Source organism: Clostridium fungisolvens, assembly GCF_014193895.1.
In the GTDB taxonomy this organism is placed as follows: domain Bacteria; phylum Bacillota; class Clostridia; order Clostridiales; family Clostridiaceae; genus Clostridium_AR; species Clostridium_AR fungisolvens.
Genome location: NZ_BLZR01000001.1, coordinates 1 through 57,671 on the forward strand (window position 1 = coordinate 1; position 57,671 = coordinate 57,671).

The 57,671-nt window shown below is 29.6% G+C and carries 49 protein-coding genes and 2 tRNA genes (1 of these 51 running past the window's edge); 40 read left to right on the plus strand and 11 right to left on the minus strand.

What is annotated here, in order from left to right; translation table 11 throughout:
* Positions 1–6 precede the first annotated feature (6 nt).
* Positions 7–82 (plus strand) — tRNA-Phe (locus tag bsdtw1_RS00005).
* A 200-nt stretch (positions 83–282) separates the two neighbouring features.
* On the opposite strand, the gene bsdtw1_RS00010 is transcribed toward bsdtw1_RS00005, so the two are convergent.
* Positions 283–741 carry a peroxiredoxin gene (locus bsdtw1_RS00010; RefSeq protein ID WP_183275560.1) on the minus strand — a complete coding sequence of 153 codons (459 nt, stop codon included), beginning with the start codon at positions 739–741 and terminating at the stop codon, positions 283–285.
* 351 nt (positions 742–1,092) lie between these two features.
* Between bsdtw1_RS00010 and bsdtw1_RS00015 the strand changes: the two genes are divergently transcribed.
* The 7 genes from bsdtw1_RS00015 to bsdtw1_RS00045 all read left to right on the plus strand — a co-directional run bounded on the left by bsdtw1_RS00015 (position 1,093) and on the right by bsdtw1_RS00045 (position 8,760).
* Positions 1,093–1,839 carry a peptidylprolyl isomerase gene (locus bsdtw1_RS00015; protein ID WP_183275561.1) on the plus strand — a complete coding sequence of 249 codons (747 nt, stop codon included), beginning with the start codon at positions 1,093–1,095 and terminating at the stop codon, positions 1,837–1,839.
* A gap of 572 nt (positions 1,840–2,411) precedes the next feature.
* On the plus strand, positions 2,412–3,758 hold the full coding sequence (locus tag bsdtw1_RS00020) for an O-antigen ligase family protein (protein ID WP_183275562.1): 1,347 nt from the start codon (positions 2,412–2,414) through the stop codon (positions 3,756–3,758).
* A 39-nt stretch (positions 3,759–3,797) separates the two neighbouring features.
* Positions 3,798–4,865, plus strand: coding sequence for a glycosyltransferase (locus bsdtw1_RS00025; protein WP_183275563.1), 1,068 nt, complete (start codon positions 3,798–3,800; stop codon positions 4,863–4,865).
* 18 nt (positions 4,866–4,883) lie between these two features.
* Positions 4,884–5,963, plus strand: a complete 1,080-nt coding sequence (locus tag bsdtw1_RS00030) for a glycosyltransferase (RefSeq protein ID WP_183275564.1) — start codon at positions 4,884–4,886, stop codon at positions 5,961–5,963.
* A gap of 24 nt (positions 5,964–5,987) precedes the next feature.
* On the plus strand, positions 5,988–6,881 hold the full coding sequence (locus bsdtw1_RS00035; RefSeq protein ID WP_183275565.1) for a glycosyltransferase family 2 protein: 894 nt from the start codon (positions 5,988–5,990) through the stop codon (positions 6,879–6,881).
* A gap of 29 nt (positions 6,882–6,910) precedes the next feature.
* Positions 6,911–7,843, plus strand: coding sequence for a glycosyltransferase (locus bsdtw1_RS00040; protein WP_183275566.1), 933 nt, complete (start codon positions 6,911–6,913; stop codon positions 7,841–7,843).
* Positions 7,844–7,869: 26 nt separating this feature from the next.
* A complete protein-coding gene (locus bsdtw1_RS00045; RefSeq protein WP_183275567.1) occupies positions 7,870–8,760 on the plus strand; it encodes a glycosyltransferase family 2 protein in 891 nt (296 codons plus the stop codon).
* 110 nt (positions 8,761–8,870) lie between these two features.
* On the opposite strand, the gene bsdtw1_RS00050 is transcribed toward bsdtw1_RS00045, so the two are convergent.
* From bsdtw1_RS00050 to bsdtw1_RS00065, 4 genes are all read right to left on the minus strand, one after another.
* Complete coding sequence (locus bsdtw1_RS00050; protein ID WP_183275568.1) at positions 8,871–10,334, minus strand: oligosaccharide flippase family protein; 1,464 nt, start codon at positions 10,332–10,334, stop codon at positions 8,871–8,873.
* Between the two features lie 329 nt (positions 10,335–10,663).
* Positions 10,664–11,311, minus strand: coding sequence for an HAD family hydrolase (locus tag bsdtw1_RS00055; RefSeq protein ID WP_183275569.1), 648 nt, complete (start codon positions 11,309–11,311; stop codon positions 10,664–10,666).
* A 214-nt stretch (positions 11,312–11,525) separates the two neighbouring features.
* The gene (locus bsdtw1_RS00060) at positions 11,526–12,026 is read right to left on the minus strand and encodes a phosphatase PAP2 family protein (RefSeq protein ID WP_183275570.1); all 501 of its coding nucleotides are present in this window, start codon (positions 12,024–12,026) and stop codon (positions 11,526–11,528) included.
* A 197-nt stretch (positions 12,027–12,223) separates the two neighbouring features.
* Positions 12,224–13,573, minus strand: coding sequence for a [Fe-Fe] hydrogenase large subunit C-terminal domain-containing protein (locus tag bsdtw1_RS00065; protein WP_183275571.1), 1,350 nt, complete (start codon positions 13,571–13,573; stop codon positions 12,224–12,226).
* A 414-nt stretch (positions 13,574–13,987) separates the two neighbouring features.
* Here bsdtw1_RS00065 and bsdtw1_RS00070 point away from each other — a divergent pair, with 414 nt between their 5' ends.
* Positions 13,988–15,367, plus strand: a complete 1,380-nt coding sequence (locus bsdtw1_RS00070; RefSeq protein ID WP_183275572.1) for an N-acetylmuramoyl-L-alanine amidase — start codon at positions 13,988–13,990, stop codon at positions 15,365–15,367.
* 29 nt (positions 15,368–15,396) lie between these two features.
* On the opposite strand, the gene bsdtw1_RS00075 is transcribed toward bsdtw1_RS00070, so the two are convergent.
* Positions 15,397–15,472, minus strand: a tRNA-Pro gene (locus bsdtw1_RS00075).
* Positions 15,473–15,605: 133 nt separating this feature from the next.
* Between bsdtw1_RS00075 and bsdtw1_RS00080 the strand changes: the two genes are divergently transcribed.
* Both bsdtw1_RS00080 and bsdtw1_RS00085 read left to right on the plus strand, forming a co-directional pair.
* Positions 15,606–15,905, plus strand: a complete 300-nt coding sequence (locus bsdtw1_RS00080) for a hypothetical protein (RefSeq protein ID WP_183275573.1) — start codon at positions 15,606–15,608, stop codon at positions 15,903–15,905.
* Between the two features lie 133 nt (positions 15,906–16,038).
* Positions 16,039–17,193 carry a metallophosphoesterase gene (locus bsdtw1_RS00085; RefSeq protein ID WP_183275574.1) on the plus strand — a complete coding sequence of 385 codons (1,155 nt, stop codon included), beginning with the start codon at positions 16,039–16,041 and terminating at the stop codon, positions 17,191–17,193.
* A 51-nt stretch (positions 17,194–17,244) separates the two neighbouring features.
* Here bsdtw1_RS00085 and bsdtw1_RS00090 read toward each other — a convergent pair whose 3' ends face one another.
* Positions 17,245–18,582 carry a lipid II:glycine glycyltransferase FemX gene (locus bsdtw1_RS00090; RefSeq protein ID WP_183275575.1) on the minus strand — a complete coding sequence of 446 codons (1,338 nt, stop codon included), beginning with the start codon at positions 18,580–18,582 and terminating at the stop codon, positions 17,245–17,247.
* A gap of 541 nt (positions 18,583–19,123) precedes the next feature.
* Between bsdtw1_RS00090 and bsdtw1_RS00095 the strand changes: the two genes are divergently transcribed.
* From bsdtw1_RS00095 to rsmI, 3 genes are all read left to right on the plus strand, one after another.
* On the plus strand, positions 19,124–20,350 hold the full coding sequence (locus bsdtw1_RS00095) for a C40 family peptidase (RefSeq protein ID WP_183275576.1): 1,227 nt from the start codon (positions 19,124–19,126) through the stop codon (positions 20,348–20,350).
* A 563-nt stretch (positions 20,351–20,913) separates the two neighbouring features.
* Positions 20,914–21,684 (plus strand): tRNA1(Val) (adenine(37)-N6)-methyltransferase, encoded by a 771-nt coding sequence (locus bsdtw1_RS00100; protein WP_183275577.1) that lies wholly within the window; start codon positions 20,914–20,916, stop codon positions 21,682–21,684.
* Positions 21,684–22,529, plus strand: coding sequence for a 16S rRNA (cytidine(1402)-2'-O)-methyltransferase (rsmI, locus tag bsdtw1_RS00105; RefSeq protein ID WP_183279685.1), 846 nt, complete (start codon positions 21,684–21,686; stop codon positions 22,527–22,529). Before bsdtw1_RS00100 ends, rsmI begins: the two co-directional genes overlap by 1 nt.
* Positions 22,530–22,693: 164 nt before the next feature.
* Here the strand turns inward: rsmI and bsdtw1_RS00110 are convergent, their stop codons facing one another.
* Entirely contained in the window at positions 22,694–22,942 is a 249-nt protein-coding gene (locus bsdtw1_RS00110) for an AbrB/MazE/SpoVT family DNA-binding domain-containing protein (protein ID WP_183275578.1), read from the minus strand.
* Positions 22,943–24,115: 1,173 nt separating this feature from the next.
* Here bsdtw1_RS00110 and bsdtw1_RS00115 point away from each other — a divergent pair.
* On the plus strand, positions 24,116–24,709 hold the full coding sequence (locus bsdtw1_RS00115) for a DUF1836 domain-containing protein (protein ID WP_183275579.1): 594 nt from the start codon (positions 24,116–24,118) through the stop codon (positions 24,707–24,709).
* 499 nt (positions 24,710–25,208) lie between these two features.
* Here bsdtw1_RS00115 and bsdtw1_RS00120 read toward each other — a convergent pair whose 3' ends face one another.
* A complete protein-coding gene (locus bsdtw1_RS00120) occupies positions 25,209–25,934 on the minus strand; it encodes a M15 family metallopeptidase (protein ID WP_183275580.1) in 726 nt (241 codons plus the stop codon).
* Between the two features lie 104 nt (positions 25,935–26,038).
* Between bsdtw1_RS00120 and bsdtw1_RS00125 the strand changes: the two genes are divergently transcribed.
* Positions 26,039–28,402, plus strand: coding sequence for an ATP-dependent DNA helicase (locus bsdtw1_RS00125; protein WP_183275581.1), 2,364 nt, complete (start codon positions 26,039–26,041; stop codon positions 28,400–28,402).
* Positions 28,403–28,454: 52 nt separating this feature from the next.
* Here the strand turns inward: bsdtw1_RS00125 and bsdtw1_RS00130 are convergent, their stop codons facing one another.
* On the minus strand, positions 28,455–29,333 hold the full coding sequence (locus bsdtw1_RS00130) for an aldose 1-epimerase family protein (protein WP_183275582.1): 879 nt from the start codon (positions 29,331–29,333) through the stop codon (positions 28,455–28,457).
* A gap of 574 nt (positions 29,334–29,907) precedes the next feature.
* Between bsdtw1_RS00130 and bsdtw1_RS00135 the strand changes: the two genes are divergently transcribed.
* From bsdtw1_RS00135 to bsdtw1_RS00145, 3 genes are all read left to right on the plus strand, one after another.
* Complete coding sequence (locus bsdtw1_RS00135) at positions 29,908–31,368, plus strand: oligosaccharide flippase family protein (protein ID WP_183275583.1); 1,461 nt, start codon at positions 29,908–29,910, stop codon at positions 31,366–31,368.
* A 179-nt stretch (positions 31,369–31,547) separates the two neighbouring features.
* Entirely contained in the window at positions 31,548–32,381 is an 834-nt protein-coding gene (locus bsdtw1_RS00140; RefSeq protein WP_183275584.1) for a YihY/virulence factor BrkB family protein, read from the plus strand.
* A gap of 96 nt (positions 32,382–32,477) precedes the next feature.
* A complete protein-coding gene (locus bsdtw1_RS00145) occupies positions 32,478–32,843 on the plus strand; it encodes a single-stranded DNA-binding protein (RefSeq protein WP_183275585.1) in 366 nt (121 codons plus the stop codon).
* 128 nt (positions 32,844–32,971) lie between these two features.
* Here the strand turns inward: bsdtw1_RS00145 and bsdtw1_RS00150 are convergent, their stop codons facing one another.
* Positions 32,972–35,623, minus strand: a complete 2,652-nt coding sequence (locus bsdtw1_RS00150) for an FAD-dependent oxidoreductase (RefSeq protein ID WP_183275586.1) — start codon at positions 35,621–35,623, stop codon at positions 32,972–32,974.
* Positions 35,624–36,475: 852 nt separating this feature from the next.
* On the opposite strand from bsdtw1_RS00150, the gene bsdtw1_RS00155 reads away from it, so the two are divergent.
* The 21 genes from bsdtw1_RS00155 to bsdtw1_RS00255 all read left to right on the plus strand — a co-directional run.
* Positions 36,476–37,429, plus strand: coding sequence for an AAA family ATPase (locus bsdtw1_RS00155; RefSeq protein ID WP_183275587.1), 954 nt, complete (start codon positions 36,476–36,478; stop codon positions 37,427–37,429).
* 17 nt (positions 37,430–37,446) lie between these two features.
* Complete coding sequence (locus tag bsdtw1_RS00160; RefSeq protein WP_183275588.1) at positions 37,447–38,565, plus strand: DUF58 domain-containing protein; 1,119 nt, start codon at positions 37,447–37,449, stop codon at positions 38,563–38,565.
* Between the two features lie 2 nt (positions 38,566–38,567).
* A complete protein-coding gene (locus tag bsdtw1_RS00165) occupies positions 38,568–39,797 on the plus strand; it encodes a hypothetical protein (protein WP_183275589.1) in 1,230 nt (409 codons plus the stop codon).
* Between the two features lie 64 nt (positions 39,798–39,861).
* Positions 39,862–40,428, plus strand: a complete 567-nt coding sequence (locus bsdtw1_RS00170) for a hypothetical protein (protein ID WP_183275590.1) — start codon at positions 39,862–39,864, stop codon at positions 40,426–40,428.
* Positions 40,429–40,679: 251 nt separating this feature from the next.
* On the plus strand, positions 40,680–41,009 hold the full coding sequence (locus bsdtw1_RS00175) for a DUF6514 family protein (protein ID WP_244638081.1): 330 nt from the start codon (positions 40,680–40,682) through the stop codon (positions 41,007–41,009).
* 216 nt (positions 41,010–41,225) lie between these two features.
* The gene (locus bsdtw1_RS00180) at positions 41,226–41,597 is read left to right on the plus strand and encodes a holo-ACP synthase (protein ID WP_183275591.1); all 372 of its coding nucleotides are present in this window, start codon (positions 41,226–41,228) and stop codon (positions 41,595–41,597) included.
* 4 nt (positions 41,598–41,601) lie between these two features.
* Positions 41,602–43,104, plus strand: a complete 1,503-nt coding sequence (locus bsdtw1_RS00185) for an NAD(P)H-hydrate dehydratase (protein ID WP_183275592.1) — start codon at positions 41,602–41,604, stop codon at positions 43,102–43,104.
* 58 nt (positions 43,105–43,162) lie between these two features.
* Positions 43,163–43,777 (plus strand): germination lipoprotein GerS-related protein, encoded by a 615-nt coding sequence (locus bsdtw1_RS00190; RefSeq protein WP_183275593.1) that lies wholly within the window; start codon positions 43,163–43,165, stop codon positions 43,775–43,777.
* Between the two features lie 397 nt (positions 43,778–44,174).
* A complete protein-coding gene (locus bsdtw1_RS00195) occupies positions 44,175–44,414 on the plus strand; it encodes a hypothetical protein (protein WP_183275594.1) in 240 nt (79 codons plus the stop codon).
* A gap of 8 nt (positions 44,415–44,422) precedes the next feature.
* The gene (locus tag bsdtw1_RS00200; RefSeq protein WP_207752977.1) at positions 44,423–44,776 is read left to right on the plus strand and encodes a type II toxin-antitoxin system PemK/MazF family toxin; all 354 of its coding nucleotides are present in this window, start codon (positions 44,423–44,425) and stop codon (positions 44,774–44,776) included.
* Positions 44,777–45,409: 633 nt separating this feature from the next.
* Positions 45,410–46,234 (plus strand): transketolase, encoded by an 825-nt coding sequence (locus tag bsdtw1_RS00205; RefSeq protein WP_183275595.1) that lies wholly within the window; start codon positions 45,410–45,412, stop codon positions 46,232–46,234.
* On the plus strand, positions 46,234–47,178 hold the full coding sequence (locus tag bsdtw1_RS00210; RefSeq protein WP_183275596.1) for a transketolase family protein: 945 nt from the start codon (positions 46,234–46,236) through the stop codon (positions 47,176–47,178). The genes bsdtw1_RS00205 and bsdtw1_RS00210 overlap by 1 nt, the downstream gene beginning before the upstream one ends.
* A gap of 188 nt (positions 47,179–47,366) precedes the next feature.
* Positions 47,367–48,218 (plus strand): YitT family protein, encoded by an 852-nt coding sequence (locus tag bsdtw1_RS00215; RefSeq protein WP_183275597.1) that lies wholly within the window; start codon positions 47,367–47,369, stop codon positions 48,216–48,218.
* 189 nt (positions 48,219–48,407) lie between these two features.
* A complete protein-coding gene (locus bsdtw1_RS00220; protein WP_183275598.1) occupies positions 48,408–49,262 on the plus strand; it encodes a YitT family protein in 855 nt (284 codons plus the stop codon).
* A 30-nt stretch (positions 49,263–49,292) separates the two neighbouring features.
* Positions 49,293–50,138, plus strand: a complete 846-nt coding sequence (locus tag bsdtw1_RS00225) for a YitT family protein (RefSeq protein ID WP_183275599.1) — start codon at positions 49,293–49,295, stop codon at positions 50,136–50,138.
* 455 nt (positions 50,139–50,593) lie between these two features.
* Positions 50,594–51,280, plus strand: a complete 687-nt coding sequence (gene ftsE / locus bsdtw1_RS00230; RefSeq protein ID WP_183275600.1) for a cell division ATP-binding protein FtsE — start codon at positions 50,594–50,596, stop codon at positions 51,278–51,280.
* A complete protein-coding gene (ftsX, locus tag bsdtw1_RS00235; RefSeq protein WP_183275601.1) occupies positions 51,270–52,163 on the plus strand; it encodes a permease-like cell division protein FtsX in 894 nt (297 codons plus the stop codon). The genes ftsE and ftsX overlap by 11 nt, the downstream gene beginning before the upstream one ends.
* Before the next feature lie 80 nt (positions 52,164–52,243).
* Positions 52,244–53,533: a S41 family peptidase gene (locus bsdtw1_RS00240; protein WP_183275602.1), complete on the plus strand. Its 1,290-nt coding sequence runs from the start codon at positions 52,244–52,246 to the stop codon at positions 53,531–53,533.
* 12 nt (positions 53,534–53,545) lie between these two features.
* Positions 53,546–54,817 (plus strand): PDZ domain-containing protein, encoded by a 1,272-nt coding sequence (locus tag bsdtw1_RS00245; protein ID WP_183275603.1) that lies wholly within the window; start codon positions 53,546–53,548, stop codon positions 54,815–54,817.
* Between the two features lie 217 nt (positions 54,818–55,034).
* Positions 55,035–57,005, plus strand: coding sequence for an excinuclease ABC subunit UvrB (gene uvrB, locus bsdtw1_RS00250; RefSeq protein WP_183275604.1), 1,971 nt, complete (start codon positions 55,035–55,037; stop codon positions 57,003–57,005).
* A 17-nt stretch (positions 57,006–57,022) separates the two neighbouring features.
* Positions 57,023–57,671 carry the 5' portion of a MurR/RpiR family transcriptional regulator gene (locus bsdtw1_RS00255; RefSeq protein WP_183275605.1) on the plus strand. The gene runs 194 nt beyond the window's last position, so only the first 649 of its 843 coding nucleotides appear in the window; the start codon lies at positions 57,023–57,025; the stop codon falls past the right edge of the window.

Consider the following 57,671-nt stretch of genomic DNA (forward strand, 5'->3'; position numbering starts at 1 on the left):
AGATACGGCTAGATAGCTCAGTCGGTAGAGCAGAGGACTGAAAATCCTCGTGTCCCTGGTTCGATTCCTGGTCTGGCCACCAAAAGCATAGTACTTAGTACTATGCTTTATTTATTTGTTGTAGCTAAGAAGGTCACTTCAGCGAATTTTTTTATTCTTTAGGAATTTTTAACCAAATTATATACTAAAATATATAGACAATTTTATTATGAAAAGTTAAAGGCTAAGAATTAAATCAATTCTTAGCCTTCGATTATATATATAAGTATATAGATATATATTTTACATATCTTTTAAGATTTCTAATACTTCGCTTATATGATCTTTAACCTTAACTTTTCTTAGTTCTTTTATAAGAATCCCATTTTCGTCTATTATAAAAGTGCTTCTTTCAATTCCAAGTGACTTCTTACCATACATGTTTTTTTCTTTTATAACATCATACAATTTACATACTTCTTCATTCTCATCACTTAATAATATAAAGGGCAACCCTAATTTAGTTATGAATTTATCATGAGAAGTTAAGGAATCTCTAGAAACTCCTAAAACTATAGCATTATAGTCTGAAATTTGCTGGTAATTATCTCTAAAATCACAAGCCTGATTTGTACAGCCAGGTGTATTATCCTTAGGATAGAAATATAATATTACTTTCTTTCCCCTATAATCACTTAATTTATGAATATTTCCATCGGAACCTACGATAGAAAAGTCTTGAGCTAATGTATTTAATTCCATTGGTAGCTAGCACCTCCAAATAGTGTTTTTAACTATTATATAATAATAGTTATTATATATCAATAAGGTAATTATATAATATAGATGTTCTATATTATATAATTAGTTATTAGTAGGCTCATAAATTTATTAAGCACTTTTTACTGTATAAGAAAATACAAAATTTTTATGTTGCCTAAGCCTATAAATTTTAATGGTTTTACAATCTTTTTATAGAATTTAAGTTAATATATAAATTTCCTGTATGTAGATTTATATATTAAAGATACCTAATAATAAAAAATATGAATATTAATCTATTTGTGATATGATTATAAAGATTAAACTTTTACTCAGAAAAGGAGATTATTTATGGATAAAAATATACTAGCTATTGTTGGTGGAAATGAAATAACTGAAAGAGATCTAATGGATGTTATAGAAAGATACCCTGAAAATAGAAGAGGTGTTTTTGCAAGTGAAATGGGCAAAAAACAGTTGTTAGAGCAAGTTATAAGCTTTGAATTATTATATAAATTTGGCGTAGATAATGAATTCGATAAATCACAAGAGTTTTTAAGCCAAATGGAAAAAGTTAAGAAGGATATATTGACTCAGATAATAATTAATAAAGTACTTTCAGAAATAACAGTGACTGACGAAGAAGCGCTTAAATATTATGAAGAAAATAAGGAAGCTTATATGGAACCAGAAACTGTTTCAGCTAAGCATATACTTTTAGATTCTGAAGATAAATTAAAGGAAATAAGAGAAGATATAATTTCTGGAAAGAAATCTTTTGAACAATCAGCATCAGAATATTCAACTTGTCCTTCAAGCGAACAAGGTGGGGATTTAGGAGCATTCTCAAAGGGAATGATGGTTCCAGAGTTTGAAGAAGCAGCGTTTAATTTACCTGTAGGAGAAGTAAGTGAACCAGTAAAAACTCAATTTGGATTCCATTTAATAAAGGTAGCTTCAAAGAACCCAGCTTTAGTTAAAAGCTTTGATGAAGTAAAAAAGGATGTAGTAAATGAATTAATTCAACAAAGACAAGAGAGAAAGTATCTTGATTTTGTTCAAGAATTAGCTTCTAAATATGGCGTTGAAAGAAAATAAAATACATTTTGATTAAATAACAAAGGAAGTGATAATTTATTATCACTTCCTTTGTTATTTAGGAAATTATAATAAATGAGGAAATACTTAGTCTAATTAAGTCTAAATTTATAAAAATAGGAGAAAATTATAAATAGTTGATTTATATAAACTGATAGATTATATGAATATTAGTATTCAGTAACCAAAAAAGCCTTTTTTAAATATATCTCTCTATGGTATTATTAGATAGTATGAAGAAAATTCAAGTAATTTGTATAAATAAATTAATAATTTAATTTAATCTAATCATTATATGGACTTGAAAGGATTTGAATCTATCAAGATAAAGATTCGTGGATTCATCAAGATATTTATTTTGAGTCTAGATATTGAAGTGTTTCGTCTTTTGTAGATAAGAAATAGTAAAGAATTTAAAGTTTGTAATAAAAGTAGTATGTTTTACTTAAGAAACTAAGTGATTTTAAATGCTATAATAGATATTTAATTTTCTATATCTATAATGTTATTTATAAAAGCACTAATTAATTAGTTTATCTAAAAAGTAAGGCGATAAGATTAGGAGTGATTTCATGAATTACACAATAAATAATAAAAAATTAATTGATATCTTAATAGCAATTAGTTTAATAGTTTCGTGTATACCAGGATGGTACGTAATTGAGAGTTTTGGAATGAATAGATTTTGGGCAGTATTTGCTATATTGAGCTGTGTAGCAGCTGTTCTTATAATAAAGAGCTGTCTAGTAGATAAAAAGTTAAATAAAAGATATATAAAAAATGGTTTTAACTTGTTGGTTATTTGCTATATGGTTTGGATATTTATATCATATTTTATGAATGGCAGGGACTTGTCTACTATTCTTTATATAGGTAAGTTAGACTTCCTGATAATTATATATTTCTTTATTTTAGGCATGTATTTATATACTCAAACTAAAAAAGAAAATTTAGATACTATACTAATGGTTTCATCCTATATTTTTAAATTTGGAGGAATTCTTTGTTTAGTTGCTTTGTATCAGTATATATTTAACACTAATTATATATTGGGATATGAGTTAACCTTTTGGCCACCATTTAATCCAGCAGCTTTTTATCAAAATGTTAATGGATTTGGTATGTACTTATATCTATCAATAATTTCGGGTCTTATTTATATGTATAATAAAAGAAGACATAGTGGATTAAATTCAGCTCTATTGGTGGTACAATACTATGTACTTTACTTAACTGTGGCAAGAACAAGTATTATAGTTGCCATTCTATTTACTGTGATGAGTATACTAATAACTCTGATCATGAAAAAGTCAGAGTTGTTTAGAGTTATAAATAAAGGTGTCATTATAGGTTTTGTTATAGCAAATATAATAATGGCAGTAGTTGTTTTTGATATTGGTCCAAATATTGATGCGAATATTAATGATACTAATCAAAATCCAAAGACTTCTCTAGAAATGCTAGAGGAAAAGAATAGCAAAGGATTGAATTATAGGGGAGAGATATGGTCAAGTGTTATAAGAAATTATAAAGACTATATGCTTCTTGGTGATGGATTAAATTATAATGTAGTTAAAAAAACAAATATAAATGAGATTATAAATAAAAGTAGTGATAAGAATACAAGAATAAGTTACCATAACACATTAATTAGATATTATGCATCCAACGGGTTATTGGGCTTAATACTATTTCTAATGCTTATGTTATATGGTCCTTTTATGTTACTGTTTAAGATGATAAAAGATAAGAAACTAAAATATAGTTATTTGATAGTAATGGTTTTTCAATTATCAATTTTATTGTATATGCAGATGGAAGAAGTATATATTGGTGAAATTGGATTAATACAAGTAATTAATATTATTTCACTTGTATACGCTAATAGTTTAATTTTAAAGGATGAAGTTTCTGAATAAATAATTGGGTTCATGTGTAAAGATTGAGGAGAATTTAATATGAAGGTATTACAAGTTATTAATAATATGGATATAGGTGGAGCAGAAACCTTATTAAAAAATTATGTTTTAAATAACAAAGATATATCCATACAAAATTCAATCTGTTTGTTACAAGGAAATGATAGTTTTATACTAGAAGAAATAAAAAAGAATAATGTCAAAGTATATAATTTAAACTTAAAAAATAAGTATATGTTTGTAAGTGCATTACTAAAGCTAAATAAAATAATAAGAAAAAATAAATTTGATGTTGTTCATATGCATCTTTTCCCTGGACAATATTATGGTGCAATACTTAAAATAATTAATAATAATGTAAAGTTTGTTTTCAGTGAGCATAGCGATAGTAACACGAGGCGAGATAAAAAAGTATTCTACCCTTTAGAAAAGTTTTCTTACAGCAAATATGATAATATTTTATGTATAAGTGAAATGACAAAAAGGTCTTTAGTTAAATTTATTCCTAAATTAGAAAGTAGTTCGGAAGTCTTATATGGAGGAATAAAGCAATATCCTATACGGAGTAATGAGAAAATTTATGATGTTATACTAGTTGGATCTTTGAGAAGTAATGTAAAAGGAATTGATTTATTGTTAAGAGCCATAGAGCTCATACGAAATAAAGTTAAAAAGGTTTGTATTGTCGGTGATGGTATTTTAATGAATGAAATGGTTTCTTTAAGGGATAGATTAGGTTTGACTGAAATTGTTGAGTTTGCAGGAAACCAAAAAGATGTTAATAGCTATCTAAGTAAATCTAAAATATTTGCACTGCCTTCAAGATGGGAAGGATTTGGATTGGCTATAATTGAGGCAATGGCACAGCAAGTACCTATTGTTGCAACTGAAGTTGGAGGCATTCCAGAGATAATAACTGATATGGAAAGTGGAATTTTAGTTAAAGCTGAAGATTATATACAACTGTCTAAAGCAATTGAGAATTTATTACGAGATGAAAACTTGAGGAATTATCTAAGCACTAATGCATACAGCAAGATGCAACACTGCTTTTCTATAGATGTTTATACAGATAAGCTGAACCATATATATAAAACATTAGTTTAATCTTAAAGAGGTGATTTTTTGAAGACAAAGGTTTATTTGATGTCTGCATGCTTAACTGGATTAGGCGGAATGGAGATGGCAATCTTAAATATGTATAAATATTTATCGGAAAAAGTAGATCTTGATGTAGAAATTATAATTTTCAGTGGAAATGAAGATAATATAAGAAAACTATTTGAAGATAAGTTTCTTCTTCTTGATATATATAGGCTAGGTGGATATAAGAAATTTATAAGTCAAATCAGTGCTTACAATCAGTTAAAAAAAATAATTAAAAATGATATAAATTACGAAAAAACAATTTTGATTGCTACAGATCCTTGGACTTTAGGTGTTGGAAATATGATAAAGAAAAAGCATGTTAATGTTAGAAGTATTTTGTGGAGTCATTTTAATGTTGATATTTATTTGAACAGTAAGACATGGTTATATAATAGATTTACATTTAGAAATGCAGATTTAATATATGTACTTAATTCATGGTCGAGAGATAAGTTATCTGAAGAGTTAGGTACTAATAACATTAAGATATTACCTAATGGCATTAAAATTAATAATAATAGCTTTATAAGATATAAAAAAAGTGAATTTATATATATTGGAAGAGTTGATAATTATACTAAGAATCTTGATATACTATTCAATTCTCTAATCGGATTAGATGGCCAATGGAATCTTACAGTTATAGGTACTGGAATTGATTTAAATAGATATATGGATTTTGTTAAAGTAAACAACTTAGGTGAAAGAGTAAGCTTTAAAGGATGGGTGGATAATCCATGGAATGAGATTAGTGACGGGGCATTTTTAGTACTACCAACTATAAATGAAGGATTTGGCTTAGTTTTAATTGAAGCAATGAGCAGAGGACTACCAGTTATAGTAAATAGTAAGGCTGAGGGGCCTAAAGATATCGTTAAAGAAGATATTAATGGATTCTTTTTTGATAGTATAGATACCTTGAAGAAGATTATTCAAGATGAAATTGATAATTCTATTGGTGCAGTTTTTGATAAAGATGAAATAAAAAACAGTGTAAAAAAGTTTGACATAGATATAGTAGGAGCTAATTTTTACAAGGAAATTAGAAATATATAAATTTAATAAACTAGGAGAATTACTATGTACAATGATGTTTGTTGTGTAATTGTCACATATAATATAGGAAATGATTTTCTAAAATGCTTTAACTCAATAGTGGATCAGGTTAAAAATGTAGTAATTGTAGACAATGGATCTGATAGTGAAACTATTTCAATGTTAAAAGCTTTAGAAGGAAAAGAAAGAGTAAAGATTATATATAATGATGAGAATCTTGGTATTGCTACTGCTTTAAATATAGGAGTTAAGTATGCAGAAGAGTGTGGAACTGAATGGGTTCTTACGATGGATAATGATAGTATATCAACATTAAATATGGTTGATTCTATGATCAATGTATATAATCATTTGAATGAGGACAAAAAGAAAAAGGTTGTAAGCATAACTCCGAGACATATAGAAACTGGATATACAGAGATATCTGAAGGTGATAAGATATCAGAACTACAAAATAATGAGTTTGTAGAAATAGATGTTTGTATTACTTCTGGGAATTTAGTTAAAACATCAGTTTTTAGAGAGGTAAATTATTTTGAAGACAAGCTGTTTATTGATAGTGTGGATTTTGATTTTTGCTTTAAGTTAAAGCAAAAAGGATATGAGCTAATTCAAACAAAAGGTGCTAAGCTACTACATAAATGTGGTGATGCAACTGAAAAAGAGATATTGTTTTTTAAAACAGGATATACAAATCATAGTTATTTAAGACGATATTATATGACTAGAAATAGATTTTATCTATGGAATAAGTATAAAGACATTGATAGTAGATTTATTAAAAATGATAAGAGAGCATTTTGTACTGAGATTGTAAAAGTAATACTTTTAGAAAAAGATAAAAAAATAAAACTTAAAATGATTATAAAGGGTATTAAAGACTATAGAAATAATATCTATGGCAAGATATCTATTTAGTCTAAGGTTTTAGTAAAAGGAGTACATTGATGGATGATAGGATTCTTCAAGAACTTGCTATAATTGTATTGAATTATAAAGATTATAATATGACTATTGATTGTGTAAATAATTTAAAAAATTTAGATATTGATTCTAAGATTATTGTGGTTGATAATAATTCCCCTAATGATTCTTTTTCAATATTGTCTAATAAATTAGCAGGATTAGATAATGTGTATATAATGAGAACTGAAAAAAATGGTGGATACTCTTACGGAAATAATGAAGGTATAAAATTTGCTATAAAAAACTTTAGTAATATAAAGTATATCGGTATAATGAATCCAGATGTTTTTTTAAATACTAAAGGGATGTTATTAAAAATATGCTCTAAATTAGAGCAGTATGATGAGATAGCTGGGATAACAGGTGTAACCCTATTGAATGGTAGATTAAGCTTTGGTAATTTAGGATGGAGAGTTAATAATGTAAAAAGCTTAGTTTTATCAAATTTTAGTTTATTGTCTAAAGTATTAAAAACATCTAGATCATATAAATCCTTAGAAATGAAGAGTGATGATTACGAGTTGGGATACACAGATGTCATGCCGGGATCATTTTTCATTATGAAAGAAAATATTTTTAGAGAGTTTAATTATTTAGATGAAGCGGTATTTTTGTACTTTGAAGAAGAAATATTAGCTAGAAAGATTAAAAGTAGAGGGCTAAAGTCTGCGATATTAATCACTGAATCTTATGTACATAAACATGGAAGTAAGGATACTGAGTTAGCTAATATATCAAAAAAGAAACTTGATTATAAGATATATATGAAGTCGCAAACATATTATGTGGAGAATTTCGTTAGTGATAATGCTTTATCAAAACTTACTTTAAAGTTATCTCAATATATACACTATTATTTAGAGATACCACTAATTTGTTTGATGTACAAATTTAAAGGAATGGTAAAAAGATAGCAATTAGTAGATTGGTGGTGATTGATTTGAAAAAAGATATAACTGTTTTTACCCCAACTTTCAATAGAGCAGAATTATTACCAAGTTTATATGATTCTTTAATTAGACAAAATCATAAAAATTTTCAATGGATAATATATGATGATGGATCAACTGATAATACAGAGGAAATTATAAATGAATTTAAGAAGCAAAGCTTAATAGATATTGATTATATAAAATCAGAAAATAGAGGTAAGCATGTAGCTATCAATAATGGAATAGAAGCTGCTAAAGGTGAGCTGTTTTTTGTTGTAGATTCAGATGATATATTAACAGAGGATGCAATAGAAATTGTTGTAGACACATGGAGAAGTATACCTACAAATGAAAAAAGTAAATTTGCAGGGGTAGGGGCGCTTAAGGCTGGACTAAATAATGAGACAATAACTAAGGGGTTTAACGACCGTTGGATTGATGCTACACATATAGATTTTGCCTTCAATATGGGACACAATCAAGATAAAGCTGAGATATATGTAACTGAACTGTTTAAGAAATATAAATATCCAGTATTTGATGGTGAGAAGTTCATGACTGAAGCTGTAGTTGGATTGAAGATAGCTGATGAAGGGTATAAGATGAGGTGGGTTAATAAAGCCATTTATCTATGCGAATATAGAGAAGATGGATTGACGCAAAACTCTTTTAACATAAGGCTGAAGAACCTAAAAGGTACTTGTTATGCATATAACTTACTATCATCCTATGGACTTCCACCTAAGACCGTGATAAGGTATAAAGCAAACTATTTTAGGTTTGGATTCCATAAAGGTCTAAAAACTATTGATTTAAAGCGTGAGCTTTTGGATAAGAAATATTGGTTAGTATCTAGCACATTAGGTTTGCTTCTATACAAGAAGGATTTAAATAAATAGAAAATACGAATTTGTCGCCAGTAATTTTCCTAATATGCATTGGGAATGGCAGATGCGCAAAAAATCGCTGAAGAAAGTAGCTTCAGCGATTTTTTCAGTTGGAATAAATCCTATTTGTTTAACCTAAAAAAGGTTTTGAATTTTAAAAGTATCTCAATTAGAATTTCATCCTTTATAATAAATAAAACTAATCCATATGCCAATGAACATATAAGAACAGTAAACAAAATGGTAAGAAGAGTTTGATGAATAAAAAGCTTAATTACTAAGGATAAAGGGATAAATAAAAGTGATATAATCAAGTATTTTAATTTATCAATGGAGATTAGCTTTATATTTACATCAAGGAATTTTACAATAAAAGTGTATTCGACTATAACCAAAAAGAATTCGACCAAAGTTGTGGAAGCTATTGCGGTAACATGATTTAATAAATTTAAATATATAAGCACTAATTTTATGATAAGGTTTATGAAACCAAAAGAAGCAACTATAATCATAGCAAACTTCTCTTTCTTCTTTATATAAAAGATACTATTTACTAGTAAAAAATCTAGTCCGCTAAAGATTATAAAAATACTAAATATTTTAAGGACGTTTACAGCTTCAAGGTAAGCACTTTTATATAAGAGAAGTATTATCTCTTTAGATAAAACCATCATTCCTATTGCTGAAGGAAATAAAAAGGCTAAGTATGTTTTGCTTATCTTATTTAATAATTTTTCATAGGGCTCAGCCCCATTAGATACGAGAATATTTGATAGTCTAGGTATAGTAACAAGTATTATAGAAAGCAGCATAGTGTTGATCATATTTGCTAACATCTGGCTTATATTATAATAACCAACGTAAATTTCGCTTACATAAGAACCTAGAAGTAATTTATCCAATTGAGTATATAGTATAGAAGCATTCGACATAATTAAAATTATAAATAATGGTTTAATATGTTTCTTCAATTTCAAATTATTAAAATTAAATTTAATGTTCTTCTTTATGTAAATGAAGCTGACGATGTAATTAAAGAAAAATAGTAATGAATTTAAAGCTGCGTATATTAGATAATCCGAAGGTTTTTTTACAAGAAGAAGTAAAAGTATTACATAAAAAATTCGTATTATTATTGTCTTTATAGTAATAAAATTAAAGCTCTCAGTTGCTTCAAATAACCACTCTACATAGAATATATTACTAAATAGAGTAAAGCTATAAATTAGCAATACAGGGAACTGAGGCTGATAAGAATAATGAAGAAATACAAATGATATATAAATAATTAAAACTGATGAATTAGATATTACACCAATAAGAAATAAACTAGTAAAAAGTTTTGAGAGTTTTTCTTTATCATCTCTTATTCTACTAATTTCCCTAAGTCCATAGTTGTATATGCCAAAAGTCGCAATTATTAAGAAATATGTATATATTGATTCACTAAAAGATATTCTACCTAGATACTTTGGCCCAATTACTGTGGCAGCATAAGGACCTATTATAAGAGGTATTATTATATTGAACACATTAAGTAACAATTTATAAAAAATATTTTTAGTAATAGAATTTTTAGATTCCATGCTCTGCCTTTCTTATATGGATGTACCAATTCGTAATAAAATTTATATTTTAAATTCTTTCACCAGAAGCCGTAAGAGTTTTAAAGATAGATTTCGGATCGAAATGGTACATCTATAATACATACGATTAAGTAAAAGTAGTATAGTGGGGATAATGTCCTTTTATATTTTGGCCTAATTTCATAATACCTAAAACATATATACTACATTTTCCTATAACATTATAAAAACTCTCAAAATTAATCGAGAGTCTTTACTGCTAAACGTACTATATAAGTAGATAATATGAGTAAAATAGTTTGATTATTATATAAGGCATCTTATATAAACTAAATAACAATATCTAAATAACTTTCAATGTAACTATTTGCTAAAGAGATTACCTTTTCTTTATCATTTTCTGATGATTCATCATAGACGGCTATAACCTTCATTCCAGCAGCCTTTGCGCCTTGAACAGCAGGAAGAATATCTTCAAAAACAACACATTCATCAGGTTTAACCCCTAGCTTTTCTGATGAAAGAAGATATACATCAGGAAAGTTTTTTCCACGGGTTACTTCATCTGTTGTTGTAATAGAATCAAATAGCTCATAAATTTCATTAGCTTCCAAGGCAGCCTTTAGCAATTCATGAGAATTTGATGTAGCCAATCCGATTTTTATATTCATAGACTTTAGTTTGATTAAAAAATCCTTTGCGCCAGGCTTTAACTTTACGTCTGTGGTATAATGAGCCACAGCCATAGAGTGCCAGTCATTCATGATTTCTTCAACTGTATCTTGGATATTAAATTTGTTTTTAAAATATATTGCTGTTTGCTCAAAGCTAAGGTGGCCTATTTCATCTTTAAGATTTTCAGGTTTTGCATAACCTTTATTTATTAGATAATCAGTATCGATTTTTTCCCATATCCACATAGAATCTATCAGAGTACCATCTAAATCAAATATTGCCGCTTTTATATCTTTAAACATTATTAAAAATCACCTCATTAAAATTCATTAATTCCAAAAGTAAAACTATTAGTATAGACAAACTGATAATCTAGGTTGTACACTTTTTGATATATATAAATGCTTAAATATCATTATAGAAAAGATCAAGTTAAGATTGTACTTAAGATTAATAGCTTGCTAGAAGCTTGTATAATAATTTTAGTGCAAATTAATAAATATATCAATGTAAAATTTACATATTGACATTCAGTAGGTATGTGATTACAGTACCTATGAGCATTCCTATAAATACATCGGTAATATAATGTACTCCAAGATATAATCGTGAGAATCCCACAATTACTGCCATAGAAATATATATAACTGAGAAGTGAGGAGATATAAAACAAAAAGATGTTGCAATGGAAAAAGCAGCTGTAGTATGACCTGATGGAAATGAGTACCTATCTATCCCTATCTTATTAATATATAAATCTTTAATAACTAAAAATGGTCTTAATCTACATACAGAAACCTTTATTATATGACATATTATAGTGCTACATATAAGCGATATTAATAATTTTTGTGGTGAATTTATATTAATAATAGCAAATATAGATAATAAAATGCAGAACTGTACTGATCCTAGATAGGTTAGCTTGGGCATCAGAAAATTGAAAAAGCTGCATCTAAATGATTTGTTTACTTTGATTAAAATAAGTTGATCTTGTGCTAATATTTTCTCAATCATAGTAAAAACGCTCCTTAAAAATATTTAATAATAACATTATCATAAAAATATTAAAAGTGTATTGTGTTGGGTAAAAAATGTGCAAATAATAGTGAAAATTATCAATTAAGTAAAAAATAAAACAAAAACCACTATCATAATATTAGACATAAACTAATTTGATAGTGGTTTTTAAAATATAATTTGTTTTGTAGTTTTTAAAATGTTCTCTCGAATATTTCTATCTTTTCTTTATCTTGAAAATCCTTTAACGAGTTTATTCCAAGTTCTTTTAATACCTGAGTCATTATATCACTATGTGTAGCAACTTTTATTGGAGAATCATAAGCGACTTTATTAGCAAACTCTCTTCCATTTTCTCTTGGGATTAGAGCTTTAGGGCCACCTACACAGCCGCCTATGCAGCCCATACCTTCTATAAAGTTTGCATCAACTTCACCGGCTTGAGCTTTTTCAAGAATTTCTTTACACTCTTTCACTCCATTTGCTTGAACTGCTTTGAAGATAGAGTGTTTCTCAGGGAACAGTTCTTCAATTGCTTCGGAAACAGCTATTGATACTCCACCGGTTCTAGCATAAAGCCTACCACCTCTTGAAGCGTACTCGATGGAAGGGATGCCATGTAATTCACCAGGCTTAATATCTAAAGTATCGAAAATACCTTTTAATTCTTCAAAGGTAAGAACATAGTCAATTGCAGCATCTATATCTTTATCCTTTGCCTCAGCCTTTTTAGCTATACAAGGCCCTATAAACACCACCTTAGCATCAGGATTTAATGTCTTAATTAATCTTCCAGCAGCAATCATAGGTGAGACTGAAGGGGATACATCTTTTACTAAGTCGCTATAAACTCTCTTTAACATTCCAACCCACATAGGACAGCAACAAGAAGTTATAAGTAAGCCACCATCCTTGCTAACATGCTTATCGAATTCAGCAGCTTCTTTTATAGTCAACATATCGGCAGCAAATGCAACTTCAACCATATCTGAAAAGCCAAGTTTGATAAATGCAGAACGAAGTTGATCTAAGGTTACTTGATCACCAAACTGGCCAGAAATAGCTGGTGCTACCGCAGCTATTACCTTTTTGTTGTTTTTTAATAATTCCATGATTGGAATAAATTCTATTCTATCAATGAAATTGCCGCTATCGCAAGCATCAATACATAGTCCGCAATCAACACAAAGTGTGTCATCTATATAGGTGTTACCAAAGTTCTTGTCTTCAATAATAGCATTGAATGGGCAAGCTAATTGGCATTTTGTCAGCCCTGAATCTTTATCCTTACAATGATCTGAGCAACTGCCAACCTTTTCAACTATTCTTTCTTTTACCTTGTAATCAGTTATTGCTTTTTTTAGATTGTAAAGGTAATTGTCATCTTTATCAACATCCACTCCACATAATGTAGCTATAATAGATTTTGCTTCTTCCCTATCAAAGTTAGGGTCACTGATTATCTCGTTCACTACTTTGTCAAAGTCATCTTCATAATATGCTTTAACAATTTTCTTGAACAAAGCTTCATATTCTTTTTTCATTGAACTCCTCCTAATTATTAAATGGTAAATATAATAAATATGATTATATTTATGACAAATATACTAATATTATTTTCTTTATAATGTTAATTAATTCATTGAATGTAAGCATATATTGTAAAAAATAATGAATTAATGTGAATAAAATAAGTTTCATTACACATACTAATTATAACCATAATATGAAATTATAGTTCCTAAATATTTAAAGAAAAGGTGATATTCATGTTTTATATGATAGCAATAACTTTTTCAATCCTAGTTGTGCTCTTTTGTATATCTTTATGTAAAGCTGCATCAAAAGAAGAAAATTTTTATGAAAATTTAGAGAGAAAAAATAAAAAATAATTAATAATATATGGTTATTTAAATATACATATAATAGTTGAATATTATATGGAGATGAATTTATAGATGATAGATTTAGTATTGGATGCTGGTCATGGTGGGAGAGATCCAGGCGCTATAGGGCCCACAGGTCTGCAGGAAAAAGAATGTAACATTTATATTGCTAAAAAATGTGGACAAATATTAAAAGAACAAGGTGTAACAGTGGAACAAACAAGGGAAGATGATACTTACTTAGGGCTTTCAGAGAGAGCAAAGTTAGCTAATGATGCTAATAGTAAGTACTTTATAAGTATACACATAAACAGTGCAGACGTTCAGTCTGCAAATGGAACGGAAGTATATGCATTAGTAAAAGGTGGAGAAGGAGAACTGTTAGCCAAAAGGGTATTAGATAGTATTGTAGGTGGGATAAATTTAAGTAGTAGAGGAGTTAAATTTGCGAATTTTGCTGTGTTAAGAGAAACCAATATGCCTGCAATATTGGTAGAGACCTGTTTTATAAGTAATTCTAGTGAAGAAGCCTTGTTAAGAGAAGATAGTTTTAAGGATAAAGTTGCACTTTCTATAGCTAAAGGATTTCTTAATTATATCGGTAAGCCATATAATGAGAGTACTAATTCAATTTACACTATTGATAATAAACTTACACCTTTAATATCAAAGACATCATGTTCGAAGGATCAAGCTAAGCAATGGGCGAAAAATAATCAAGCAACAGATTTGTTTATATCTTTAGCAGATTTATATTGGTCCTTATATCCATATCACGGAAATATAAATCCTACAATAGCCTATGCACAAGCTGCTTTAGAAACTGGATTTGGGAAGTTTGGAGGTAGTATAGATGAAAGTTATAAGAATCCGGCTGGATTGAAGAGCACAAGTGGTAGGGATGACACAGCTGACTCTTTTGTAAAGTTTGCTAGTTGGAGAGACGGAGTGTCAGCGCAATTTGATCATTTGGCTCTATATGCAGGTGCAGAAGGATATCCAAGTGATAACACTTCAGATCCTAGGCACTTTTCATATTTAACTGGAAAGGTTAAATATGTAGAGGATCTTTCAGGAAATTGGGCAGCATCCCAAGATTATGGGTTAAAGATACTACAATTGATGTTTGCTATGGAAGGAACTATAGTTGTTGATAGTTTTGAAAATAATAAGATTTATGAAGAGCCACAAAAAGAAAATACATCAGAACATGAAGAAACAATAAAGAATGTTAAAGAAAAATTAAATAGCTTTTCAGAAGAAATAGATAGTTTAAGGACGAGATATCAAGAGTTCTCTTTAATTATTGAAAACTTTGATAAAATTCTAGAAGATAAAAATAATGAAAATAAAAGATTGCTAAAGGAAAATAGTGATTTGACAGAAAAAGTTAAGCAGTACGGTGAAGTGATTGACGATATATTAAATATTATAAATACAAGGGTAAAATAAAAAGGAATTGTATAAATACAATTCCTTTTTGGTCGGGGTGACAGGGATCGAACCTGCGACCTCATGGTCCCAAACCACGCGCGCTCCCATCTGCGCTACACCCCGTGGCACATTGTTAATTATAAAGCAATTTTATATTTATGTCAACACACAAAATGAAAAATATAGGATATAAATTTAATATTTTATGATGTATAATATATAATTATTGGAATTATATTAGATGGAGGGATTATCAATGAAGCTTACAACTATAATAATAGAAATAGCAAGTATAGTATACATAATTTTTGGCATACTCGTACTTTTTAGTAAAGGATTAAGAAAGAATGTTGAAAGAAGCAATGCAAAGGATATAAATGGATATATTGCATTTAATGGTAAGTTTAATTTAATACTAGGTATAATTGGAGTTGTAATTGGAGGATTAGACTATTTCTTCCCGTCTTTGACTAAGGTTTGGATTGGTGTATTTTTGGTGATAATGCTTGCTTCTTCGGTTATACAAGCAAAGATGAGTAAGAAGTTTATAAAATAGTACGTAATTATCTAGAGTTGCCTGAGAAGGTAACTCTTATTTTAAATTCTAATTATGTTTAAGTAGTACATCAATTTATAAGTTGATATTAAACATAGAGTGAATTTTTAAAATTATGATAGGAGGCGGTCAGTTGAACTATAAGATAGTATTATTCATTATAGCATTCTTTGGTATATATGCTTTGAGCAATTATTATATTGGTACTAGAATATATAAAGGGATTACAGTAAAGATTCCTGTAAATAGTATTATATTTTGGGGCATATTTTGGGTTGTAGCAGTAGCTTATATCGTCACTATGCTTTTGGGTAATTATGTGTCAGGAAAGATTTTTGATATATTCAACTTAATAGGAGTATATTGGATAGGTATATTTTTTTATTTAATAATTATATTGCCTGTTGTTGATATAATTGCATTCGTTAATAGACGATATTCATTTATACCAAGTATGAGGGGAAGTAATAATTTGCTTTTTGTTACAACCTTAGCAATAGTTTTATTTATAGCATTTGTGATGATATATGGAACATGGAATGGTAGTCATTCATATGTAAAAAAGTATGAATTAGAAATCAATAAAACCGTAGAAGGAATAGATAAATTAAATGTCGTTATGGTCTCTGACATACATCTAGGGAATCTTATAGATGGTAAGAGAGCAAGTACGATGGTAGAGGAGATTAATCGGCTAAATCCAGATATTGTATTGTTTGCAGGAGATATAGTTGATACTGAAGTTAAACCCTTTATAAATGGAAATATGGCTGCTGAATTTAATAAGATTAATTCAAAGTATGGAACCTATGCTGCGCTTGGCAACCACGATATCATGAGAGGCGAGGAAGAAACTATAACTAAAGAGTTGGGCAAATATGGAGTTCAAGTACTAAGAGATGAAGCGAAGGAAATTAATAATCAATTTTATGTAGTTGGAAGAGATGATGTTTCTATAAATAGAACTGAAAAAAAGAGAAAGAGCATAGATGACATATTACAAAATGTTGATAAGACAAAACCTGTTTTATTAATTGATCATACACCTTCAGCTCTAGAAGAGGCTGAGGAAAATAATATAGATATACAAGTATCAGGTCATACTCATAAGGGGCAATTTTTCCCTAATAACTTAATAACCAGTAGGATATTTGAGGTTGATTATGGGTATCTAAAGAAAAAGGACTTAAATGTAATAGTCTCATCAGGTTATGGTACATGGGGACCTCCGATTAGACTAGGAAGCAGAAGTGAAATTGTTAATATAACAGTGAAATTTAATAAATAAAGAAACCAGCCTTCTTAGAATATTGAAATTACTAAGAAGGCTGGTTTTTAGTTACTGATTCTTATTCATTATTTTATTTCTTATTTCTTTAAATTTAGGGAATGCTTTTTTATATAGATTATAAATGAAGCTGTTTATAACAAGATCAAACTCACCAATAAACTCTACAAAGTCTCCATTGAACCCTTTTTTAAATTTGTATAAACCATACAATGGATTTTCAGGATTAAGATCTCCAGAAACTCCTCTAAAATCGTATAGATAGCAATCCAAATCAATACTATCTGTTATCATAGCCCACTGCATAGCAAAGTTTGGCATAGTATCTCTTAAAATGTTTTCTGAAGCACCATAAAGGTACCAAGCCTTACCACCATAATAAAGGTATATAGAGCCTGAAAGATATATTTCTTGACCCTTAAATGGCTCAATATCTTTAAGACGAGTTTTAAATCCCTCTATTTGTCTTTCGGATTCTTTTAACTTTCCATCTTGGTCGTCTATCTTCTTTTGAATTCTAGCAGATTTATCTTCATCCTTCTCTTCTGAGAGCTTTAATCTCAATTCATCAATCTTAATTAGTGCCTTTTCACGCACTTGCTCTTGTTTTTGTAGTTTTGCATTGACAGTAGAAAAGTCCTTTTCATAGCTATATTTAACCATGTATAATCTGCAATAAGGTGATAGATTGTCAATCATATCTTTAAAATAATCTTTTTTACGTACTATAAAGTTGTCCCTTTTTCCGGTTGTAACCATTATCTCGTGAAATCTTGATAATACTTCATCAGAGATATTATTCTTATCATAAACTTCTACGGTTAAGCCTCTGTCCTCAGCTACCTTAATATTGTATCTAGTCTTATTTGAAAAAGTTTTAAAAACATCTTTCTTTTCTTGTTCTTTATTCTCTAGTTGAGGTAGGTTTAGTCTAAAAACAAAGTTTGGCTGAATTGCTTCAAAGTTTTTTGAATCAGTGTTATTAAAACCTAAACTCTTTAAAAAGTCCTTTATTTCTTCGCCTTCAATTAAAAGTTTTTCGTTTTCAGATAAGTGTATATCAGGATCTACAGTTATGAAAGATATCTTGTTATCTTTTGCATAACTTCTTATGAAGTCAGTAAACTCTATTAAAAGATTTTTATTCTTATAATCACAAGTAAAGCTTCTAGGCATGTAGCCCATATAAGCATTTACATATGGTGCTTTTCTTAGAAGCATAGTAGCACACAAAACTAGGTTGCCATCTTCATCAAAACCTCCAATAAATTTTGGAGTCCATTCTTTTTTTATACTAGCCCAATACGATGTTTGAAATATATGCCCTTTTTTATTAATGGAATTAAACTCATTTATCTGAGAAGGGTTTACTTCCTTAAATCTATACAAAATAAATTCCTCCTTAATGCATTTGCACTAATGTTATTTGATTTTACGCATAACACTATTTTAATACTATTGGACTAACTATTTCAAGAATTTAATATTCATCAGGTATATAAAGTGCATCAAATATATATATTACAAAACAAATTGTACTAGTTTATATAAAGTAGGTTATAATGAAAAAAATTCTCTAATGTTTTTAAAGTTCCAATTATGTTGTTAAATTATACGTAAATATTAATTGGTGTTTCATCCAGTAAAAGGCATGTATAAAAAACACCATTATAAACAACTATATTATAAGTGTTAACTAAAAATTATAATTTTAGTCTGGATATACAATTTGTCCAGTTATATAGCAGTTTTAGGAGTTAAAAGGATTAACAAATTGTTAACAAAACATAAAAGGTAACAAATTGGTAAATATTTATATTGTTATCGAAAAGTGTTTAATGTTATAATTTTAGTATAAAACAATGATAGGGGGGGAGCAGTTTTCATATGTTATAGTATTTTCGATAATATGTGTAAACTGAGAATACGCATGAATAAAAGAGCAATATCAACGTTAATCGTATTCAGTTTGGTATTTGGGATTGGTGTACAGGCACATGCGGAGCCACTTACTGATAATCAAAAGCAACAAATACAAGATAGTAGAGACAAATACTCTGATGTAAAAAACAAGATAAGTGATTTGACTAATAAGATAGATGCATTAGATGACCAAATACAACCATTAGTAATACAGATTGATAAGAATAAGAATGAAATTAAGAGCGTAGAAAAGCAAATTAAAAACACTGAAGATGAGATTGATAAGGCTAGAGCTGATCTTGATGCCAAAGAAGAAGTCTTTGGAGAAAGAATGAGAGCTATATACAAAACTGGAGGACAGGAAAGTTATTTAGCAGTAATTTTAAGTTCAAGAGATTTTAGTGATTTTGTCAGCAAAATGGAAGCTGTTGGAAAACTTATGAGCTTAGATAAGCAAATAATAACCGAATTAAAAGACCAAAAGCAGAAGCTTGATGATAAGGTAAGTGATTTAAAAGCAAAAAATGATCAATTAGCTAAATTAAATGAAAGCACTCAAAAGCAGTTAGATGAATTAAATGCTAAGAAGAGTGATCAGCTTAAAATGGTTGCAGATTTACAAGAACAACAAAAGAAAGTTGCTCAAGATTTAAAACAATCTGAGAGCATGCTTATACAATATCCAGTATCTATAATCCAGAACACTTCAAGCTCAACTTCTGACTTGAACTCTGCTATAGATATGTTAAGACAAGTTAGAAAAACTGTAGTAAGTTCTGATCTAGATAGTGAAATAGTAAATTACATCGAAAAGGCTAAAGATACAGTAAAGAGTAGAACTACAGTTGCAGCTCCAGTATACAGTAGGGGAGGAGCAGTACCGGCTTCATCTTCTTCAGTTTTATCAGAAGCTTATAAATACTTAGGTACTCCTTATGTATGGGGGGCTACTGGACCAAGTTCTTTTGACTGTTCAGGGTTCACTAGTTATGTATTTAGAAAGTTTGGAATTAGCCTTCCAAGAACGACATATGATCAAATAAATGTTGGTTCTGCAGTGTCTTACGCAGATTTACAACCAGGTGATTTGGTCTTTACAAGAGGAACTGCATCAAGACCAGAACATGTTGGTATATATGTAGGTGGTGGTCAAATGATTCATGCGCCTAGAACTGGTGAAGATGTAAAAGTAGGACCTATCTATGGTTATGTTGCATCAAGAAGAGTGCAATAATTATTTAAAAATGAGAGCATAGTTAGTAAATAGTTTATCCAATGAGGTCAATATGACTTCATTGGATTTTTTACTGTTAAGGAAAGTATAAAACTTTTTGCTAGTTAAACCTAGATATTTCAATGCTTTTATAAGTTTTTTATGGCTATGCAGCAAAAAATAAAACTTATTCGCCTCCAGATTTTCCTCATATACATTCGGAAAGGCAGATGCGCAAAAAATTACTAAAGAAGAGCGCTTTAGCGAATTTTTTATCTTTTACCAATATATAGATATGCAAAGTATATCTACTATGTGAATGTCTATTGTAAATGTTGAAGTTAATTTTATAATAAATTTAAACAACTTAAGTTTTTGTAGGATATTTATTTAAGATGACGTGATTTACAGCTAATATTGAGATTATATGTGGAAGAATTATGATAAAATGATTTGTTTAAATATTTGTTATTGTTATGTATAATATATAAATGTATTAAATGGCAATGATATATTGTAGATACATCTGTAGATTTTACGATTATATTAATTTGTATATCATATTGAAAAGAGAGAGGAAGATAATGTTAGATATAAATATAAATAGAGATGAAATAGAGAAAATTGTAAATAATGATGAAAGTATTGATGATTTGCAGTTAGGCGGAATACACTTAATACAAAAAAAAGATGGCTTTAGGTTTGGCGTAGATGCAGTCCTATTAGCCAATTTCGCAAATGTAAAAAATAACAGCAGAGTTATAGACATGTGCACAGGTACGGGGATAGTGCCATTTATATTGGCTGGAAAAACTAAGGCATCAAGCATAACTGGACTTGAGGTTCAAGAAGAAATGGTCGAGATGGCAAACAGAAGTATTAAGATAAATGCACTTGAAGACAAGATGGATTTTATATGTGGAGATTTAACAAACTTACAACTTTTGAAAAGTATAAAAAAGGCAGATGTGGTTACTGTAAATCCACCTTATAAATTAGCTAGTTCAGGGATAATTAATCCAAGTGATAAAACGGCTATAGCAAGGCATGAAATATTATGTACATTAGAAGATGTAATAATTGCAGCAAGAGTGCTCCTTAAGGATAACGGTAGATTTTACATGGTACATAGACCAGAACGGCTTGCTGATATATTTTGTTTGATGAGAAAGCATAGGATTGAGCCTAAAAGAGTTAGGATGGTTCACCCTAATACAACAAGAGAGCCTAATATAGTTCTAGTAGAAGGTCAGAGAGATGGTGGAAAATTTATGAAATGGGAAGCACCTCTTTATGTATATAATGACAATGGACAGTATAGTGATGAAATAGAAAAAATCTATGGAAGAAGGTAATAAGTATGACAAAGCTTTATTTAGTTCCTACGCCAATAGGAAATTTAAAAGATATAACCTTAAGAGCTTTAGAAGTTCTTAAGACGGTTGATGTAATAGCAGCAGAAGATACTAGGCAAACTTTAAAGCTTCTTAATCATTATGAAATCAAAAAAACTCTAATAAGCTACCATAAACATAATGAATATGGAAAGAGCGAAGATATAATAGGTATAATTAATTCGGGAAGATCTGTTGCTATTGTATCGGATGCTGGTACGCCTGGTATATCAGACCCAGGTGAAATACTAGTGAAAAGGTGTATTGAAGAAAATATACAATTTGAAGTGTTACCAGGGGCTACTGCAACTACTACTGCATTGGTTTATTCAGGTTTTGATACCACTAAGTTTATGTTTAGAGGATTTTTACCTAGAGAGAACAAGGATAGGATAGAAGTAGTTGATACGCTTAAGGATAGAAGTGAAACTATAATATTCTATGAAGCTCCTCATAGACTTTTAAGTACATTAGACTTTTTGAAAGAAGCGTTTGGCAATAGAAGAATAGCTATATGCAGAGAGCTCACTAAACTGCATGAGGAAATTGTGAGAGTTACTATTAGCGAAGCTATTTCATACTTTTCAAATAAACAACCTAAGGGCGAATTTGTATTAGTTTTAGAAGGTAAATCTAAAGAAGATATTGAAAATGAGAAAAAAGCAACATGGGAAGACTTAAGTATTGAAGAGCATATATTGAGAAATATAAATAATGGTATGGAAAAGAAAGAAGCGATAAAGATGGTGGCAAAGGAACGAAAACTTCCTAAATCAGAGGTTTATAAGTATTCTACCAATATGTAGTGGGTAAAAATTTGAAGTTTTTTTCGGAGTAAAAAGTTAATAAATTAAATAAAATATCTTAATAACTTAGGTTTAAATTTATATGTTTTCATATAAAACAAAAAATAAGCGCTTCAAGGGGAGTTGAAGCGCTTATTTAAAGTAAAAATTAAAACTATATATAATTATTTGTTATCGTTTTTAAGTTCTACTAAGCAGTTCTTACAGATATTCTTTCCTCTGTAGTTTATAACATCTCTTGCATCTCCGCAGAATATGCAAGCTGGTTCATATTTCTTTAAAATTATTTGTTCACCATCTACATATATTTCTAGAGCATCTTTTTCTGCTATGTCTAAAGTTCTTCTTAATTCTATAGGAATAACTATTCTTCCTAACTCATCTACTCTTCTAACTACACCTGTTGATTTCATTTTTGTTTCCTCCTCATATCCTACATCTTTCGACAAATTATATTATAATACTAGCAAAAATGTAATATAAAGTCAATATTAATTGATAATATTTTTAAGTTTTTTACAAAAGTTTTATTTAGTAAACTTATATCCATAATATACTACCATTTTTTTCAAAAGTCAATACTACTAAATAGCATCAAAAATACATAATTCTTCAATAAATTTACTATATCTTCAATAATAAATAATTAAATTAATATTTTTAAAGAAATTAATAGTAAATTATTGAAAAAAATGAGCATTTATTAAAAAAACAAAATTAGTAAATAAAAAAAGTAATTTGTTGGAATAGTAGATTAGTATTGTCGAAATTAATCTATTTGTGATAGACATTTATATTTCTATATTAATAGTATATGTAAAAAAAATAAAAATTGTTTATGTTTATATGGAAAATAAGCCAATAATATTATAAAATTAACAAAATACTTATAGCGCAAATAATTAATAAATGCAAAAAACAATTATGCTGTAAAAATAATGTAATATTTTAAATGTATTAAAATAAAATAATTTGGTGAATAACGAATTATTTTATCAGTATTTCCACATGTAATAAACAGGTTATCCACATGAGAATTGTGGATAATGTGCAAAAAAAATTGTATTTTGAATATAAACACAATATGTTGTGTTAAGTTATCAACATATACTGTTTATAACCTGTGAATAACTGTGGATTAGTGTGGAAAAATACTATAGTTGAATATTTTACTAACAATAAAAATTAAATCACAAATAATTTTTATTGTAATAATTTGTTTTTGCTATGTTAAGATATTTTGTCAGAAGTTGATAGAGTTAATTATAGATAAACTAGTTCCAAATAAAATATATATTTCATAATCCTATTACTATTAATAGTTAACAAAACTATAGCTTAGTTTTATTAGATAGAACTGGATTATCTATTCCACTGAACTGATAAACTACTTCAGTCATTAAACTCCAAATAAAGATTTCGATGGTTCTACGAATCTTTATTTGGATAAATTCTAATATGAAGTAGTTTAACTATAGAATTAATAAGTAAAATAAATAGGTGGAATTAACTTGTAATAGGTTTATACTTACTATATAATATTATTAAAAGATAAAGTAAATTGAGTATATTTTAGAGGTGTTATTATGGACGACAAGAGTTTTGATTTAAGCTATGTTATAGAATTAGCAGAAGAAATGTCAAAGAACAGTATGGTTTCTTATGATGAGTTACCGAAATATGATTTATTTTTATCGCAAGTTATTGATTATTTAAATGATAAGTTTATAGATGATAAATATACAAACAATATTGTTCAAAACTATATAAAAAGTGAAGTAATAACTAAACCAGAGGATGGAAAAAAGAGAGGCTATACAAAGTTACACCTTGCACAATTGATGCTTCTAAGTTACATGAGGCCATTATTAACAACAGAGGAAATAAAGAAAGTATTTAGACTAGCATTTAATGAGATAAATGACAGAACTGATGATATCATATCATGGGAAGATGCATATAAAGTATTTTCTGAGGTCCAAACAGATACTTTCAAGGACTTTTTGAAAGCGCCTTTGTTAAATGAGGAGAAGATAGAAGATTTCGTAAAAAACTTGAAACTCGCTTCGTCCGATGAAGAAAGAATAAGAATATTTTTAATGGTGATGTCCCTTATAGCACAAGCAAGTGTAATTAAAAAGTTAGTTCAAAAATTGGTAAATGAATATCACGCTGAATAAATTTTTCACTGTTAAAGCTCACTGAAGAAGACCGCTTTAGTAATTTTTTATTCTTTAGGAAATTATATCTCAATTATATCTGTGGATAATTATGCGAACAGACTTAAGGCATAGTATAAGTTAAAGAATAAAAAAAGAAGAATATATCGCCTGCCAGAATTTCTTCACATACGTTCAGAAAAGGCAGATGCGCAAAAAAATTACTAAAGAAGACCGCTTTAGTAATTTTTTATCCTGGTTGAAAAATATGCATGCACAGAATTCTAGAATTTGCGCATGCATATTTTTTTGCTGTATAGGAAATTATAAAGTTTTTATTCTTTAAAAATTTACAACTCAAGTATATCTGTGGATAAATATGAGTAACGACTTAAAATATAATATAATTTAAAGAATAAAAAAGAAGAACATGTCGCCTGCCAGAATTTCTTCACTACGTTCAGAAAAGGCAGATGCGCAAAAAAATTGACTAAAGAAGATCACTTTAGTCAATTTTTTATTATTGTATATCACTTAAAGATAAATTTACAACTGGATAACTATCTGCATCTGTATCATCATAGTGCCACCACTCAGTTTGTATCGGGTTAAAACCATGTTTCTCCATTATGGAAGTAAGCAAATTCATATTATTTCTAGCGTTTATGCTCATAGAAGTACTGTTTCTATATGCATTGGTGCTAAACTCATCAAAACCAGTAGGCATTTCTACTTCTTTTCCATTTTCATCAACCAATGTGATATCAACTGCAGCCCCCCTATTATGTCTAGACCAATTTGCATAAGGACTTGCAATGAAGCGAGTATCATGAACTATGCTCCAAAAATACTGCTGTACTTCTGGTGGACGGTATGCATCCCATATTTTTATTCTATATCCAAGCGTTTTAAACTCATTATTTGCAGCAATAAGCTTATCAAGAGTTCCTTTTTGTAGAAGGCATATATCTTTTGGATAAACCTTTTTTTTGGTGAAGTTATTATCAGTAGCATATCTAAGATCAATTACAATAGAAGTATCATAATCAACCACGTGAACTAATCCATTATATGAGACTTTTGAGCTAAATGGAGAGTGTTGTTTAAGTGAGAAAGACTTAACTTTAATTATTGTAGCACTTGCATTTTGATTATCATATATGAAAGATAGATATACCCCAACAAAAAGGCCGCATATTACTACAAATAAAACAGGGATATATCTTTTTAAAAGACTTAAATTCATGTTGAAAAATCTCCCTTTGACATACACATTTGTTATTCTATAATTAACTTATCGTGTTTTTATTATACCACTAAAGTTGCATCGTTGAGAAAAAGGATGAATATATGGAAAAAAAGGATATTAAGATATCAGTTAGGAATATAGTAGAGTTTATACTTAGAACAGGAAGTATAGATAATAGATTTATGAGCAAGTCGAGGGCTCAGGAAGGTATCAAAGCTCATCAGAAACTTCAAAAGCAAAATGAAAAGGAACTTTCAGATTACCAAAAAGAAGTCTATATGAAACATAAGTTTCAATTTGATAAATTCGATATCATTATCGAAGGAAGAGCTGATGGGATAATTAAGGATAGCAATGCTGTTATTATTGAGGAAATAAAAAGTACTAATAGTAATTTAACTATTATAGACGAGGATTATAACCCCCTTCATTGGGCTCAAGCTAAATTTTATGCTTACTTTTATTTGATTGACAACAAGCTTGATAAGATTGATATTCAACTTAGTTATTACCAACTGAGTACAAATGAAGTTAAATCCATAAGAAAAAGTTTTAGTGAATATGAGCTTGAAAGTTTTGTTATGAGTGTAGTAGAAAGGTATTGTTTATGGGCAGAGAGAGAAGCAGAGTGGAAGGAGAAAAGGAATAATTCCATTTATGAAGTTACTTTTCCTTTCAGTACTTATAGAAAAGGGCAAAGAGAGCTTGCAGTTGCTGCGTACAACACAATAAAGCAGGAAGATACTTTATTTGTTCAGGCTCCTACAGGCATAGGGAAAACAATATCAACAATATTCCCTGCAGTAAAAGCATTAGCTGAAGGGCATGGCGATAGAATTTTTTACCTTACGGCTAAAACAATAACTCGAACAGTTGCAGAAGAGGGATTTGAAAGATTAAGAGAAAAGGGTTTAAGTTGCAAATCAATTACAATTACTGCAAAAGATAAAATATGTTTTAACAAAGGAGCTGCATGTAATCCTGAAGAATGCAAGTATGCGGAGAACTACTATGATAAAGTAAATGAGGCAATATTAGATATAATAACAAATGAGGATTCCCTAACAAGGAATACAATTGAGCAATATGCTATGAAACACCAGTTATGCCCTTTTGAATTCTCTTTAGATTTAACGTTTTGGTGTGATGCTATAATTTGTGATTATAATTATGCTTTTGATCCTAAGGTGTATTTAAGAAGATTTTTTGAGGATATAAGTGAGAAATATATTTTTTTAATTGATGAGGCACATAATCTGGTAGAACGTGCAAGAGAAATGTTTTCTGCTGAGATAGATAAAAGTAAAATAATGGAGTGTAAGAAAATAGCCAAGGGTAAATTACCTGGAATGCATAAAAGTCTTAACGCATTAAATAGTTTTATGATTGAGCTGAGAAGAAGAACAGAAGAAATACAGGAAGATCATCTGGTACTTGATGAAAATCCTAGAGAAATATATCCATTGATAAGAAATTTTCTAAGAGAATGTGATGAATATCTAATAAAAAGTAGAGGTACTGAAGGTTACGAGAGCATATTGGAATTATATTTTCAATTAAATTCTTTTATAAGTATAGGCGAAAGCTATGATGATGGTTATATAAGTTATGTAGATTGCTCAAATAAAAAAGTTACATTAAAGTTATTTTGTATTTATCCTAGAAATAAAATGATAAATTCAATGGAGAGAGCAAGTAGCAGAATAATTTTTTCGGCAACATTGACACCATTAAATTATTTTATTGATATATTAGGAGGTAATGAACATAGTTATAAGCTTAGATTAGCATCACCCTTTGATAGAGAAAACATGAGTTTAAATATAGTTAAACTTTCCACAAGATATAAGCATAGAGAAAAGAATATAAAAAGTATAGTTGATTATATATATAATTTTACAAGTTCAAAACTAGGTAATTATATGGTGTTTTTACCATCATACTCATTTATGATTAATGTATATGAAGAATTTATAAAAACATACCCATATTTACAAACTCTACTTCAGAGTGGTGAAATGAATGAAGACGAAAGAGAAGAGTTTCTTAATAGATTTAGCAACAATCCTCAAAATACTATGATAGCTTTTTGTGTAATTGGAGGGATATTTTCTGAAGGGATAGATTTAACAAATGACAGGCTTATCGGTGCCGTAATTATTGGTGTTGGACTTCCTCAATTATGCACTGAAAGGGAATTAATAAGAAACTTTTTCGATGATAATTCTACAGGTTATGATTATTCCTATACCTATCCTGGCATGAATAAGGTTCTTCAAGCTGCTGGAAGAGTCATTAGAACAGAAGATGATATAGGGGCAGTATTACTTATTGATGATAGGTTTGCAACAAATAAATATATGACTTTGATGCCAAGGGAATGGGTAAGTAAATATAATATTATAAAGGACCCAAATTCATTAAAAGCTGGGCTGCAAGAATTTTGGAATACGGAAGTTAAATAATAAAGTGGTACACCAATATGAAATGGTGTACCACTTTAATGTTATCAATATATTAAACATTAAATTTTACTGAATAATTGCAAGAGAAAGTTTCTTTTTCTGCAAGCTTTAAAATCCCTTCTTTTTGTGAAAAGTCTCCAGTAAAGTCTTCAAAGTCAGAGTGTCCAAGCCATGGTTCGATACAAACAAAAGGCGCTCCTGATGGTTTTGACCAAAGCCCTAGATAAGGGAATTCTGAAAAATTAAAATCTAGTGATTTGGAATGATTTTTAGACTTTAAGGAAATTACTTCTGAATTTAAATTTTTTAGCACCAAGGCATCATTTTTAAATAATTCTTTGGATAAAGGAATGATTTTCTCATTTTCCAAGAATGGTATTTGCTCTCTCTTGAAAAAGCCATTACTATTTAGAGGCATTAAGGAACATGTTTCATTTTCACTGAACTCAAAATAATAATCATTCATTGTTTCATTGTCATATAAAGGACACATAAAAGCAGGATGTGCACCTATTGAGAACAACATATCTTTAGAATCAGCATTGGTTACCACATATTTAATATTTAAAGTATTTTCAAATAAAGAATATATAATTTTAAGTGAGAACTTGAAAGGAAATACCTTCAAAGTTTCTTCAGAATATTTTAATTCATATGTAAAGGAGTTTTCACTTTTTTCTATTAGTTCAAAGTCCTTTACTCTAGCAAGCCCATGTTGAGGCAGTGTATATTTAACTCCATCAACTGAGTACTCATTATTATTTACTTTTCCTACGATAGGGAATAGAATTGGAGCATGGTATTTCCAAAAGGTTTCATCACCGTTCCAAAGAAATTCTGTTCCATCTATTTTTGATAATATGCTATGAAGTTCACCACCATGAGTTGAGCTACTTATTTTTAAAAATTGATTTTCTATAGTATTTATCATACAAGTCATCCTCTCTAAATCTAATACAATTCATATTTTTAGTTATATGCCCAGAACCCATAGCAGTTTCGAAAACAGTAGGTCTTGGGTTTTTTTATTATGTATAAATTAACATTTGCATAACAAGTAAATTATACTACTTACTAAGTGTATAAACAAAATAAAATTATTTATAATTACAAGGACATGATCTTGGTACAGAGATTTTAGTACAGATTATGCTTAATATATTATTAAAATAAAGTGGTTATGCAGGAGATGCTATATGAGCGAGCAATTAGAATTAAATGATCTTGTCAGATGGAATGGCGTTAATAAACTGTACTGTTCGAACGTAGTGAGTTTACAGTTTTAGCCATGGAATATGACAAAATCATATTAATTCTTTGCGCAAGTTCATTAAAGCATCGGATGCGTAATCACTTTATTTCAACATGGTCTAATAGCGATTAGCTATAAGTATTAATTTATTCATAAATGTAACACTTTATTAATGGACAATATTATAACAATAAAATATAATTACTTGTTGTATAGAATAAATTTTTACTTTTAATTACGGAAGGTTAAGCCAATGGAAAAGAATAAATCTATAACAAGAAATGTAATTTTTAAAGTGTTATTAAGTACTTTTAATATAATTGTGCCATTAATAATCGGACCTTATGCTTATAGAGTAATAGGTGATGATCATATGGGAATGATCAATCACGCAGATGCTATATATAATTATTTCTATATTTTTGCGACCTTTGGAATTTATCAATATGGGTTAAGGGAAATGAGCAGAATAAGAAATGATAAAAATAAGCTTAAGACGGTATTTACTAGTTTATTCGTTATAGGAGTTATAGCAAATATAATAGTTTTAAGCATATTTATTATATTTACCAATATGGAGTACGGAGGAACTATAAAGTATCCTGTATTAATGTTGTATTCTATAAATATATTTGCAAATGTATTTTATATTGAATGGGCAAATGAAGCTTTAGAAAATTATGACTTTATAGCTATTAAAACAATAATTGTCAGGATTATATACCTTATTTGTCTTTTTGCTTTTGTGAGAACTGAAAAAGATTATATTATATATACATTAATAATAAACGCATATACTCTTTTAAATTATTTTGTGAGTTTTATTTATATAAAAAGAAAAATAGGATTTGACTTTAAAGGAATAAAGCTAAATATACATATAAAATATCTATTGATGTCTTTAGTAATGGGAAATGCTAATATGCTCTATATACAACTTGATAGAGTTATGCTAGGAAATTATGTTAATGATAGATCCGTAGCATACTATACCTTATCTTCATATATAACATCTATGGTAAATACTTTAATATTATCAGTTGTGTATGTAACAATACCGAGATTGGCAAATATTATTGCAAAAGATGATCAAGAAGGTTATCATAATCTCTTAAATAAGGTTTGTGAAAATCTATTTGCGTTTATATTTCCAGCTGCAGTGGGCATATTTGTTGTAGCAAGAGAAATAGTGCTTATTTATGGTGGAGCAAAGTATGTTGATACTATTCCTGTATTACAAGGTTTTTGTTTGTTCATGATAACTTCAGCATTTGAGTCTGTATTTACTAATCAAATACTATATGTAAAAAGAAGAGAGAGAAGACTTGTGTTATTCATCTTAGCGGCAGGTATCATGAATTTAATATTTAATATAACACTAATTAAACTTGGCATATTTTCAGCAGTTACTGCTATTTATACAACTGCGTTAGCTAATTTCCTGTTAATTAGCATGGAACTAATGTATTCAATATTTGTTCTTAAGGTAAAGCTGAATTTATTTAGATTTGAGAAGCTTAAATATCTCTTATATTCTTTGATGTTTGTTCCTATAACTTTAGGTATAAGAATGATAACCAATAGAGTTGTTCCAGTATTTTTTATTGCAGTAGCAATTAATGTACTTTATTATTTAGTACTTTTGTATATAACAAAAGATAAAGTTCTAAAAGCTTTTATAAATAAGTTTTTTAAGAAGGCACATAGTATTTAAAGGAAAGCAGTACCTTTTTATTATAAAAAGGTGCTGCTTAAATTTTAATCTTTATAATACTATTAATAGTTAATAACACGTTATATATAAATTGCCATATATAATTTAAATGTTATAGGTAATAATAATATATATTAGTACAATATATTATTATTATGAGCATTAAAAAAGGTGGTCTGATGAATAAAGATTGTTTAGTAAAAAAAGGTTGTTTGACTGATATTTTAAAAACACTTATTAAAAAAGTAATGAATGATGATATTTTTGCTTTAGCTTCTCAGCTAGCATATAACTTAATACTTTCATTTTTTCCATTCTTGATGTTTATAATGACGATTGTAGGGATGAGTAGCTTAAAAAGCGAGCAAATTTTATCAAGTTTGAGTTTAGTATTACCAGTAAGTGCATTTAATCTAATAAAATCTACTGTAATAGAAGTAGTCGAAGTCCAGCAGAAAAACTTGTTATGGATAAGCTTGTTGCTTGCATTATGGACATCTTCTTCTGGGTTTAGTGGAGTTATAAAAGGTTTAAATAAGGCATATGAGGTAAAGGAGAGTAGATCGTATTTTAAGGTTACCTCTATAGCTATTTTATGCACAGTAGTGTTTGCGCTAATGATAGTAATAACATTATTTCTTATGGTATTTGGAGATTTGATTGGTCAGTTTTTGATGGCTAGATTTCCATTTGATGAAACCATAAAGTTTATGTGGGATATGGTCAGATTTATGTTCTTAATATCTATGATGATATTAGTATTTGCATCGTTATATCATTTTACGCCTAATAGAAAACTAGGATGGTCTGAAGTTCTTCCAGGAGCAGTTGTGAGCACTGTTGGCTGGCTATTAGTATCATATTTATTCTCCTACTATGTTAATCATTTTAATAATTATTCAAGATTCTACGGAAGTCTTGGAGCGATGTTTATACTTATGACCTGGTTGTTTATAACATCATTAATATTATTATTAGGTGGGGAAATAAATGCAGTTCTTGCAGAGGAATAAAGGTGAAAAAGAATTATTTTAAGTGATTAGCTAAATATGTATAAAAATCTCCTGAGTGGTTAGAATTTACAATATGAATTTTCAGGAGGTTAAAATATGAATAAAATTGTTTTATTAGGAAGATTAATAAGAGACCCTGAACTAAGAATAGTTGAAGACAGCGAGAAAATATATACTAAATTTATCATTGCTGTAGAAAGAAACTTTAAATCTTCAGACGGGGAAAGAAAATCTGATTTAATTCCTGTTACCCTTTGGGGAAGGAAAGCTGAAGTTGTTTGTAAATATATGAAAAAAGGAAGTATAATAAGTCTAAGTGGAAGACTAAGAACAGGAAGCTATGAAGATAAAGATGGAAACAAAAAATACATAGCTGAGGTAGTGGCTGAAGACTTTAGATTTGTTGGGCATCGTAAAAATATAGATAGCGATGATGAAATAGTAAATGAAGATAACAACTAAAAAATAGAAAGGTAAAGATTTTTTAATCTTTACCTTTCTATTTTCATAAATAAAGCAATAATAAAACGTATATTACTTATCTTTACTTAAATTGAACATATAAAAACTTTATTTATAAAAAGATATCATTAGGATATCAAACCTGAGGATAAAGCTTCAGCTTTTGATAATCCTTTACCTATTCCGCTTAGGATTTTAGTTGCTTTTCCTAGCCCACCGATAAGTATGCCAGCGACAAGTTTGTCATCTTTAAAGAATAATTTACTATACTGATCTTTAGGAACATTGTTAGCAACTTCTTCAAGTGATTCATCTGCGAAATCTACAGAGCCAGCAGAGAATACATGAGCTCCTAAAGCATTAAACATAACTGATGAAACAAATTTATTGAATGACTTACAGTTAGAAACTGCATTAGTTCCGGCTACCTTGCCCATTTCAATGGCGGCTGGCCAAGTGCCATACACTATACCATTAAGTTCTGCAACGTCTCCACAAGCATAGACAGAAGGTATATTTGTTTCCATATTGTCATTAACTAAGATACCTCTATTAATATCTACCCCTGCAAGTTTTGCTAATTCACAATGTGGTCTTACACCTACTGAAAATAGTAGAAGATCACAATTCATTATTTTTCCACTTGCTAGTTTAATTCCGGTCACAGTATTATTTTCAACAATAACTTCTTTGCAACATTCACCTAAGATAACATCTACTTCAGATTTATCAATTATATTCTTAAATAACTTTGAACCATCTTCATCTAACTGTCTAGGAAGCAATCTTGGTAAAAATTCTACTACAGTGACCTTAGTATCTTTTCTAGATATTTCATATGCGGCTTCTAAACCTAACAAACCACCACCGATAACTATTGCATTTTTAGAGTCTTTCAAAGCATTCTTAACTTCATAAGTGTCATTAAGATCCTTAATTGTATACACTCCATTAATCTTAGAATAGTTAAATGAATTTAGCTCGGTTAGCTTCTCTCCATTGGGTGATATAACTGATGTAGGGGGAATAAAGTTGTAACTTCCATTAGCAAGTATTAGCTTGTCATAACTTAATACTTCGCCATTATCCAACTTAATAACTTTATCGTCTGATATGATATCTGTAACTGTAACTCCAAGCAATTGCTTTATAGAATTTTCTTCATACCATTTTTCAGGAGCTATATAGAACTTTTCTTCAGGAATATCTTTAGTAATTAAATCTGATAATTGAGGTCTAAAATAGGATCTTACTTCCTCTTTAGAGACAATTGTAATCTCACCTTTTTTATTATTTTCTCTTATTGATTTAGCTGCATAGAAGCCAGCTGCACCATTACCTATAATAACATACTTGTCATTAGTTGCTTTAACAGATGTAGCAGTTTCTCTTTCAACTTCTATAAATTGATCGCTTCCAGCACCGCATACCGGGCAAATTTCAGGTGGTAATTCACTTTCGAATATTTCACCACATATAACACATTTCCAAAGTTTTAATTCACCAGTCGGGTCCTCGATTTTTTCTAATATTGATTTACTGTTTGGGTTGTATTCAGATTTTTTTTTTTCTAGAACCATTTCTCCAAAACCAACTCCAAATTCAAAAGCCTTTTGTAAGTCTTCTTCAGAAGGTTTGAAGTTTATTTTTAATCCTGGTCCGTAAATCTTCATCTTAAGTTCTTCTAATCTTGTTTCTATTCTTGGAACAGCTTCTCCACTCCATCCGTAGGATCCAAAGGCTGCTGCTACTTTGCCACCATGTATAACTGGGTTTAATTTTGATAGCACATCTCTAATAGGTTCTAATAATTCACTAACTATTGTAGGTGAACCAAATAAGATACCATCAGAATCACTAATATCAGCAACAATATCTTTCATATCATGATGAATTACATTGTATATTTTAATTTCATAAGCTCCAGTAGAATTAATACCTTCTGCTATCTTATGAGCTAGTTGTTCAGTATAACCATATGCTGAAACATATGATATAGTAATTTTTTTCTTGCCGTCTTCTCTTGGGGAAGCAGGTGTGCTCCATTCTTTATATAAATTAACGACATCCCATGCAGTTGTTCTTAGGACTGGACCATGACCTGTACAAATTGTGTCTATTTCAAGGTCTTTTATTTTTTCTATTGCTTTTAAAACATATGGCTTAAATGGTCCCATAATGCAATCATAATAGTATCTTAAAGATTCCATGTATCTATCATGATCTTCTGCAGGTACTAAGTCATCAAATACTCCTTCAAAGCAGAAATGACTTCCAAATGAATCACATGTTATTAATACTTTATCCTCTTTCACATAAGTGTATATGGAATCAGGCCAATGTAAGAATGGCGCAGATATAAATGTTAATGTTTTATTACCTAAACTTAGAGTATCTTTATCATTAACTACTATTGCCTCAAATTCTGTATTGGCGATCTTACGCATAAATTTTATAGCTGGAGCAGACCCAACTATTTTTGCATTAGGAGAAAGTTCTAATAATTTAGCTACTGATCCAGCATGATCAGGTTCTGTATGATCAACTACAATATAATCTATATTATTTATATCAACATTTAAACTTTTAAGTCTTGCTATATATTGATCGAAAAATTGGACTTTAACAGTTTCAAATATAGCCACTTTTTCACTACCTTTAACTACGTATGAGTTATAAGTTGTTCCGTTTGGAGTATACATTATAATATCAAAAATTCTTAAATCGGGATCTAAAGCCCCTACCCAATGAATATCGTTTTTAACTTCTAAAGAACGCATTAAGCTCACTCTCCTCAACTATCCATATTAATATACATATCTTATTAATTAATAATCATTATTTGTTATAAATATATTATACACTAATCATATCTTTTGTAAAGATAAAAATTTAACAATTTCTGCAATATATTTTCAATTTTATAAAGCTCAACTATCAATTAAATACAAGGTTATACCGCAAAAAGTTAGCTTAGTATATTAAACTTAAGGGTGCTATTATTGTGAATATTTAAATAAACTTATAATAATTTATAAGTTTATTTTGAAATTTATGCTGGATTTTAAGTTAGTATACGTATTTATATTTAGACATATTCAGGCTTAACACAAGTTAATAGTTGGAGAGGATAATAAATAATACTACATTTATACAAAAATAACTAAATAATGTTGCAATATTTATGAAATATGATATAATAAAGGTAGTTGATGATAACGTATACAAATATATAACCGTTTCTTCAATTATGGTATTTGTGGGAATTTAGGTGAGATATTAAACGAAAAAAGCTGTGCAAACCAGCTTTTTTCGTTTTTTTACTGTATAGGAATTTATAAAATTTTTAAGTTATATAAATCTAGATATTTCAATGCTTTTACAAGCTCTTTATGGCTACACAGTAAAAAATAAATGATATTCGCCTGCTAGATTTTCGAACAAGTATAAATTAAGTTTCGATATAGGAACCCCTTAATTATAGCTTATTTAAAAACTTAATATTTTGAAAGTTTTGTATATTAATCAAAAGTAAACGATTCTAAAAGTTGCAAATGCTTTAATAGTATAGGTATAATTATATCAAGCTATATAGAAGGGGGCGAAAGATAACAATATGTTATCTGAAACTAATGGAGAATAATAAATTTGTAGAATTTAGAGAAAAAATTCAAGATAATATTGGAAAAGTAATTGTTGGAAAAGAAGAGAAAATAGATAAAATAATTGTAGCCTTCATTTGTTCGGGACATGTTCTTCTTGAGGATATACCTGGACTAGGAAAAACTAAGCTTTCTAAAGCTTTGGCCAAAACGTTAAATTGTACATTTAAAAGAGTTCAATTTACCCCTGACTTATTACCATCAGACCTTACTGGAATATATTATTATAATCAAAAATTAGCAGAATTTGAACTTAAAAAAGGTCCTTTAATGAGTAATATAGTTTTAGCGGATGAAATAAATAGAGCCACACCTAGAACACAGTCAGCTTTACTTGAGTGTATGGAGGAGAGACAAGTAACTATAGAGGGAAATACCTTAAAGCTTGACAATCCTTTTTTTGTAATAGCAACCCAAAATCCTATTGAACAATTTGGTACATTTCCATTGCCTGAAGCTCAAATGGATAGATTTTTTATGAGACTTTCAATGGGATATCCAGAATATGAGGAAGAAAGAGCTATATTAAATAAATATATGAATGATGACCCTTTAGAAAAGTTAGAATCAGTAATATCTATGGATGAAATAAGATATGTCCAACAGCACTATTCAAATATAACTGTGAGTGAGGAAATAAAAACATATATATTAGATATTATTTCTGAAACAAGAAAAAGCTATGATATTGAATTAGGGGCATCTCCAAGAGCATCACTGAATTTGATGAGAGGAGCACAAGCCTTAGCTGCTATTAATGGAAGAGATTATGTAATACCTGAAGATATTAAGAGCATAGCAGTAAGTATAATAGCTCATCGTTTGACTACAAGATCATCAATCGGATCTTCTAGAAGTGATTCACAGGAAAAAGTGTTAGAGGATATATTAAATAAAATAGAGACTCCATTAGAAAAGCTGTAAATCAGTGAGGTGTTGATGTGAGTAGTATATTAATGTTAGTTTTTTCTATAGCAGTATTCTCAATTATAGCCGAAAAGATTAGAAGAAGTGCTTTTAAGAATCTATCAGTATTTAGAAAAATTGATAAAAGGTCAATACATCAAGGTGAGGAAGTATCAGCAACAATGTATTTTGAAAACTTTTCAAAAGTTTTTATCCCGTTTGTTCATGTGGAAGAAAAAGTTCCATTTGAATTACAGAGGTTAGGGATGATAGATAGTGAAAAGATAAGTGATGCAAAGTATTATTCCAATGTTTTTAATATTGGAGCTATGGAAAGACTTAAATTTAATTACAAGTTTTCGTCAAATAAGCGAGGAGTAAATTATTTAAAAGCTATAAAGATATCAATAGGTGATATCTTTGGGTTTTCTGAAGATATTATGGAGTTTGAAGATTTTGTTGAGATATTAGTTTATCCTAAGCTAAAAAAACTATCTGAAATAACCTTTAATAATAATAGTCTTATTGGAGATATAATTGTTAAAAGATGGATATTTCAGGACCCGCTATATATAAAAGGAATAAGGGAATACACCACTGATCATAGAATGAAGGACATCCATTGGAACTCTTCCATGAGGGTGGGAAAGCTTATGGTAAAAGAGTATGACTTTACCTCAGACAGGCAAATTACTTTTTTATTTAATACACAAACTACTATTCCTTTCTGGAATGTATACAATGGGCATAAGTTAGAAGAAGGAATAGATATGATGGCAACAATAGGAGTGGAAGTAATAAATAGTGGAATTGCTACAGGGGTATGGACTAATGGGCAAATAGTCAGCTATTCAGGGAAGCATGGTAATGAGATGCCGGCCTCGTCCGCATCTGTTAAGAGATTTTTAGAATATTGTTCAAGGATAGATATAAACACTAAATTAGCATTTCATGAGTATCTTTATAGTATGAAGGATAAGTTCGATATAAATACAGTTTATATATTAATTACTGCCTATATGGATAATGAAATAGCAGCTATAATAAACACCTTAAGAAGCAAAGGAATACTGATTAAGCTTATAGATATATCTGAAAAAGGGGATGTAAATATTCCAGGCATTGAAAGACTTCACCTAAGTAGGGAGGGATAGTGATGAATTTATATAATTTTATAAAGATACTTTATGGGATTTTAGTATCTACTTTTGCCTTTGTTATTTCATCAATCCTTTTAAACGTCATAGGAGGGGTAACTCCTAGTTTTTATATGTATCTAATTACTGTAGTATTTATGTTTTTGTTTTATTATATGATTAGTAAGAGTAATAAATCTAAGCTAATAGTTGCAATACATAATCTACTGTATTTTATAGTTCTATACTGCATCTTTGGAAAGAGCAGCAATCTAAGCTTGCAGATGATAGTGATTATTCAAGAGCTATTACTATTGTCAGTTGAGGGGATCTCAATAACAAGAGATTTTTATAGAAATAGATTGAAAAGCTTAATTATTGGATTAATAATAGGAATGTTTTTTACTTTGTTTGAATCTAAACAAGTTACTACATTTTTATATCCCTTCTATATATTATTTTTTTTAACTGGAATACTTCTTTTAAGAGCATCAAGAGCATTTCAATATAAGCTTTCAAGTTCAAAAAGAGTTAAGACATATATATTTATACTAGTACTATCATTAGTCTTGTTTAACCCATATATCTATGGTTTAGCTATAGATACTTTAGGGATATTGTATGAAAAGTTTCAGTGGATAATTGTTAAAGTTTTATATATTGTTTCATTACTTTTAATGTATCCAATGAAAGTAATACAATTATTGTTCCAGAGCAAAAATATTAGTGATGTAAGTATTAAAATGACTAACATACCATATGAAGATCAGAAACTAGTACAAAGTGATAATACATTCATATTGAGTGTTATTAAGATTCTATTCTTTATAGGCATAGTTATAATCATCTTATATATGTTTAAGTTTGTGTTAAATAGAAGAAAGTTTAAGCACAAATCAAAGGAGCAGTTGTTTGGAATTGAGAGAGAAAGTTTAGAGGATTATCTTAAGAAGAAAGATAGTTCAATTAAAAATAATTGGATAGGTCGAAAAGGGAAGATTCTAGAGATGTTCTACGATATACAAAAGGAAACTTATAAGAAGAATATATTCAAAAAAAGCATGACAGCAAGTCAATTGCTAAACATATCTAAGCCATATATAGATGGTGATGAAGAATTTAAATATATAGTAGACTGTTATAATGAGACTAAATTTTCATCTCATGAAGTAAGTGATGAAATACTTAATAAAACCAGAGAGAAATATAAAATCTTAAAAAAGAAGATTAAAGAAATAAAGAAGATATAAAATGTTGAATAAAATAATCTCCTTTGGATAAAAATACTATTTGAATTGTAAGGGAGGTTAAACAATGAAAAATAATGATTTTATGAAAAAAACATATAATAATTTTTCTGATTTTGTAAGGGTAGCCTCTTCTAGAGAGTTATCCTATTTTTTGTTGGATGCAAAATATACTAGTGGATTTAGCAGTCAGATGAGTAGATTGATAAGTGAATTAAGGAAAGAAGGGAATTTAGCTGCAGATTTTATAATGTTTTTTAATACAGATGGAGAAATAGCCATTTTTGATGAAGATCTATTAGGAACGTATATAGGTGATAGGTTTTTAGCTGAAATAGAAAGTAAGTATGGAAATAAAAAGTTAAATTATATTGTTAAGTCAGTAATAGGTAATAGTGATAGCGTACAAAAGGATTTTGCTCAAGTATGCTATGAAGTTATTGTAAGCATACTAGATGAAATCTATATGGAAATGAAATATAAAAAAGACTTAGGGGAATTTTATAAAAAGACATTAAATCTTGATGATGAGTCAATAGATAATTTACCTTTGAAAATAGCAGCGCTTTTAATAGTAGAAGATATGTGTAGATATTTAGGAATTAATATACCATTAAAACAATTAATAAAATAATTAAAAAATATCTACAAGAAAGACAGAGTTTCGTCAAGTTTTGTATATTTTATATGAATAACGCTGGAACATAAATATCATAAAATACATTTATAGGAAATGAAGAGCATATTCTTTATATATTCTGTCATAATTTAAAGAGAAAAAAATTTTTGACAAACCATCATTTGACATAAAAATAAAATAATTAGTGTTAGGATAATGTTATGAGTTCTATAACATTTGTTTATAAGGCTTAAGGGGGTAATTTTATGATGGTTGTTGAAAATTTATGGAGAAAAGTCAATTTTGACGACAAAGAATATAACTATTCTTACAGGTTAATTAAGACAGATTTTAGAGATAGCGCAGTATACGGCATTGAAATAGAAAGAACTGACTATGATCATAACAATAATTTGATCAATATAGAAAGAGACTGCATAGAAAAGATTTCACCAATATATGATAATGTTCACCAGTTATTAAGTTTGGTTTATGAAAATCAAGTCTCACCAATTCATTTAATTGACATTCTAGGAGAAAGAGTAGATGAGTTATTAGGAGATTTCAGTACATGCTGTTTATCTATAGCAAATTAATACATTCTTTTTCTTAAGGAAAGTTTATATACTTTCCTTAATATTTTGTCATATTTTAAACAGAATGTGCGATTAAAGATGTACAATTTCGATCCGATTCCGATAAATTCTAATTTATCTCTGCTATAACTTTGAAATATCTTTTTAAAGATATAAAATATTAATAGAGCAAATATGATTATAGAACTTGTTCTGAATATATTTAGGGGTGAGCATATGATTATTGGTACAGGAGTCGATATAATTGAGATAGATAGAATAAAAAAAGCTGTTGAGAGAACTAAGTCCTTTATGAGTAAGGTCTATAGTGAAAATGAGATGATTTTATTCAGAGAAAAGGGTATGAGGATGGAATCTATTGCAGGGAATTTTGCTGCGAAGGAAGCTATTAGCAAAGCACTAGGCACAGGAATAAGAGGATTTCAATTAAAAGATTTAGAGATAGTAAGGAATGGAATAGGAAAACCAGAGGTCAATTTATATGGTAGAGCTAAAATCATTGCAGAGCTAAAGGGGGTAAAATCAATTCATATAAGTATATCTCATAGCAAAAGTGATGCAATTGCATTTGCTGTATTGGAGGGATAATTAAATGAGAGTAGGTTCATCATCTGCATTAAAGAGTATAGATAAGTATTGCGTAGAAAAAATAGGTATACCTAGTATTATTCTTATGGAAAATGCAGCATTAAAGATTATAAAAAATTTGGAATTACATAAGAATAAAAAGTTCGTAATAGTTTGTGGAAGTGGAAATAATGGCGGAGATGGTCTGGCTGTAGCAAGACATCTTAAGGTTTTAGGAAAAGATATTGATGTATTCTTAGTTAATTTAAATGATAAGTTATCAGAAGACTGCTTAATAAATTACAATATATTAAAACAATTGGGGATTAAGGTCTATCCTTTAAATAATATAGAGGATTGTTCTCAGCTGAGAGAGTGTCTAGTAAATAGTGATATAACCATAGATGCCTTATTTGGAACTGGTTTATCAAGAAATCTATCAGAATTTTATATAGATATAATCTCGGTTATAAATGAAAATAGTGAATACATAGTTTCTATTGATGTTCCATCCGGAATGAATTGTGATAATGGTAAGGTAATGGGGAGTTGTATTAATGCAAATAAAACTATAACTTTTGAATTTTTAAAGAAAGGTTTCTTAACCTGGGGAACCAGTACGTATACTGGAAAAGTAGTAGTTGAAAGCATTGGGATACCTGAATCAGTAATTGATGAACATAGTGAGGATATTTTCATGATTACTGATGAACTAGTAAAAAAACATATACCTCAAAGAGATAAGTATGGGTATAAAGGTGATTATGGAAGAGTATTAGTGTTAGCAGGGTCCATGGGTTTTTCTGGTGCTGCATATATTACTGTTAATAGTGCTGTAAGAAGTGGAGCTGGCTTAGTTACTCTAAGTACTTCTAAGGACCTACAACAAATATTATCATGTAAATTTATAGAGGCAATGACTTCTAGTTATGAAGATGAAGAACAGTTAGATAAGCATATCAAAAAGAGTGATTGCATAGCTATAGGTCCAGGGATGGGAGATAGTTCTACAACTTTAGAACTCTTAAAAAAGATTATATATAATGCTACCTGTCCTGTTGTTATAGATGCCGATGGCATAAATGTGTTGAGGGACGAACCGGATATTCTTAAGGATAAGAAATGTTCTATTGTAATTACACCTCATATAGGTGAAATGTCAAATCTAACTGGATATCCAAGGGATTACATCAAGGAAAACAGGTTAGAAGTTGCCAAAGAGATTGCAGAAAAGTACAAGATAGTTGTGCTTTTAAAAGGTTATAATACAATAATAACTGATGGAAATAAAACTTACATAAATCCAACAGGAAATAGTTCTATGGCATCAGGCGGGATGGGTGACTGTTTAACTGGAATAATAACCAGTTTTATAGCTCAGGGAATTAGTACACTTGAGGCTACAGCGGTTGCGGCTTATGTGCACGGGTATATTGGCGAATGTTTATCAAAATCAATGTATTGTGTAAATGCTAGCCATATTATTGAAAATATCCCCTCGGCAATAAAAGAAATGCAATTAAAATAGAATAAAACTGCTGTTAGATTAATAATAGTATTAATGTAGTCATAATTTAGGAGGATTTATGAAAAAAAATCGACTATTATTAATATTACTATTTATAATAATAGCAGCAGTTTCAATATTTGCTGCTTATCAAAAGTTTTATAATATTACTCCAGAAGAAATATTAGATGAAATCAAAGAGATAAAGTCATATACTGCAGATGTAACTTACACTTCTATAAGTTCTAGGGGTGAAGTAAAGTATGAAACTACCCAATGTTATGACAGGGAACAAGGGACAAGAGTTGATTTTAAAGAAGGAAGAATATATCTATACAAGCAAAACAAGATATATGTAAAGGATACTAATACTAATAGACAATATGAAGTGGACAAGAACTCTGATGAATTTTATAAATTAGCTTTTATAGATGAAATTGGAAAGTATATTGTGTTAGATCAAGAGATTAAATATTACTATAAGGACATAAATGGAGTAAGATGCCTGATTGTTGAGTTTTCAATATTAAATAATAATCAAAATATGGACAAACAGGTGCTTATAATAGATAGTGAATCAAAGGTCCCTAAAGAATTATTAATATATGATAAGAATGGGAGTGAGAGGGGAAGGATAGAATATAGTAATTTTAAGAAATCGAATAAATTGGATAAAAAGTTATTTGACCTATAGTAGCGAACATAAAGATATGACTGATTATTAAATAAAGTTTTAAAAGAGAAAGAAGATGGAAAACATAAGAACTCAAATACTTGAGGAAATTAATAATTAATAGTATACAGTTTTATCAGCTTATATTATTTAAGTAATTTCCCAAAGTATGTACATATGATATGGTTGTGGGTTTTAAAACATTGAAATTTTAATTTCTAGTTCAATGATAATAACTTCAATTATTTTATGTATTTATATAAATATAATAGAAAATATCAAATACGTAAAATAATTGTAAAAAAAAGTAAAAATAGAATAGCTAAGGATGAAAATTCTTTGACATTGTGACATAATTTGCTATAATTTACTTATACATATATTATTCTTTTTATAACTCTGAGGAGATGGGAGAATCATGTCACATTCAAAGAATAGAGAAAATGGTGCACGAGAAAAAAAATATAAAAAATATAGTCAATTAAATGATGCAAATTTAATATCATATAATGAGGATAAAAAAGAATCATCATTTTATTTATTAATGAAAAAAGGCTATGAAGAAATGGCAAGTATTAACCTAGAGCTTGCCGAACTTGGTGTTGCATCAGACCTTCAAGATACTATTGAATATGAGACATGGCTATTCGGAGTGTGATATATGTAATGACGGTTATAAGTGTAAAAAGAGGCGATATATTTTATGCAGACCTAAGTCCTGTGGTAGGATCAGAGCAAGGCGGCATAAGGCCAGTTATAATAGTGCAAAATGATATAGGAAATAAATATAGTCCAACTGTAATTGTAGCAGCTATAACTTCTCAAATAAATAAAGCTAAGCTACCTACACATGTTGAGATATCATCAGAAGAATATGGACTTAATAGAGATTCTGTTGTGCTGCTAGAACAAGTACGTACTTTGGATAAAAAGAGATTAAAAGAGAAGATTGGACATATGACTGATGATGATATGAAAAAAGTTAATAAAGCTTTGCTAATAAGTTTAGCTCTAGATTAAACGTTATCCCTAGTTTGAAAAAACTAGGGATTTTTGTTTTTTTATATAGGAACTGTTAAATTACAGTGCGTGAAATTAAGTGGTCACGCATCCGATGCTTTAATGAGCTTGAGTAAAGAATTAATACGATTGTCTCCAATCTTAATTTCAGCAATAATATTAAAGAGTATTGTTATATATGTATTATATAGTGCATTGTAAAAAAGCAATTGTATAGCACATATAATAAAATATAGCATTAATGTGTATAAAAACATTAAATAAGTATACCCAATTGAGGCGAGTTGTGGTAGAATAACTATTGGCTGATTATTGAAGATATTGATGGTATAATTAGTATGAATTACTTAATCTTAAGAAAAGTATCTAGATAAGCCAATTGAATTTTTAGACTGCTTAGAACTAAAGATGTACCACTTCGAACCACAATCTATTTTTAAAACTCTCACGGCTTCTGGTGAGAGAATTTAAAAATAATAAATTTAATTACGAAGTGGTACATCCATAATGAGCATTTTTAGAACTTTTGCTAATTAAGCTGAAAGAATTTAGGAATGTGAAAATGAAATAGATTGGTTCATGCATATTAGACTTAAGAAGAGATTTAAGAAGAACAGGACATAGGAGGTTAATATGAGTAATAAAGTTGAAGAATTAAGACAAATTGCTAAGACTATAAGAAAAGATATTATAACTATGCTGACAGAATCAGCATCAGGGCATCCTGGTGGATCACTTTCTGCTGCAGACATACTAACAACTCTTTATTTTAAAGAGATGAATGTAGACCCTGAAAATCCTAGAAAAGAAGATAGAGATAGGTTTGTATTATCAAAAGGGCATGCAGCTCCAGTACTATACAGTGTACTTGCGAGAAAAGGGTTCTTTCCTGTAGAAGAGTTAAAAGGTTTAAGAAAGCTAGGATCAATGCTTCAAGGACATCCAAATATGAATGATGTTCCAGGTGTTGATATGTCTACTGGTTCTTTGGGACAAGGTATATCGGCAGCTGTTGGAATGGCTCTTGCAGGCAAATTAGATAATAAGGAATACAGAGTATACGCTTTATTAGGAGATGGGGAGCTTGAAGAGGGTCAAGTTTGGGAGGCTTCTATGTCTGCTGCTCATTATAAACTTGATAATCTAACAGCTTTTGTTGATTATAATGGACTTCAAATAGATGGAGATATTGAAAAAGTAATGAATCCAGCTCCAATAGATGAAAAGTTTTTAGCTTTTGGATGGAATGTTATTAATATAGATGGACATGATATAGATGCAATAATAAGTGCTATAGATTCAGCTAGAAACACTAAAGGAAAGCCTACAGTAATTGTATGCAAGACTGTAAAAGGAAAAGGCGTTTCATTTATGGAGAATGAAGCTGGATGGCATGGAACTGCACCAAGCAAGGAACAATGCGAACAAGCTTTAAGTGAGATCGGAGGGGAAAACTAATGGCTAAGAAAGTTGCAACAAGAGAAGCTTATGGAAAGGCTTTAGCAGAACTAGGAAAAGTAAATAATCAAGTTGTAGTTTTAGATGCAGATTTATCAAAATCTACTAAAACAGCAGACTTTAAGGCTGTTTTTCCTGAAAGATTTATAAATATGGGAATAGCAGAAGGGAATATGATGGGGGTTGCAGCTGGTCTTTCAACTTGTAACAAAGTACCATTTGTAAGTACCTTTGCTATGTTTGCTGCTGGAAGAGCATTTGAACAAATAAGAAACTCTATTTGTTATCCAAACTTAAATGTTAAGATTTGTGCTACTCATGCAGGTTTAACTGTAGGAGAAGATGGAGCTTCACACCAAGCTATAGAGGATTTATCTTTAATGAGAAGTATACCTAATATGACAGTGATTAACCCAGCTGATGATATTGAAACAGAGGCTGCTATAAAGGCTATCGCTGAGTATGTAGGTCCATGTTATGTAAGATTAGGTAGAATGGCAGTTTCTACAGTAAATGATAATGCACAATATAAGTTCGAGATAGGTAAAGGCGTAAAACTAGCAGAAGGAAATAGCGCTACTATAATTGCAACAGGAATAATGGTAGAAAAGGCACTTGAAGCTAAAGAGATATTAAAGCCACTTGGAATAGATGTTGCTGTAATAAATATTCATACTTTAAAGCCGATTGACAAAGAAATTATTGTAAATGCAGCAAAATCTACTGGAGCTATTGTAACTGCTGAGGAACATAATATAATAGGTGGGTTAGGATCAGCAGTATGTGAAGTATTAAGCGAAAGCTTCCCGGTACCAGTAATAAGAGTGGGAGTTAAAGATACTTTCGGAGAAAGTGGTAAACCAGATGAGCTTTTAAAAGCATATGGCCTTACTGCTGAAGATATTGCTAGTGCAGTTAAACGCGTTGTTGAGATAAAGCGTTAAAAAAGAAGCAATTAAAAGAAAATACTAGAGTTTTTGGTGTAAACCAGGTAATATAACAGTATAGGACATCCTATACTGTTTTTTTTGTTTATTAAATTACTGAGTATTTAATTTCAACACAGTGTTTTAACAGCGTCTAATATAAATAGGATGTTTATCTAACATAGGTTTATGAGGAGGAATAAGTTTTGAAACAAAAGTTAAAAGAATTTTTAGTTATTACGATTGGATTTATACTAGTTTCTATAGCTGTGCAATATTTTTATGTTCCTAATAATATATCCGGTGGAGGAATAACAGGTATTGCTATGGTTATAAATTATTATGTTCCGACCTTACCTATGGGAATATTAATGATAATTATGAATATAGTTTTATTTATAATTGCTTTTTTTGTAGTAGGTGGAGGTTTTGGTGGGAAAACTTTATATGCTGCTTTTGGTCTTTCAGTTTCAATGTGGATTATTGAAAAGTTTTTTAAACCTCATGCATTAACTACAGATCCTATGCTTGCGGTAATAATAGGGACAGGCTTGCTTGGAATTGGACTTGGAGTGGTGTTTTCCCAAAATGCATCTACAGGGGGAACAGATATATTAGCTAAAATATTAAATAAGTTTTTTCATTGGGATATGGGAAGATGTATGCAGGCGGTTGATGCAATTGTAGTTGTTTTATGTGCTATAACTTTTGGACTTAATAAAGGCTTGTATGCTATTGTCTGTGTAATGTTAAATGGAATAATAATAGATAAAGTAATTGAAGGGTTTAATTCAGTAAAGTCGGTTGCTGTTTTTACAAATAAAAGTGAAATTATAAAGAAGTATATAATAGATGAAATTAATAGAGGCTGCACAGTGTTCACTGGAAAAGGTGGATATACTGATGCTAATAAAGAGGTTATATACTGTGTAATGGATAGAACACAATTGATAAAATTAAGATCATACATAAAGTTTATTGATAAAGATGCATTTGTAATCGTAAGTGAAGCTCATGAAGTTTTAGGACAAGGGTTTAAAGATATACATAATGGATAAAAAAGTTTTATTATAGAGAAAATAGGATTATGGATACATAAGAGTAAAGTAGAATTACAAATTTTAATGCAAAGTGGTACATCCATATATATTTGATGGATAACTTGGGTATTCTAATAAAAGAACTTTAAAATATATATTAAGGGAAACGAATAATATAACTATTAGAGCATTAGGGGGAATTGTGTGATGCAAAATAAAGTTTTTAAAGACTATCTTTTTATAACTATAGGAATCCTTTTGGTAGCTATAGCAGTAGAATATCTTTATGCACCAAATAATCTTGCTGCAGGCGGGGTAACAGGTTTAGCTATAGTAATTAATCACTATATTCCATTTGCATCTACTGGGACTCTTGTGCTGATAATGAATATAATTTTATTTATAATTGCATTTATATTTATAGGAGGTAATTTTGGTGCTAAGACAATATATGCATCCTTCGGCCTTTCCTTAATAATGTGGATTATTGAAAGGTTTTTTTATCCTCAAGCACTTACACATGACTTAATAATAGCTGCAATATTTGGAACGTTTTTGTCGGCCATTGGAATGGCTATAGTTTTTAATGCAAATGCTTCCACTGGTGGTACAGATATAATTGCTAAGATCCTTAATAAGTTTTTTCATGTGGATATAGGTAAGTCGCTGTCTTCCGTAGATTTTATTGTAACTCTTTTGGCGGCTATTACCTTTGGTTTAAATGCAGGATTATATGCACTGCTATCAGTTATTTTAAATGGTATAGCTATAGATAGAGTTATAGAAGGCTTTAATACATCTAAGCAACTAACTATAATTAGCAGTAAAAATAAAGAAATAGGGCAATTTATAATGAATGGACTAGGAAGGGGATGCACCTTCTTAAAGGGTGTTGGAGGATATACAGGTAAGGAAACATTTATAATATATACAGTGGTTTCAAGAGCTGAATTTATAAAACTTAGAGAGTATATAAAAAGTATAGATTCAAAAGCTTTTATAACTGTTGGAGAAGCTCATGAAGTATTAGGAGAAGGTTTTAAAGAGATAAGTAATACATAAAACTAATATAGCGTTGGTGAGGAACAAACGATGAAAACTTTCAAAAAATATTTATATATAACAATTGGAGTTTTTTTGATAACGATATCATTAGAATACTTTTTTTTTCCTAATAATATAGCGGCTGGAGGAGTATCTGGGCTTGCCATTGTTATTAATGCTATCACTGGAATATCTGTTGGCACGCTTATGATAATATTTAATATATTTTTATTTATAATAGCCTTTATTTTTATAGGAGGTGGATTTGGAGCAAAAAGTATTTATGCCACTTTTGCATTATCTGGACTACTATGGCTTTTTGACACATTTATTGGGCCTAAGCCATTTACTGAAAATTATATACTTGTAGTAGTATTTGGAAGTGCAATTCAAGCTGTGGGCATTGCTATTATATTTAATCAAAATGCTTCTACGGGAGGGACATCTATAATAGCGAAAATACTAAATAAGTATTTTCATATTGATATTGGTAAGGCACTTTTAATATCAGATTTTATAGTTACTCTACTAGCTATATACGCCTTTGGAGCAGATAAGGGTATGTTTGGTCTCATGAGCGTTTATTTAACTGGAACATTAGTTGATAGTGTAATTGAAGGATTCACTATAGCTAAAGCAGTATTTATAATAAGTGGTGTTAGTGAAAGGGTTGCTCAATTTATAATGAATGACTTAGGGAGAGGATGTACATATTTAGATGTAAGAGGAGCTTATACCAAAGAAAAAACATCTATGCTTTTCACTGTAGTAAATAGAAAGCAATTTATAGTGTTAAAAAATAAAGTCAGAGATTTAGATCCTAATGCTTTTATAACTGTAACGGATTCAAGAGAAGTTTTAGGAGAAGGATTTAGGGATTTAGATGAAGAATAGTATACTGTGAAGAAAACCGCTTTAGCGATTTTTTTACAGTATGATAAGGTATAAGATTTTATGCATACTAAAACTAGAAATTTCAATGGGTTTACAAGCTTTTTATTGATATAAAGTAAAAAAATAAATCTTATTCGCCTGCCAGATTTTCCTCATATGCATTCGGAAAGGCAGATGCGTAAAAAAAATTCACTGAAGAAGGTTGCTTCAGCGATTTTTTTAGTAAATTAGTAAATATAATTTAAAAATATTTTTTAAAGAGTGAAAAGATAATTATACTGAATCTTTGAATATATCTCAGTTACAGCAATCTTTCCTATAATTCCCTAAGGCAAGTTAATAAAGAATTCATAAAATCCGCCGCAACTACACTAGTACTTATGTTATAATAATTTTGTGTATTTGTAGCATTAGATAAATTACCGTCGAAAAAACAATTTTAAGGAGTTGTCTATATGATTGAATTTAAGAATGTAAACAAAGTTTATAATAATAACGTAAAAGCTTTATCAGATGTTAATGTTCAAATAGAACAAGGAGAATTTGTATTCCTTGTTGGACCAAGTGGAGCAGGAAAATCAACTTTTATAAAGATGTTACTAAAAGAAATTGAGCCTACTGATGGAAATATCTTTATGAATGGAACAGATCTTGCATCTATCAAAAGAAGACAAGTTCCTTTCTATAGAAGGAAAATCGGAATGGTATTTCAAGACTTCAGATTAATTCCTACTTTAAATGTATACGAAAATGTAGCTTTTGCAATGAGAGTTGTAGAGGCATCATCAAGAGAAATAAGAAGAAGAGTACCACTTGTACTTTCTTTAGTTGGATTATCACATAAGTATAAGATGTTTCCTAATGAACTTTCAGGTGGAGAACAGCAAAGAGTTTCTATAGCAAGAGCTATAGTAAATAATCCTCAAGTACTTATAGCCGATGAACCTACGGGTAACTTAGATCCTGAAACTGCAAAAGAAATAATGAAGCTTATAGATGATATAAATAAGGCTGGTACTACTATAGTTATGGCTACTCATGCTAAGGATATAGTAAATGCAATGAAGAAAAGAGTTATTGCCATTGAAAGAGGTAGTATAGCAAGAGATGAAATGAAAGGTAGGTATATCTATGAAGATTAGTACGATAAAATATTTTATATCTGACGCATTTAGGAGTTTAAGAAGAAATAGGACTATAAGTATAGCATCTATGGCTACAGTTTTAGCAACATTATTTGTTTTTGGAGTTTTTATGCTTACAGCTTTAAATATAAATAATGCAGTAAATAGTGTAGAATCAAAAGTTCAAATAAAGGTTTTTTTAGTAAAGGATATAAATTTAAGTGATCAAAGAGATATAGAAGTAAAACTAAGAGCGACTGAAGGGGTAAAAGATGTTACATATGAATCAAAAGAAGAGGCATTAGACAACTTTAAGAAGCAGCTTAAAGATAATGCAGATCTACTTACTGGTTATGATGATGATAAATCTAATCCTTTACCAAGTTCTTATATAGTTGAATTAGATAAACCTGAGTACGCTCAGACTGTAATTAACCAGGTTAAGAGTATGACAGGTGTAGAAAGTATCGGAAATGATCAAGACTTAATAAATAAGATAGCAGCATTCTCCAAAACTGTAAGATGGGTAGGTATTGTTATATTTGTGGTTCTAATAGGTGTATCTTTATTCTTAATAATGAACACAATAAAGCTTACTGTTTATTCAAGAAGAAGAGAAGTTGGGATAATGAAGTTTGTTGGTGCAACAGACTGGTTCATTAGATGGCCGTTCATATTGGAAGGTGTAGTGATAGGTATTGTTGGTGCTGTATTATCTAACGTACTATTGTTCTTTGCCTATAAAGAAATATATGCTAAAATTACAACTCAACTTATTACAGTAAACTTAATTAATCCTGCATATGTTTTTTCAATGATGTCCTGGCAGTTTGTTCTTTCTGGAGCCTTAATTGGAACTCTTGCAAGTATTATTGCACTAAGGAAGTTCTTGGTAGTATAATTTAAAAATAGGAATAGAATAAATTATTAAGACAAGAATATAATTAGAGGAAGACAGTTGCTCAGAAAGGGTGAATACATATGGTTAATGACAGTAAAGACAAAAAAAGGACCTATACTAAGAGAGTAGGTATAGTAGCTATCATAATAATAGCCCTTATAGCCACTAATGCAGGATCATTTTATCTTGGCAATTTAGCAGCATTTAGAGGTTACACACCTGCACTAAAAGATAAAGAAGTTGCAGCATCACTTCAAGGAGTAAGTGATGTATCAAAATTCAAATCTTTATTTGAGGTAAGAGATATCCTTTATAAAAACTATGATGGTCCAATAGATGACCAAAAGCTGGTTGAGGGAGCTATAAAAGGCATGACAGAAGCTCTAGAAGATCCATACACAGTTTTTATGAATAAAAAGGATTATGAGAGTTTCTCAGAGCAAAGTAAAGGGAATTACATGGGACTTGGTATACAAGTAGAAGCCAAGGATGATAAAATTGCAGTTTCCACAGTGTTTGATAATTCACCAGCAAAGAAGGCAGGTATATTACCAGGAGACTTTATATTAAAAGTTAATGATACTACTGTAACTGGTAAAGAATTAGATAAGGCTGTTTCTATGATGAAAGGGACTGAAAAAGCAGAAGTGAAATTAACCATATCTCGAGAAGGTAGAGGAACCTTTGATATTAAGGCTACAAGAGATGTAGTTAAAATAGATTCAGTTAAAGGTGAAATGATTGATGCCAAAACTGGATATATACAGATAGCTGGCTTTGAAGAAGAGACTTCTAATGATTTTAATAAAAAGCTTAAAGAACTTGAAGATAAGGGAATGAAGGGCTTGATACTTGACCTAAGGGATAATCCTGGTGGATATTTAGATGAGTGCGTAAATGTTGTATCAAATTTTATTCCAAAGGGAAAGACTATAGTATCAACAATAGATAAATATAAGAATGAAAACAAGAGCGAATCAAAAGGTGGTATTGCAGTAGGTATGCCACTAGTAGTGCTAGTAAATGGTAATTCAGCTAGTGCATCTGAAATAACTTCCGGTGCAATAAGAGATTATAAAGTTGGAACTCTTATAGGAACAACAACTTTTGGAAAAGGTGTAGTTCAAGTTGTATTCAGTGATGATACTCCATACAAGGAGAAATACATGCCATCTTTAGAAAAAGGAACAGCTTTAAAGGTTACTATTTCCAAATACTATACTCCTAATGGAGAAAACATCCATAAAAAAGGTATTAAGCCTGATATTGAGGTTGAATATCCAAAGGAATTACTTTCAAAACCTTATGACAGATCAAAAGATCCTCAATATAAAAAAGCATTTGAGGTATTACAAGAAAAGATGAAATAGGAGGATATCCACATGGATTTAGCGATATATACACTTAGATCTTTAGCTTATGCAATTGTGGACCCCCAATATGCCTTGATATTAACATTACTTGCAGTAATGTTCTACATGCAAAATAGAAAAAATTCATTTATGCAAAAGATGATATTAGGGGAGAGTTTTAACTCTCCCCTAGAACTTACTTTATCACAGATAGTATTAGGGATACTTGCGGGAGCTTTAGGAAGTGTAATACTTACTTATTTAGGTGTTGTATTTGATAAAAACTCTGGAATTGATATTTTATTTATAGTATCACTTTTACTGATGTTTTATAAACCCAGGTTTTTTTGCTTTTCATACTCAGCTGCAATACTTGGAATTGTAGCCATTGTACTAAATTATATTTATTCTTCGATGGGTATAGTGGCACCATTAAATATTAATGTTGCATCTTTAATTACTTTTGTAGGAGTTCTACATATAGTCGAAGGGATACTGGTAAGTTTTGATGGTGCTAAAGGAGCTATTCCTGTATTCACTAATAAAGAGGGAAGAATCCTTGGAGGATTTGCGCTAAAAAGACATTGGGCCATTCCTATAGCATTAATAATTCTTATAAAGGGCGTTGTTGATACAGGTACAGTAGAAATAGCTAATCCGAGTTGGTGGCCTCTTATACAAAGTGGAAGCTTTAAGAGGATTATGGAAACAGCTGTTATATCCTTGGTTCCTTTTTATGGAGTGGTGGGTTATTCTTCGATAACTTTTGCAAGTGATAAGAAAGAAAAGGCAAGAAACTCTGGGATTGGAATTCTAGTTTATGGATTAATCATGATTGCAGTTGGACAACTTGGTAATCTTAACATTGTGTTCCAAATAGTAGGTCTTATATTAATGCCGTTAGCTCATGAATTTATGCTGAGGGCTCAGAATAAGGCAGAACAAAGTAAAGAGCCAATGTTTATAAGCGATGATGAGGGTGTTTCAGTTTTAGATGTTTCTCCAGGCTCGCCAGCTTATATAGCAGGTGTGAAAAGCGGAGATAAAATATTAGCTATTAATGAAGAAGAAGTAATCAATGAATTGCATGCATACAAGCTAATAAAGGAAAGCTACGTTAGTGTAGACGTAAAGCTGAAAAATAGAAAGGGATCTATAAAAAATATTCTTATAAATCAAGTTGAAAATAAAAGATTTGGAGTTATATTGGTCCCTAAGGTTGTCAACAATAAAGATATGATAAATTACGATAAACAAAATTTTAATGAAGTTTTGGATAAACTTAAAAATAAAGATAAATAACTTTACAAGGTTCTATGTTTATAGAACCTTGTTTTTTCTTATTCAAACTATTGAGTTCCTAACTCAACTATTAATTTATACATGCCCGAAAATCTCTAGAAGCCGAGATTTTCGAACAAGTATAAATTAAGTTTCGATATAGAAACTCTTACCTATTGACTTTAAAATGATTAAAAGAATAAAATAAGAATACGAAAGTATGTACGGAGGTATTAGTATGCCAGAATTTGAAATAGTATCCAAGTTTAAGCCTATGGGAGATCAACCACAGGCGATTGATAGTTTAGTTAATTCATTAAATAATGGTGAAAAAGGTCAAATACTTCTTGGTGTAACAGGATCAGGTAAGACTTTTACAATGGCTAATATAATACATAGAGTCCAGAGACCTACTTTGATATTAGCTCACAATAAAACTTTAGCTGCCCAGTTATGCGAAGAGTTTAAAGAATTTTTTCCCAATAATATTGTTGAATATTTTGTATCCTACTATGATTATTATCAACCTGAAGCATATGTTGCACAAACAGATACATTTATTGAGAAGGATGCTTCTATAAATGATGAAATAGATAAGCTTAGGCATTCTGCTACTTCAGCATTATTAGAGAGAAGAGATGTTATAATAGTTGCGTCAGTTTCATGTATATATGGATTAGGAGATCCAGAGGAATACTCCAAGTTAACCATATCTTTAAGGCCTGGAATGGTTAAAGAGAGAGATGAAATAATTAAGAAACTAATTGAAATTCAGTATGAAAGAAATGATATTGATTTTGCCAGAGGAACTTTTAGAGTTAGAGGAGATTCACTAGATGTTATACCTGCTTCGTACTCAAATAAGGGAATAAGAATAGAGTTCTTTGGAGACGAAATAGATAGAATAAGAGAATTTGATGTTCTTACTGGGAAGATAATTGGAGAAAGAAATCATATATCCATATCTCCAGCGTCCCACTTTGCAACTTCAAAAGAGAAGATAGATGCGGCTATAAAACAAATAGAAGATGAACTTGAACAAAGGCTTAAAGAATTAAATGCACAAGATAAATTGCTGGAAGCTCAAAGATTGAGACAAAGAACTAATTTTGATATAGAAATGATAAGAGAAATGGGCTATTGCAGTGGTATAGAAAACTATTCGAGAATATTGGATGGAAGAGCCGCAGGTACTCCTCCAAAAACATTAATAGACTATTTTCCTGAAGATTTCTTGCTTTTTATTGATGAGAGTCATGTTACCTTACCACAAGTAAAAGCTATGTATGGCGGAGATAGATCAAGAAAGACTGCTTTGGTCGAATATGGCTTTAGATTGCCTAGTGCCTATGATAATAGACCTTTACAGTTTGATGAATTTGAACAAAAAATAAACCAGGTTGTTTTTGTATCTGCAACTCCTGCACAGTATGAAGTTGATCATGCTACTAATATAGCTGAGCAGATTATAAGACCTACAGGTCTTTTAGATCCAGAGATTGTTGTTAAACCAGTAGAAGGTCAGATAGATGATTTATATGCTGAAATCCAAAAAACTATAGCTAATGGATTTAGAGTATTAGTTACAACATTAACGAAAAGAATGGCAGAAGACCTTACAAAATACCTTACTGATTTAGGGGTAAACACAACTTATATGCATTCTGATGTTGAAACTATAGAGCGTATGAAAACAATACGATCTTTAAGACTAGGAGAAGTGGATGTGCTAGTAGGTATAAACTTGTTAAGAGAAGGTTTAGATATACCTGAAGTTGCGCTAGTTGCTATATTGGATGCTGATAAAGAAGGCTTTTTAAGGTCTGAAACATCACTTATACAGACTATAGGTAGAGCTGCGAGAAATTCAGAGAGCAAGGTAATAATGTATGCAGATAATATTACTAGATCAATGGATAAGGCTATCAAAGAAACCTACAGAAGAAGAGAAATACAAATGAAGTACAATGAAGAGCATGGCGTTGTACCAACAACTATAATAAAAGATGTAAGAGAAGTAATTGAAGCTACAAAGGTAGCTGAAGACAAGACAGAATATAAAGTTAGTAAAGAAAATAAAGTTCAAGAAGATCCTAAGATACTTATTGCAAAATATGAAGCAGAAATGAAAGAAGCAGCTAAGAATCTTCAATTCGAGAGAGCAGCAGAGTTAAGAGATTTAATAAATGGATTAAAGAAGAAAGTTTAAGATTAGGTGATGATTTTATGAGCTGCATTACAAAGATTAGACAAAACTATGAGTATTTCACACAAACCGAAAAAAAAATAGCAGATTATATAATTGAAAATAGCAAGAATGTAATAAATATATCAACACAAGAATTGGCAGAGTTAACCAAGACATCACCTGCCTCAATAGTTAGATTTTCTAGGAGCTTAGGCTTTGACGGTTTTGGTGAATTAAAAATTGAACTTGTTAAAAGTCTCCAATCCTTCAATGATGAAGAAATTGATACAATCTTAAAGCATGATGATACTGTAGAAGAGATGGTTCAAAAGATAGAAGGAAGAGTACAAAATACTCTAGAAGATACTGTTAAATTGATTAATTTTAAAAGCTTAGAAGAGGCACTAAACTCTATAAAAAAAGCAGAGACTATATATTTACTTGGAGTTGGAGCGTCAGCTCTGGTAGCCATGGATCTACAGCAAAAATTGCTAAGAATAAACCGCAGATGTGTATTTAATTTAGACAGCAATTTAGGGTTGGCAACTTCGGTACATATAACTGAAAAAGATGTTGTTATAGCAATATCATATGGTGGAAGAACCAAGGAAGTTAATCTTGCAGTAAAAAAAGCAAGAGATAATGGAGCTAAATGTATTGCTATAACAAAGTGGGGAAAAACTCCAC

What these genes read in the sequence shown, in the direction of transcription:
- bsdtw1_RS00010 (WP_183275560.1), bottom strand. Translation starts at nt 741, where the DNA reads ATGGAATTAAATACATTAGCTCAAGACTTTTCTATCGTAGGTTCCGAT.
- bsdtw1_RS00015 (WP_183275561.1), top strand. Translation starts at nt 1,093, where the DNA reads ATGGATAAAAATATACTAGCTATTGTTGGTGGAAATGAAATAACTGAA.
- bsdtw1_RS00020 (WP_183275562.1), top strand. Translation starts at nt 2,412, where the DNA reads ATGAATTACACAATAAATAATAAAAAATTAATTGATATCTTAATAGCA.
- bsdtw1_RS00025 (WP_183275563.1), top strand. Translation starts at nt 3,798, where the DNA reads ATGAAGGTATTACAAGTTATTAATAATATGGATATAGGTGGAGCAGAA.
- bsdtw1_RS00035 (WP_183275565.1), top strand. Translation starts at nt 5,988, where the DNA reads ATGTACAATGATGTTTGTTGTGTAATTGTCACATATAATATAGGAAAT.
- bsdtw1_RS00040 (WP_183275566.1), top strand. Translation starts at nt 6,911, where the DNA reads ATGGATGATAGGATTCTTCAAGAACTTGCTATAATTGTATTGAATTAT.
- bsdtw1_RS00050 (WP_183275568.1), bottom strand. Translation starts at nt 10,334, where the DNA reads ATGGAATCTAAAAATTCTATTACTAAAAATATTTTTTATAAATTGTTA.
- bsdtw1_RS00055 (WP_183275569.1), bottom strand. Translation starts at nt 11,311, where the DNA reads ATGTTTAAAGATATAAAAGCGGCAATATTTGATTTAGATGGTACTCTG.
- bsdtw1_RS00060 (WP_183275570.1), bottom strand. Translation starts at nt 12,026, where the DNA reads ATGATTGAGAAAATATTAGCACAAGATCAACTTATTTTAATCAAAGTA.
- bsdtw1_RS00065 (WP_183275571.1), bottom strand. Translation starts at nt 13,573, where the DNA reads ATGAAAAAAGAATATGAAGCTTTGTTCAAGAAAATTGTTAAAGCATAT.
- bsdtw1_RS00070 (WP_183275572.1), top strand. Translation starts at nt 13,988, where the DNA reads ATGATAGATTTAGTATTGGATGCTGGTCATGGTGGGAGAGATCCAGGC.
- bsdtw1_RS00080 (WP_183275573.1), top strand. Translation starts at nt 15,606, where the DNA reads ATGAAGCTTACAACTATAATAATAGAAATAGCAAGTATAGTATACATA.
- bsdtw1_RS00095 (WP_183275576.1), top strand. Translation starts at nt 19,124, where the DNA reads ATGAATAAAAGAGCAATATCAACGTTAATCGTATTCAGTTTGGTATTT.
- bsdtw1_RS00100 (WP_183275577.1), top strand. Translation starts at nt 20,914, where the DNA reads ATGTTAGATATAAATATAAATAGAGATGAAATAGAGAAAATTGTAAAT.
- bsdtw1_RS00110 (WP_183275578.1), bottom strand. Translation starts at nt 22,942, where the DNA reads ATGAAATCAACAGGTGTAGTTAGAAGAGTAGATGAGTTAGGAAGAATA.
- bsdtw1_RS00115 (WP_183275579.1), top strand. Translation starts at nt 24,116, where the DNA reads ATGGACGACAAGAGTTTTGATTTAAGCTATGTTATAGAATTAGCAGAA.
- bsdtw1_RS00120 (WP_183275580.1), bottom strand. Translation starts at nt 25,934, where the DNA reads ATGAATTTAAGTCTTTTAAAAAGATATATCCCTGTTTTATTTGTAGTA.
- bsdtw1_RS00125 (WP_183275581.1), top strand. Translation starts at nt 26,039, where the DNA reads ATGGAAAAAAAGGATATTAAGATATCAGTTAGGAATATAGTAGAGTTT.
- bsdtw1_RS00130 (WP_183275582.1), bottom strand. Translation starts at nt 29,333, where the DNA reads ATGATAAATACTATAGAAAATCAATTTTTAAAAATAAGTAGCTCAACT.
- bsdtw1_RS00135 (WP_183275583.1), top strand. Translation starts at nt 29,908, where the DNA reads ATGGAAAAGAATAAATCTATAACAAGAAATGTAATTTTTAAAGTGTTA.
- bsdtw1_RS00140 (WP_183275584.1), top strand. Translation starts at nt 31,548, where the DNA reads ATGAATAAAGATTGTTTAGTAAAAAAAGGTTGTTTGACTGATATTTTA.
- bsdtw1_RS00145 (WP_183275585.1), top strand. Translation starts at nt 32,478, where the DNA reads ATGAATAAAATTGTTTTATTAGGAAGATTAATAAGAGACCCTGAACTA.
- bsdtw1_RS00150 (WP_183275586.1), bottom strand. Translation starts at nt 35,623, where the DNA reads ATGCGTTCTTTAGAAGTTAAAAACGATATTCATTGGGTAGGGGCTTTA.
- bsdtw1_RS00155 (WP_183275587.1), top strand. Translation starts at nt 36,476, where the DNA reads ATGGAGAATAATAAATTTGTAGAATTTAGAGAAAAAATTCAAGATAAT.
- bsdtw1_RS00165 (WP_183275589.1), top strand. Translation starts at nt 38,568, where the DNA reads ATGAATTTATATAATTTTATAAAGATACTTTATGGGATTTTAGTATCT.
- bsdtw1_RS00170 (WP_183275590.1), top strand. Translation starts at nt 39,862, where the DNA reads ATGAAAAATAATGATTTTATGAAAAAAACATATAATAATTTTTCTGAT.
- bsdtw1_RS00175 (WP_244638081.1), top strand. Translation starts at nt 40,680, where the DNA reads ATGATGGTTGTTGAAAATTTATGGAGAAAAGTCAATTTTGACGACAAA.
- bsdtw1_RS00180 (WP_183275591.1), top strand. Translation starts at nt 41,226, where the DNA reads ATGATTATTGGTACAGGAGTCGATATAATTGAGATAGATAGAATAAAA.
- bsdtw1_RS00185 (WP_183275592.1), top strand. Translation starts at nt 41,602, where the DNA reads ATGAGAGTAGGTTCATCATCTGCATTAAAGAGTATAGATAAGTATTGC.
- bsdtw1_RS00190 (WP_183275593.1), top strand. Translation starts at nt 43,163, where the DNA reads ATGAAAAAAAATCGACTATTATTAATATTACTATTTATAATAATAGCA.
- bsdtw1_RS00195 (WP_183275594.1), top strand. Translation starts at nt 44,175, where the DNA reads ATGTCACATTCAAAGAATAGAGAAAATGGTGCACGAGAAAAAAAATAT.
- bsdtw1_RS00200 (WP_207752977.1), top strand. Translation starts at nt 44,423, where the DNA reads ATGACGGTTATAAGTGTAAAAAGAGGCGATATATTTTATGCAGACCTA.
- bsdtw1_RS00205 (WP_183275595.1), top strand. Translation starts at nt 45,410, where the DNA reads ATGAGTAATAAAGTTGAAGAATTAAGACAAATTGCTAAGACTATAAGA.
- bsdtw1_RS00210 (WP_183275596.1), top strand. Translation starts at nt 46,234, where the DNA reads ATGGCTAAGAAAGTTGCAACAAGAGAAGCTTATGGAAAGGCTTTAGCA.
- bsdtw1_RS00220 (WP_183275598.1), top strand. Translation starts at nt 48,408, where the DNA reads ATGCAAAATAAAGTTTTTAAAGACTATCTTTTTATAACTATAGGAATC.
- bsdtw1_RS00225 (WP_183275599.1), top strand. Translation starts at nt 49,293, where the DNA reads ATGAAAACTTTCAAAAAATATTTATATATAACAATTGGAGTTTTTTTG.
- ftsE (WP_183275600.1), top strand. Translation starts at nt 50,594, where the DNA reads ATGATTGAATTTAAGAATGTAAACAAAGTTTATAATAATAACGTAAAA.
- ftsX (WP_183275601.1), top strand. Translation starts at nt 51,270, where the DNA reads ATGAAGATTAGTACGATAAAATATTTTATATCTGACGCATTTAGGAGT.
- bsdtw1_RS00240 (WP_183275602.1), top strand. Translation starts at nt 52,244, where the DNA reads ATGGTTAATGACAGTAAAGACAAAAAAAGGACCTATACTAAGAGAGTA.
- bsdtw1_RS00245 (WP_183275603.1), top strand. Translation starts at nt 53,546, where the DNA reads ATGGATTTAGCGATATATACACTTAGATCTTTAGCTTATGCAATTGTG.
- uvrB (WP_183275604.1), top strand. Translation starts at nt 55,035, where the DNA reads ATGCCAGAATTTGAAATAGTATCCAAGTTTAAGCCTATGGGAGATCAA.